A 45,191-nucleotide genomic window follows, 5' to 3' on the forward strand; every position below is an offset into this window, starting at 1 on the left:
GTCAAAAGAGACATCGTCGTGTACGTAACAAAATCTCTGGTACTGCTGAGTGCCCACGCTTGAACATTTTCCGTTCTAACAAAAACATCTACGCGCAAGTCATTGATGACGTAGCGGGTGTGACGCTAGCAAGTGCCTCTGCCTTGGATAAAGAAATTTCAGGTGGAACAAAAACAGAAACAGCTGCAGCTGTTGGTAAACTAGTTGCTGAACGTGCCGCTGAAAAAGGCATCAAAAAAGTAGTCTTCGACCGTGGTGGATACCTTTACCATGGCCGCGTGCAAGCTTTAGCTGAAGCTGCTCGTGAAAATGGACTAGAATTTTAGGAGAAGGAGGAACACCATTCATGGTTTATATTGATCCAAAACATTTGGAATTAGAAGACCGCGTTGTAGCGATCAACCGTGTAACAAAAGTTGTTAAAGGTGGACGTCGTTTACGTTTCGCAGCTTTAGTTGTTGTCGGTGACAAAAACGGACACGTTGGTTTCGGTACTGGTAAAGCACAAGAAGTACCTGAAGCTATCCGTAAAGCAATCGAAGACGCGAAGAAAAACTTAGTTGAAGTGCCTATGGTTGGTTCTACTATCCCGCACGAAGTAATTGGCGTATTCGGTGGCGGCCGTATCCTTATGAAACCTGCAGTAGAAGGTTCTGGGGTAGCTGCTGGTGGACCAGTTCGTGCCGTATTGGAATTAGCTGGTGTAGCAGATATTACATCTAAATCACTAGGTTCAAACACACCTATTAACGTTGTTCGCGCAACTGTTGAAGGTCTAAAACAATTAAAACGTGCCGAAGAAGTGGCAACACTTCGCGGTAAATCTGTAGAAGAAATTATCGGTTAAGGAGGACAAAAATAATGGCTGAATTAAAAATTACTTTAAAACGCAGTGTTATCGGACGTCCTCAAAACCAACGTGCTACAGTTAAAGCGTTAGGTTTAGGTAAAGTGAATAGTACTGTTACAAAACCTGCCAATGAAGCAATCAAAGGTATGGTTAACACTATTTCACATTTAGTGGACGTAGAAGAAGTTTAAGATTTATAGATTTGTAATAGAAGATTGCTTAAGGAGGTGCCAAACCTATGAAACTTCATGAATTAAAACCTGCTGAGGGCTCACGCCAAGTACGTAACCGTGTTGGACGTGGTACTTCATCTGGTAATGGTAAAACAGCTGGCCGTGGACAAAAAGGGCAAAAAGCCCGTTCAGGCGGTGGTGTTCGTTTAGGATTTGAAGGGGGTCAAACTCCATTATTCCGTCGTTTACCAAAACGTGGGTTTACAAACATTAATCGTAAAGATTACGCTGTTGTGAACTTAGATACTTTAAACCGTTTTGAAGATGGAACAGAAGTAACTCCTGTTGTCCTAAAAGAAGCAGGAATCGTTAAAAACGAAAAAGCGGGAATCAAAGTTCTTGCAGATGGTGAGTTAACGAAAAAATTAACTGTGAAAGCAGCTAAATTCTCGAAATCAGCACAAGAAGCTATCGAAGCTGCTGGTGGTTCAATCGAGGTGATCTAATTGTTCAAGCTATTAAAGAACGCCTTTAAAGTCAAAGACATTAGATCAAAAATCTTATTTACAGTTTTAATCTTGTTTGTATTTCGCCTAGGTGCGCACATTACTGTGCCCGGGGTGAATGCAAAGGGATTGTCTGATTTAAGTAGCTTACCCTTTTTGAATATGTTGAATATGGTGAGTGGTAGTGCCATGCAAAACTTCTCTATCTTCTCGATGGGGGTTTCGCCATACATTACAGCCTCTATTATCATTCAACTATTGCAAATGGATATTGTACCTAGATTTGTAGAATGGTCAAAACAAGGGGAAGTTGGGCGTAAGAAATTAAATCAAGCTACAAGATATCTAACGATTGTCTTGGGTGTGGCTCAGTCAATGGGGATCACTGCTGGTTTTAATAGCTTAAGTCAAACTGGGATTGTAAACAATCCAACCTTAGGTACCTTTGTGATGATTGCAGTTATTTTAACTGCTGGGACGATGTTTGTGACTTGGATGGGTGAACAAATTACAGAAAAAGGAATCGGAAATGGTGTTTCAATGATTATTTTTGCCGGGATTATTTCTCGTTTGCCAGGAGCAGTCAAAGAAATCTATGAAGATTACTTCGTCAATATCGAGTCTTCTCGTATTTGGCAATCTGTTATTTTCATTGCAATCTTAGTTATTGCTATTTTGGTGATCGTTACAGTCGTAACGTTCTTCCAACAAGCAGAACGTAAGATTCCAATCCAATATACAAAACGTGTTTCTGGTGCACCAACAAGTAGTTATTTACCGTTAAAAGTAAATGCTGCTGGGGTTATTCCAGTTATCTTTGCCAGCTCGTTAATTGCAACACCAAATGCCATTTTACAAGCTTTCTCATCAAAATTCGCTGGTGAAAATTGGTATGACATTATGACAAAAATCTTCAGTTATAACACAGTTCCAGGGGCAATCATCTATACTGTCCTAATCGTTGCGTTTACGTTCTTCTATGCATTTGTTCAAGTAAACCCTGAGAAATTAGCGGAAAACTTACAAAAACAAGGAAGCTACATTCCAAGCGTGCGACCAGGTAAAGGTACAGAAGAATATGTATCTGGCGTGTTAATGAGATTAAGTGTTGTCGGCTCAATTTTCCTAGGACTTGTTGCTTTACTTCCAATCATTGCGCAAATGGTTTGGAACTTACCTCAATCAATCGGTTTAGGTGGAACAAGTTTACTAATCGTTATCGGGGTTGCATTAGAAACAACGAAACAATTAGAAGGATTAATGATGAAACGTCAATATGTCGGCTTTATCAATAAGTAAGAATCGAGTGTTGAGGTTTTACCTCAGCACCATTCTCACATATGGCTAGCTTCATAAGCCGGTCTTTAAAATTAGGAGGAGAATATATGAACCTCATTTTAATGGGATTACCTGGAGCAGGTAAAGGCACCCAAGCAGAAAAAATCATTGATACGTATGGCATTCCACATATTTCTACTGGAGATATGTTCCGTGCAGCAATGAAAAATGAAACTGCCTTGGGCCTAGAAGCGAAATCTTATATCGATAAAGGTGAACTGGTTCCTGACGAAGTAACAAACGGAATTGTTAAAGAACGCCTTGCTGAACCAGACACAGACAAAGGATTCCTATTAGATGGTTTCCCACGTACACTGGATCAAGCAAAAGCATTAGATACAATGCTTAAAGAATTAAACAAAAAAATTGATGCTGTCATTGACATCCATGTAGAAGAAGATGTATTAATCGAGCGTTTAGCTGGACGATTCATCTGTCGCACATGTGGCGCAACGTATCATAAATTATTCAACCCGCCAAAAGTTGAAGGCACTTGTGATCGCTGTGGCGGACATGAATTCTACCAAAGAGAAGATGATAAGCCCGAAACGGTTAAAAATCGTTTGGCAGTCAACATTGAAAGTAGCGCACCAATCTTAGCTTTCTATAAAGAACAAGGCTTGATGCATACAATCGATGGCAATCGCGAAATCGATACTGTTTTTTCTGATGTGAAAAAAATCATTGACGAAAACTAATTTCCAATTGCCCGCAGTTTAACCCTGTTGTTGTATTCAGTTTCTCTTGCCAAAACATAACTAAATATGGTAGAATATATCAGTCCGACTTCTACAGTTTTGTGACATCAAAATGAATAACGAAGTTAGTTGAGAATTTCTAGGTGGGAGCTGGAGTTTCCGCCGTTTTATCGTGTGAAAACGCGAAACAAGTACAAGGAGGTACTGTGCGTGGCAAAAGAAGATATGATTGAAGTCGAAGGTACAGTCGTCGAAACTTTGCCGAATGCAATGTTTAAAGTCGAACTAGAAAATGGACACCAAGTTCTTGCTACTGTTTCAGGTAAAATCCGTATGCACTACATCCGTATCTTACCTGGTGACAAAGTAACAGTTGAATTATCACCGTATGATTTAACGCGTGGCCGTATTACTTATCGCTTTAAATAATTGTACTCCGTAAAACCACAGGAGGTATTATCATGAAAGTAAGACCATCAGTAAAACCAATGTGTGAACATTGTAAAGTAATTCGCCGTAAAGGACGTGTTATGGTTATTTGCCCAGCAAATCCAAAACATAAACAACGTCAAGGATAATTAGGAGGTGTAACGAATAATGGCTCGTATTGCAGGAGTAGACATCCCTCGTGACAAACGTGTAGTAGTTTCTCTTACTTACATTTATGGTATTGGTAACACTACAGCTAAAAAAGTTTTAGCAAACGTTGGCGTATCTGAAGATGTTCGTGTACGTGATTTAACAAACGAACAAACAGATGCGATTCGTGCGGAAATTGATAAGTTAAAAGTTGAAGGGGATCTTCGTCGTGAAGTGAACTTAAACATCAAACGCTTGATGGAAATCGGTTCATACCGTGGAATCCGTCACCGTCGTGGATTACCAACTCGTGGACAAAACACGAAAAATAATGCACGTACTCGTAAAGGCCCTACTAAAACAGTAGCAGGCAAGAAAAAATAATTCCTAAGTGAAGGAGGTTAGAACTTCATGGCAGCAAAAAAAGTTAGTCGTAAACGCCGTGTCAAAAAGAATATAGAATCAGGTGTAGCACATATCCATTCTACATTCAACAATACAATCGTAATGATTACTGATACACATGGTAATGCATTAGCATGGTCATCAGCAGGATCATTAGGCTTTAAAGGAAGCAAAAAATCAACTCCTTTTGCCGCTCAAATGGCTGCAGAAGCCGCAACTAAAGTGGCAATGGAACATGGACTTAAAACTGTAGACGTAACAGTTAAAGGACCTGGTTCTGGACGTGAAGCAGCAATTCGTTCATTACAAGCAACAGGTTTAGAAGTGACTGCAATTCGTGACGTGACTCCAGTTCCTCATAATGGATGCCGCCCTCCAAAACGCCGTCGTGTTTAATGAGCGCCACTCATTCTGAGTTTGAATTAGGAACGTCATTGAACAAGACACTTTTCGTTTTGAAAGGGGTATAGATAAGAATGATTGAATTTGAAAAACCAAGAATCGAAAAAATTGATGAAAATAGAGATTATGGTAAGTTCGTCGTTGAACCATTAGAACGCGGTTACGGAACTACTTTAGGTAACTCTCTACGTCGTATTTTATTGTCTTCTTTACCAGGAGCTGCAATTACGAATATTCAAATCGATGGTGTTTTACACGAATTCTCAACCATTCCAGGTGTACGAGAAGACGTAACACAAATTATTTTGAATATTAAAGGCTTAGCATTGAAATTATATGCTGAAGAAGAGAAAACCCTTGAGATCGATATTACAGGACCCGCTACCGTGACTGCCGGCGATATTATCGTGGACAGTGATGTTGAGATCCTAAATAAAGATTTAGTTATCTGTAGTGTTGCTGAAGGAGCTACTTTCCATGCTCGCTTAACAGTGAAACCTGGTCGTGGCTATGTTCAAGCAGACGAAAACAAAAAAGAAGATATGCCAATCGGTGTACTTCCAGTTGATTCCATCTACACACCCGTTCGTCGTGTTAACTACCAAGTAGAAAATACACGTGTTGGTCGTCGTGATGATTTCGACAAATTAACAATGGAAATATGGACAGATGGTTCAATCATTCCTCAAGAAGCACTAAGTTTAGCTGCGAAAATCATGACTGAGCATTTAGATATCTTTGTAAACCTTACTGACGAAGCGAAAAACGCTGAAATCATGGTGGAAAAAGAAGAAACTCAAAAAGAGAAAATGCTAGAAATGACGATTGAAGAACTTGATTTATCAGTTCGTTCATATAACTGTTTAAAACGTGCAGGCATTAATACTGTACAAGAACTTACAAACAAATCTGAACCAGAAATGATCAAAGTACGTAATTTAGGTCGTAAATCTCTTGAAGAAGTAAAACTTAAATTGCATGATCTAGGATTAGGATTACGTAAGGACGATTAAGACTTTTACGAAGTTTCCAGTCCTGCTTAACAGCAGTGGCTCGTGAGAACAGAAACGAAGGAGGGAACCCAACGTGAGTTACCGTAAATTAGGACGCACATCAAGCCAACGTAAAGCTATGCTACGTGATATTACAACTGATTTAATCATCAACGAACGCATCGTAACTACTGAAGCTCGTGCGAAAGAAGTACGTTCAACTGTAGAAAAAATGATTACTTTAGGTAAACGTGGAGATCTTCATGCACGTCGTCAAGCAGCTACTTTCGTTCGTAATGAAGTTGCTAGTGTTCGTGAAGAAGATGAGTCTATCGTTGTTGAATCAGCTTTACAAAAGCTATTTAACGATTTAGGACCTCGTTTCGCGGAACGCCAAGGTGGTTACACTCGTATCTTGAAGACAGAACCAAGACGCGGCGATGCAGCACCAATGGTAGTTATCGAATTTGTTAAATAATTAATAAACCGATCACTTTATAGATGTTTCTTTTAGAGTGTTATGATGTTGGAGGCGACTCCGAGTCTAGCTCTGCTTTCCCTGCTAAAGATGGCTTTAGCAGGGGAGCACTCATCATATAAAGGTGATTTTTTTTTGCTTTGGGAAAACGCTGTTTTCTCAAAGCTTTTTTGTTTCTTAAAAGCATTGCAGAAGCTTTTCCGGTTTGTTATACTGATTATTAATTGGAATTTTCAGATAATTAAACATCTGAGTTAGTAGAAGGGGGAATTATATGTCGCAAATGTTTGCTTTTTCGTTGCTGATGGTTATTTTATACATTGGTGATGTAGTTTCTATCAAAACAAAAGCTTGGATTCCATCTGTTTTTGTTTGTGGTGTTTTATTTATTCTTGGTTATTGGACTATTTTTCCACAAAATATTGTGGAAGTGGCAGGGATTCCTACAGTGGTTGCCACTTTATTAATGTATCTGTTGATTACTAATATGGGCACTCTGCTCTCTATTAAAGAATTGGTTAATCAATGGAAAACGATTGTGATTGCTTTGTCAGGTATTCTGGGCATTATTGCCTTGTTATTAGCTGTAGGGACTTTTGTTTTTGACTTAAAAACAGTTTTAGTTGCAATCCCGCCGTTAGTAGGAGGTTTAGTTTCTTCATTAGTAATGTCAGAAGCGGCTCAATCAGCTGGTTTAGCCTCACTTTCAGTTTTGGCAATTTTAATTTATGTCATTCAAGGGTTTGCTGGTTATCCCTTAACTTCAATTGTTCTAAAAAAAGAAGGAAAGCGGAAGCTTCAAGAATATCGAGCAGGGACATGGCAGCCGGTTCATGAACAAGAGGGGCAAGTAACAGGAGCAGAACCAGATGTGCCTAAACTATTTGAAAAAGTACCCAAACGATATCATACAGATTATTCACGAATTTTACGTTTAGCCTTAGTTGCCACACTCGCTTATTATGTTTCTGTGTGGACGGCACCGTTTGTGACGATTAGTCCTTTTGTGCTGTGTTTATGTTTTGGCGTGATTGCAACGTCTTTAGGCTTTTTAGAAAAGCAACCATTGCAGAAAGCAAATAGCTTTGGTTTTGCGATTTTAGGGTTAATGCTTTTTGTCTTTGATGGCTTAAAACAAGCCACACCTGAAATGTTGATGGATTTATTTTTACCAATGATTGGGATTATTGTGATTGGTGTTATCGGGATGTACATCTTTTCAGCAATTGTTGGTCGTGTATTAGGTGTGAGTAAAGAGCTGGCATTCGCTGTTTCGTTGACAGCTTTATATGGCTTTCCAGCCGATTATATTATTACTAATGAAGTGATTCAATCATTGACAGAAGATGAACAAGAACAGGCGGCTTTAACGAGCCATTTAATGCCACCGATGTTAGTGGCAGGTTTCGTAACAGTCACCATTGTTTCGGTTATTTTAGCGGGTATTTTTTCAAGTATTTTATTAAGTTTGTAGAAACGGGGCGTAAGTATGAAAAAAATCAAAGCACTAGTCAAGCAGCATGCACAAGAAATGATTGCTTTTCGACGGGATTTACACCAACATCCAGAATTACAATTTGAAGAATTTCGAACGACAGAAAAAGTCGCGGCAGTTCTTGATCAATTAGGAATTACTTATCGCAAAACAGAACCGACGGGTTTAATTGCTGAAATTGTGGGCGGCAAACCAGGCCGAGTGGTTGCGCTGCGGGCGGATATGGATGCCTTACCTGTACAGGAATTAAATGAAGATTTAGCTTATAAATCTTTAGAAGCTGGCAAGATGCATGCATGTGGGCATGATTCCCATACCGCGATGTTAGTAACAGCAGCTAAAGTATTAAAAGAAATCCAAGAAGAACTTCAGGGAACAGTAAGGTTAATTTTTCAACCATCTGAAGAAAATGCGCAAGGTGCTAAAGCAATGGTTGCGCAAGGCGCAATGACCGGTGTTGATGATGTATTTGGCTTACATATCTGGTCACAAATGCCTGTAGGAACCGCTTCGTGTCGAGTGGGCTCAAGTTTCGCATCCGCAGATATTTTTTCTGTTGATTTTAAAGGACGTGGTGGCCATGGTGCCATGCCAAACGCTTGTATTGATGCGGCAGTCATAGCTTCTTCTTTCGTGATGAATCTGCAAACGATTGTTTCTCGGGAGACAGATCCTTTAGATCCAGTAGTTGTCACGATTGGACGGATGGATGTGGGGACCCGTTTTAATGTGATTGCTGAGAATGCACGTTTAGAAGGAACGGTTCGTTGCTTTAGTGTAGCAACGCGTAATCGAGTAGAACAGGCGCTGCAACGCTATGCGGAACAAACAGCCGCTATCTACGGTGGGACGGCTTCGTTAGATTATCAATATGGAACGTTGCCAGTGATTAATGATGAGCAAGATGCCTTGTTTGCCCAAACACTAATTAAGGAAAATTTTGGTGAAGCGGCCTTAAGACAAGAAGAGCCGACAACCGGTGGTGAAGACTTCAGTTATTATACTGAACATGCTTCTGGTTGTTTTGCCTTAGTGGGAAGTGGTAATCCAGAGAAAGATACGGAATGGGCACATCACCATGGTCGTTTTAATATTGATGAAGATGCGATGGCAATGGGTGCTGAGTTATATGCCCAATATGCGTTTGAATATTTGAAGACACATTTTTAAAAGAAAATCAGTAACTTCTTGTTTTATGAGAACAAGAAGTTATTTTTATGAAAAAAAGACCTGTCAAGACAGATAAGAGCTCCCATAATGACCGTTCTTTTGGTATAATAAAAAATAGTGTGAAGAATCAGAACAGATGATTGAAAAAACGCTACTTTTTTGGTAGTGTTAGAAAGAATAAATAGATTGAGGGAGTACGCGATGCAACCAATCATTGAACTAAATAATATCCAATTTAATTATCAACCAGAAGATGCTTCTCCCGCTTTAAAAGATGTGTCTTTTTCCATTCAACAAGGCGAATGGGTCGCTATTATTGGCCATAATGGTTCTGGTAAATCAACGTTAGCCAAAACGATCAATGGGCTGTTACTGCCAGCTGCTGGGACTATCAAAGTTGGCGGCAAAGAATTAAATGAAGCAAACGTCTGGGATATCCGGCGTATGGTAGGAATGGTCTTTCAGAATCCAGATAACCAATTTGTCGGTTCAACAGTCGAAGACGATGTGGCTTTTGGTTTAGAAAATCAAGGTATTCCGCGTGATGAAATGGTCGAACGTGTTCACGATGCATTAGAACGGGTTCGTATGTTAGATTTTGCCAAGCGAGAACCTGCTCGGCTATCTGGCGGCCAAAAACAACGAGTAGCTATCGCTGGTGTGGTTGCTTTGCGACCAGATATTATTATTTTAGACGAAGCGACAAGTATGTTAGATCCAGAAGGTCGTGCAGAAGTAATTGCTACCATTCAAAAGATTAAAGAAGAAAGCAATTTAACAGTTATTTCTATTACCCACGATATTGATGAAGCGGCTAATGCGAATCGTATTTTAGTGATGCGCCAAGGACAATTGACAAACGAGGGAACACCAGAAAAGATTTTTTCTGCAGGAGAAGCGCTTGTTGAAATGGGCTTGGATTTACCGTTTCCTGAAAAATTAAAAGTAGCTTTGAAAGAGCGTGGCGTTGTTGTGCCAACGAATTATTTAACAGAAGAAGGGATGGTGGATTGGTTATGGACATCCGTTTTAAACAAGTAGATTTTACTTACCAACCCAATACTCCTTTTGAGCAACGGGCATTATTCGATATTAATTTAACGATTCAAGACGGCTCTTATACAGCGATTGTCGGACATACTGGCAGTGGCAAATCAACGTTATTACAACATTTAAATGCTTTGGTGAAACCAACTAAAGGCCAAGTGACAATTGGAGAGCGTGTAATTACGCCAGAAACTGATAATAAGAATTTAAAACCAATTCGTAAAAAAGTTGGGATCGTTTTTCAATTTCCAGAAGCACAATTGTTTGAAGAAACAGTGGAGCGAGATATCGCTTTCGGACCGAAAAACTTTGGTGTTTCAGACGAAGAAGCGAAAAAATTAGCTAAGAAAATGCTTGATTTAGTCGGCTTAGATGAAAAATACTTACAACATTCTCCGTTTGAGTTATCAGGTGGTCAAATGCGCCGTGTCGCAATTGCTGGTGTGCTAGCGATGGAACCAGAAGTCTTAGTATTAGACGAACCGACTGCTGGTTTGGATCCTAAGGGTCGTAAAGAAATGATGGAGATGTTTAGTCGTCTGCATAAGGAACATAATATGACCATCGTTTTAGTGACACATTTGATGGATGACGTGGCTAATTACGCAGATCATGTGATTGTTTTAGAAAAAGGACAAATCGTCCGAGCGGGAGCACCACAAGAAGTTTTTCAAGAGACACAATGGCTGAAAGAAAAACAATTAGGCGTGCCAACTGCAGCCGAATTTGCTGAAAAATTAGTGGCAAAAGGCTTTTCTTTTGAGCAATTACCATTAACGGCCGATCAATTAGCCGATCAGCTTCTGAAAAAAATGCAGGAAGCAGGTGAGGCAAAATGATGAATAAATTGATTTTTGGGCGTTATATTCCAGGTGATTCTTTTATCCATCGTTTAGATCCGCGTGCAAAATTATTAGCTAGTTTTTATTTTATTGGAATTATCTTTTTAGCAAATAATTGGCAGAGTTATGTTTTAATAGCAGCTTTTACTGCTTTTGCTATTTCATTATCAAAAATCAGCGCCCGCTTCTTTATCCGCGGTGTTCGGCCATTATTATGGCTAATTCTGTTTACTGTGGCTCTTCAAACCTTGTTTACACAAGGGGGCGAAGTGTACTTTCAGTGGGGAATTATTTCCATTACCCAGTTTGGTGTGACGAATGGGCTATTTATTTTCTGTCGTTTTGTTTTAATTATTTTCATGTCAACGTTATTAACTTTAACGACGGCACCATTAGAGTTATCAGATGCGATTGAATATTTGCTACGTCCACTTCGTGTGGTGAAATTTCCAGTTCATGAAGTTTCATTGATGTTATCAATTGCCTTACGTTTTGTCCCAACATTAATGGATGAAACGGAAAAGATTATGAATGCCCAACGTGCCCGTGGTGTTGATTTTGGTGAAGGAAACTTACTTCAAAAAATGAAAGCTATTGTTCCACTTTTGATTCCGCTTTTCGTAAGTAGTTTTAATCGTGCGGAAGACTTAGCGACTGCCATGGAAGCAAGAGGTTATCAAGGTGGCGAAGGACGGACAAAATACCGCATTCTTCATTGGCACCTACGAGATACAATAGTAATGTTTGGCTTTGTCTTGTTAACCATTGGCTTATTTGTATTAAGAACTTAGAAAAGGTGAAGAAAAATTATGCCCCGCTATAAAGCAATCATTGCCTATGATGGCACTCATTTTCATGGCTTTCAAAAGCAGCCTAATGAGCGTACCGTTCAAGAAGAAATAGAAAAAACGTTAGCACGCATGAATAACGGACACTCCGTGACGGTTTTTGGTTCAGGACGAACAGATGCAGGTGTTCATGCAATGGGCCAAGTGATTCACTTTGATTATCCGCAGGAACGTCCGTTGGAAAAAATGCGCTTTGCGTTAGACACACAAACACCAGAAGACATTGCTGTGCGCAGCGTGGAACGTGTTTCAGAAGACTTTCATGCACGTTATCACGTGATCGAAAAAACCTATCAATTTAAAGTGGATATTGGCAAACCGCGAAGTCCATTTCGACGTTTTTATGCTAGTTATTTTCCGTATCCCATTGATCTCGAAAAAATCCAACAAGCTTTGCCTGATTTATTAGGCACCCATGATTTTACCTCTTTCTGTGCCTCAGGAAGTTCGGTAGAAGATAAAGTCCGAACCATTCATGAAGCCAGTGTTCATGTCAATGAAACGGGGGATGAATTAACATTCACTTTTCGGGGCGATGGTTTCTTGTACAAAATGATTCGGATTTTAGTTGGTACGCTATTGAAAATCGGCAATGGGCGGCTGGAACCAACCGCGATTCCAGCAATTATCGCAGCCAAAGATCGAAATTTAGCAGGTCCGACTGCTCATCCAGAAGGATTGTATTTAGCAGAAGTGAAATATGAAAACTAAAAAGACGTAGACCTTATGAGCCGACCCCAAAAAGTTAGACCTAGAAATCTAACTTTTGGAGGTTTTTTTGTATGGCAAAATACAGTTTTGAATTTAAACTTAAACTTGTTCATGACTACTTATCTGGTCAAGGAGGTCTAAGGTTTCTCGCAAAGAAGTATGGGTTTAAAGATAGTTCTCAAATAAGCAAATGGATAAATGCCTATAAAGAACTTGGTGAAGAAGGCCTACTTCGCAGTCGAAAAAATAAGAATTACTCTGTTCAATTTAAGCTAGATGCGATAGAGTTATATTTAACAACAGAGTTGTCCTATCAAGAAGCAGCTAATCTTCTAAAAATGAACAATCCATCATTGATTGCGAATTGGCTTAGAACGTATCAGAAGTTTGGTATAGAGGGACTCTCTAAACAGAAAGGACGTCCACCTACCATGTCTAAAAAGAAACGAAATGAACCCCAACCACTACCAAGTGAACGATTTCAAGTAGAGAAACTAGAAAAAGAAAATAGAATGTTAAAAATTGAGAATGCCTATTTAAAAGAATTGAGGAGACTGCGTTTAGAGGACGAACAAAAAATGAACGAATCGCACGAATCATTCACAGTCTCCGAAGACACTTTCGATTAAAAGATATTTTGGAAACCTTAAGGTTTCCAAAATCTACTTACATGTACTGGCAAAAACGCCTCGACAGAACAGCTTCAACACAAATCATTGAAGAAGAAATTCAAGCGATTCGTAAAAAACATCAACATTATGGCTATAGAAGGATAACCCAAGAATTGAAACGACGTGGATTTCAAGTGAATAAAAAGAAAGTCCAGCGATTAATACAAAAGTTAAAGTTACAAGTCAAAGCTTTTACTAAGAAATCCAGAAAATATAATTCCTATAAAGGAATCGTTGGTAAAATCGCTAAAAATTTGATTCGTCGCCGATTTAAAACCTCTGTTCCTCATCAAAAAATTACAACTGATACAACTGAATTTAAGTACTTTGAAGCAGATAACGCAGGCATCTTTCGTCAGAAAAAACTATACTTAGATCCATTTATGGATATGTATAATAGTGAAATTCTAAGCTATAGCCTTTCTACTCAACCAAATGGTAAAACAGTTATGGAAGGTCTGAAAGAAGCAATTTCTCAAACAAATGATTGTCCCTATCGGCGCACCTTTCACTCTGATCAAGGCTGGGCTTATCAAATGAATGTCTATATACAAACATTAAAGGACAACAATATCTTTCAAAGTATGTCTCGAAAAGGAACCTGTTTAGATAATTCTCCCATGGAGAATTTCTTCAGTATCCTAAAACAAGAAGTGTACTATGGAAAAATCTATCAAAGTCAAAATGAATTGATAGAAGCAATTGAGAACTACATTTATTATTACAATCATCACCGAATCAAGGAAAAACTTAACTGGAAAAGCCCAGTAGAATTTCGACAATTCAATCAAAAAACTGCATAAAAATAGAGTGGAAAAATCCACTCTATAAAAAGTCTAACTTTTTGGGGTCACTACACTTACAAGAAAAGGTCTGCGTCTTTTTAGTTGCAAAATTTAGATGTATTTAACAGCTGTTCCGTAAGCCACGACAGATTGCATGTCTGTGCCAATTGTTCCAGAATCAAAACGCATCATCACAACGGCATCTGCACCTAATTTAGAGGCTTCTGCTTTTAAACGTTCGATTGCTTGGTCGCGTGCTTCTCGTTGCATATCAGTGTAACCTTTGATTTCACCGCCAACTACGCTTTTTAGTCCAGCACCTAAATCTTTAAACATATTTTTAGAACGTGTGGTTAACCCGAAAACTTCTCCAATAATTTCATATTCTTGACCGCTAATTCTCTCGGTTGTTGTAACTAACATGGGCAATTTCCTCCAGTACTTGTTGGTAACTTCAATTTACCATAGTCAAGAGTTTGGTACAACGAATATACATAAAAACGACACTAGAAAAGATGTGCTTCCGCATTTTTTCTAGTGTCGTTTTGGTAAGAATTAATCAAGAATAGGATCTTTTTTAGAAATCATGACCCAAACCCAACTAATTAGAAAAGCAACCGTTGCTGGAACGACCCAGCCCATGCCAATAGTGAACAATGGTAAGTATTGGCCGGCTTTTTCTAAAAGCGTTGTTACAAACGCCGTATCTTTGATAAAGGCAGGCGCGCTATTTAATGCATCTAAAACAGCAGCAATCAATGTGATATAGGTCGTTGCTTGATAGACTTCCCGTCGATGTTTGAAAATAGGACTGATGATTACCAAAAGCATTAAAGTAATCGCCAATGGATAAAGGAACATCAAGACTGGAACGGCAAATTGAATGATGTTGGTTAAGCCGACATTTGCAAAAATAGCTGGTAAAATAACAACAATTGCCAAGAATTTTTGATAGGAAACTTTCGGAAACATTTCTTCAAAAGTCTCAGAAAAGGCTGTGCTTAAGCCGATACCGGTTTTTAAACAAGCAAGAACTACGATAAAAGCCAGTAAAATACTCCCTGGTAGGCCTAAATAGTAATTAGCAATTTGGGCTAAGGCAATCCCGCCGTTTTCACTGATTGGAAAAGCCCCGATACTCATTGTTCCCATATAAGCAAGTAAGGTATAGATAATCCCCATCAATACAACACTGAAAGCACCTGATTTAATCATTCCTTTAGCGATATCTCCTGGTTTTTCGACGCCCATATTTCGTAAAGTGGAAACGACAACAATCCCAAAAGCTAATGAAGCTAAAGCATCCAACGTATTATAACCTTCTGTAAATCCTTTAAAGAAAGGACTTGAAATATAATTTTCACCAACAGCGGCACTGGCCACATGACCTAATGGTTTTACAAAGGCTAAAACAATCAAAATTCCTAGCAATGCTAAAAATAACGGATTTAAAAATTTACCCACATAATCTAAGATTTTACTTGGCTTTCTAGAGAAGAGCCAAACGGCTAAGAAAAATAATGCGGAAAAGCCAGCAAGAACCAGCCATTGCAAGTCTTTAGGAACAAATGGTGCAAGACCAATCTCAAAAGAAGTAGTTGCTAACCTTGGTAAAGCAAAGAAAGGACCAATCGTTAAATATAATAGTAAGGTAAAAATAAGAGCATAACGACGATTAATCCGAGAAGCTAAGTCAAAAACACCTGAACTTTTAGAAACACCCATAGCAATGACACCAAGAAAAGGTAAGCCAATTCCAGTAGCTAAGAAGCCCAAGTTTGCTAAAAAGACGGAAGCCCCCGCTTCTTGTCCCATATGTACAGGGAAAATTAAATTTCCAGCACCGAAAAACAAACCGAATAACATTGAACCAACGTATAGATAATCACGCCAAACTAACTTTTTTTGCATAGATTCACACTCCTTAATATTGTCTTATTATTTAAAATAACAGAAGAAGAAACAGAGAGCAACCAGTTTTTATAGAAAACATTGGTTTTCTTATTTTTCTATGAAATAAGCATACTGATAATCATCACAATAGTGTCCATTTATATAAAATTCTTCTTTAAAATGTGCTTCCTGCACAAAATCATGTTTTTCATAGAATCGAATGGCTTCTTGATTGGTAGCCATTACTCGCAAACTCAGCTTATGAATCCCGCTTATCTGGGCCATATCTTTGACATACGACAACAAAGAACCACCAATCCCTTGTCCTTGGAAATCTGGCGAAACGCCAATACTTAGTAACCATTGCTTTTGATGAGCTGCTAACGAAGTGGGCGGATGGACTTCAATAAATCCAGCGAGTTGTTGTCCGCTGATGGCAACAAAAATCGTTTCATCTTTCATTTTTTCCTGATATGCCGCAAGCGAGAGTGGTTGTATCTCGGCAGGGGTATTCTTTTTTGTCCAAATGATTTGATCCAAGGCATGTAATGCGGGCCAATCTGCTTCGGCAACTAAGCGAATAGTGAGTGAGGTAGACAAGATAATAGGGCTCCTTTTTCTGAAATTTTAAAATATAAAAAGACTATAGCATTTATTGTCTGAAAATTCAAATACTTTTAAAACGAAAAGAAAAATGGCTGCACCTTTTCGAGAAAATCAAAATATGCTACCATAGCTACCAGAGGATAGATGGTAAAAAAGAATCTATCTAAATGGAGGGTATGTTTGTGAAAAAAATGGCAGTATATTGTGGCGCCAGTCTGGGGAATGAGCCAATCTATCAGCAAGCTGCAGTAGCGTTAGCCGCTTGGATGAAAGAAAATCACTATGATCTAGTTTATGGCGGTGGCAATGTTGGTCTAATGGGTACGGTGGCTGACACGCTTTTAGCAGAAGGTGGAGAGGTAATTGGTGTCATGCCCACTTTTTTAATGGAACGAGAGATTGCACATAATGGCATTACAAAGATGCATACAGTCAGTGATATGCATGCGCGTAAGAAAAAGATGATTGAATTGGCAGATGTGTATTTAGCTTTACCCGGTGGTCCCGGCACGCTAGAAGAAATTAGCGAGGTGATCTCTTGGGGCCGAGTCGGTGAACATATGAACCCTTGTATTTTATACAACGTGAATGGTTACTATGATTTATTAGCTGCTTTTTTTGATAAAATGGTAGAAACTAATTTCTCAACAGCGGCGGATCGAGCTAAAATTTTCATTTCAGATTCCTTAGAAGAAATTGGTGCATTTATTGATTCCTATGAACCGCCAATGATTCGTCAATACAAAAAATAACAAAAGAGGCAGTCACTCTAACCAGAATGACTGCCTCTTTTTTACTAGTTTTTCGTTAAAATCCGATGTAAGAACTCTTTTGTCCGAGCTTCTTTTGGATGGACAAAAATATCTTCAGCGGTCCCTTCTTCAGCAATGACACCTTTATCCATGAAAATAACACGATCGGATACGTCCCGCGCAAATTCCATTTCATGTGTTACAATCACCATTGTTAGCCCTGTATGGGCAAGATTTTTCATCGTTTTTAGCACTTCGCCAACCATTTCAGGATCCAATGCAGAAGTTGGTTCATCGAAAAGTAAAACATCTGGATCCATTGATAATGCTCGAGCAATGGCTACCCGTTGCTTTTGTCCACCAGATAATTGAGCAGGTTTGGCATCAATAAAACGAGCCATGCCAACTTTTTCTAAATTTTCTAAGGCAATTTTTTTGGCTTCTTCTTTGTTTCTTTTTAGGACAGTCATCTGACCAGAAGTACAGTTTTCTAAGACATTCATGTTATTAAATAAATTGAATGATTGGAAAACCATACCTAAATGGGTCCGATATTTGGGCAAACTATAACCACGTTCTAAAACATTTTTACCATTATAGATGATTTTGCCATCTGTTGGTTTTTCTAACAAATTAATACAACGTAATAACGTTGATTTACCAGAACCAGAAGAACCGATAATGGTGACAACTTCTCCTTTATTGACGTTCATATTGATATCTTTTAATACTTCGTTTTCGCCAAAGCTTTTTCGTAAATGTTCAATTTCAATAATTGCACTCATCTGTTTGCCTCCTAGCTTTCTTTTCCTTCTTCAGTTAATTCTTCTACTTTAACGTAAGCAGAAGGGCCATCCATTTTACGTTCCACAACACGTAAGATTCGTGTAATCACAAAAGTCATTACCAAGTACATGATGCCGACAATTGTAAAGGTTTGGAAGAACTGGAAGTTTGCGCCAGAAGCAGCATTCCCTTGGAAGAATAAATCTGCGACACCGATAACACTTAACACGGCTGTATCTTTGATATTAATGACAAATTCATTCCCTGTTGCAGGTAAAATATTACGTAATACTTGGGGAATAACGACTTTACGCATTGTTTGTCCATGGGTCATCCCAATCGCTTGTGCTGCCTCGAATTGTCCTTTATCCACTGCGAAAATACCTCCGCGAACAATTTCAGACATATAGGCACCAGTATTCACAGAAACGATAAATAGTGCGGCCACTGTTCGGTCTAAAGAGATGCCAAAAGCTAGAGCTAAACCATAGAAAATAACCATTGCTTGAACCATCATTGGTGTACCACGGAAAACTTCAATATAAATAGAAAGAATTAAATTTCCTAATTTTTGGAAGAAACGAGCGACTGGGTTTTCAGAATCTGGAATTGTACGGAAGACACCAATTAGTAAACCAAGGGTTGTTCCGACAACTGTCCCAATTAACGCGATAAATAGCGTTAAACCAGCACCACGTAAAAACATGTCGCCATATTGATTCCAAATATTTTTGAAATCGTTAATAAGTCCTGTTTTTTGTTCATCACTATCTGTTGCTGCAGGTTGATCCTTGATTGCTTGGTCCATAATTTTTGTCCGTTCATCTTGAGAAATACCTGCTAAAATTTTGTTTACTTTTTCAATATCTGGATCGCCTTTACGCATGCCGACTGCTACTTGCGAGTCTTCAGCGCTAGCATCAAAGCCATTTTCTTTTGGAAATTCTAACATTTTTAATTCTTTATTGACACTAGTTGCTGTTATGCCTTCAGGGCGTTCACTAACATACCCATCAATCATGCCAGAAGCAAGTGCTGTTCGCATAGCTGAAAAGTTATCCATTGCTTGCTGTTTATTGACATTTGGAATTTGATCAATTAATCCGTAGTGGAATGTATTTAGTTGAGCCGTAATTTTAGCATCAGCTAAATCTTTCAAGCTTTTTGCATTAGCGTATTTGCCATCTTTTTTAACAATTACGACAAATTGTGATTCATAATAAGGGTTTGTAAAAGCAATTTCTTTTTTTCGTTCAGCGGTTGGGCTCATTCCGGCGATAATGGCATCAATTTTTCCAGATTGTAAGGCGGGCGCCAAGCCATCCCATTTGGTTTGGACGATTACTAATTTACGACCTAAACCATCGGCAATTTTTTTAGAAATTTGAACATCATAGCCGCCTGCATAAGAGTTGCCTTGAATAGGCACTGCGCCATGTGCGTCATTTTTCTGTGACCAGTTAAAAGGGGCGTAGCCAGCTTCCATGCCGACACGAAATTCACCATTTTCCTCCGCCGAAGCGTTGGTTGTCATGCCAAGTAACGAAAATAGCGTGACAAGTAGTAGACTGAATGAAAAAACTTTTTTGTTCATCTTTTTCTCTCCTTTAAATTTCTTGTCTGATTGATCGTTTTGTCTTTTTTCAATCAACAAGCTTTGATAATCAGCTGAGCAAAAGCGATTCTGTCTTTTTAAAGGAGAATACTTCTGTCACAACCTATTTTTGAATACAAAAAAAACAACCAAACAGATGTAAGGTTGCTAGGTAATGTCGAAAAAAATTCCTCAACGAAACATAGCACAACTTAGCATCACTACTAAGACAGTCCGCAAGCTCTTAACTTACGTCCCAACACACAACAGAAGAGGCTCCGTTATGCATTTCGGCGATTGATCCTAAACTTGCTTCCCAGTGTCCTCTCACTCCACAAGCGTAATAAAAACCGCGACCTCTACCTCTTTTTTGAGGCACTATTCAGTTATTAAATTCAGTTATTAATTTTAGGATAAATCCAGAAGAAAGTCAATATGTTCCAGCAAAGGAATTTATCAAGAGGACACAAACACCATGAAATTAGCGTAACATTTTCCCTACGAAATAGAAACTAATACGAAAAAAGCAACCATTCCTAAAGGAACAGTTGCTTTTTACTTAAGCTTTGACAGCTTTTGGTTCACGACCTAAAATAGCTTGAAGAACAGTCAATACACCTAAAGAAGCTAAAATTGTATAAATTAGACTTGAGTAAGTTAAGATACCGAAATCCCAAGTTTTGTAAACTAATAAAACAATTGCTAAGGCGATAATAGCGATAACGTTGAAGAACGCAAAAGCCCAAAGATTTCCGTTTTCTTTACGAGAAAGATAAAAAACAGAGAACCAAATGCTTAAAACGCCCCAAGCGATGCAGGCAATAATTGCAGCCCAATAAATAATAAATGCGACCATTGTTGTTTCACCTCACTTTTACTCATGCATATTTTACCACGAGTTGAGAAATTTGTCACAAACTCTTTCAAGATAAATCAATATATAGGTAAGAAGTTTTCAAAAAGTGGAAAAACTTTTGGTGCTAATGTTAAAATACGTTATAATATAGAAGATTAGGAGCTGAATCGATATGCAAGATATCACGCAAGCCGAGGCAATTCATTGGTTGGCAACCCAACAAAAAATCACATTTTTAACAGGTGCGGGTATCTCGACAGCCTCAGGTGTGCCAGATTATCGTTCCTTAAAAGGTGTCTATCAAGGAATCCAGCAACCGGAATACTTATTGAGCCGGACTTGCTTAAAAACAGAGCCAGAAAAGTTTTATCAATTCGTTAAAACGCTCTATCATCCAGACGCACAACCTAATATCATTCACCAGAAAATGGCCCAATTAGAGCAAATGAAACGGGGAAAAATTGTTTCACAAAATATTGATGGGCTTCATCGAAAAGCAGGTAGCCAAGAAGTGGTGGACTTTCATGGTAATTTATATGAATGTTATTGCCAAACTTGTGGTACAACGGTTCCTTGGCAAGACTATTTGCTTAGTGATCGGCACGCTGATTGTCGTGGACAAATCCGTCCAGCTATTACTTTGTATGAAGAAGGACTATCCGAAGAGGCAATTGAAAAAGCCATTCAGGCCGTTGTTTCTGCCGACTTAATCGTGATTGTCGGCACGAGTTTTCAAGTGCATCCATTTTGCGATTTGATTCATTATAAACAACCAACGGCAGCTATTTTAGCTATTAATCAAACGCCGCTATTTTTACAACAACCTTATTATTTTTTAGAAGCGAAAGCCGAAACGATATTTGCAGAATTAACGATAAAGGAGTAACGGAATGGAAGAATTTAAATCAGAAAAAGAAAAAATGATCGCAGGTGCACTATATTTTGCCTCAGATCCTGAATTAGTGGCTGATCGCAAAAAAGCCCGTGAACAAATGGCGTTAATTAACCAACAACCAGACACATATATTCGTCGTCAATTAATAGAAGAAACATTTGGAAAAGTGGGTGTCGGGACGTACATCGAACCGATGATTCAATTTGATTATGGCTACAACATTTCTGTGGGAAAAAATTTCTATGCCAATTTTAATAACGTTTTTTTAGATGTTTGTCCAATCGAAATTGGCGATAACTGTATGTTTGGACCCAATGTGCAACTTTATACAGCCGAGCATCCATTACAAGCAGCCAAGCGTAATAGCGGAATGGAATCAGGGAAACGAATTATCATTGGCAACAATGTTTGGATTGGCGGTGGAGCGATTGTCCTTCCTGGCGTAACATTAGGCGATAATGTAGTGGTGGCAGCAGGTGCTGTTGTGACTAAATCGTTCCCAGAAAACTGTGTGATCGCAGGTAATCCAGCACGGATAATTAAAGAATTGACTGAAGATGACGCCCCAACAACTTCTTTAGAACAACAACGAGCAAAGATTAACCAAATCGATAAGGAACTGGTCCGTTTATTAGAACAGCGGATGGACGTCGTCGCAGAGATTGCTGCAGTGAAAAAGAAAGCAGGTCATGCGGTTTTTGATTCTGAAAGAGAACAACAAGTATTAGAAACTATTCTGAATCATGTTGAAAATGCCGAGTATGAAGAAACATTATCTGAGACTTTCCAGGGAATTATGGACGCCTCTAAACGTTTCCAAGAAAAACATTTAGGAGAGTGAGGCGAAGGTCGTGGATGGAGAAATCAGAAGAAGAGAGATTGTTAAAAGATTAAGAGAGACCGAAAAGCCAATTAGTGCCACTCGTTTTGCAAAAGCTTTTGATGTCAGCAGACAAATTATTGTAGGAGATGTCGCTCTATTACGGGCGACAGGGGTCGAAATTGTCGCAACAGCTCGAGGGTATATGTTGGAACAACCTTTAGAAGGAATTGAACGGAAAATTGCTTGTCAACATACACCTGAACAAACGAGAGAAGAATTGTCAGTCATTGTTGCCAAAGGTGGAGAAGTGGTAGATGTGAGTATTGCACATCCGCTTTATGGGGAATTAATCGGCAGTTTGCGCATTCAATCAGAGAAAGATATTGATAAATTTATGGACAAGTATCAAAAAGAGCATGCTACATTACTATCAGTTTTAACAGGAGGCGTCCATCTGCATACTATTCGCTGTGCAGACGAAGAAACTTTCCAAGAAATCAAAGAGGCACTTCGAAAAAAAAGTATTTTGTTTGAAGGATAACGAGAAAAAGAGAGGACATTGATGTTTGTTCAAGCCCTTTCTTTTTTTTCTTAGAAAATTACCAAAAAAAGATAGAAGAATTTGTGAATTTTCTTCTATTTTTTTAACTTTTTGCTAGAAATTTTTTATGAAACAGTATACTATTAAAAAAGGAGCCATTTAAACAATAACTATGTCAATTATTATGTTGGTACATAAAAATAAATGGAGAAAAATAAAAAAGGAGAATGAGTATGAAAAAACAATTTGCCCTGTTCTCTACCTTATTACTTTTAGGTTCATCAATGCCAGTAGGTGCATTTGCAGAAGGTAATAACTTGGTAGCTGAAAATAGTTCTGTTGCAGAAACAACCGCAGAAGCAACAACTGCTGAAGCCACTGAAACGACAGCGACTAGTGAAACAACAGAAGCGACAGAAGAAACAACAACTGAAACAGAAAGTTCAACCGAATCAAGTGAATCTGCAACCACGGAGTCCACGGAAACGTCAGGAACCGAAACGACAGATTCCACAACGGATTCTACATCCACAAGTACGACAGAATCGACTACTGACTCCACCTCGACGAGTACAACAGAGTCAACCACAGATTCTACGTCAACAAGTACAACTGAATCAAGTACCACGCCAACGACCACACCAAGTTCTTCTAAAGAACAGCCAAAACCTGGCACGAGTACTTCTGAATCAAAACAGCCGGCGAAACCAGTGACACCAACAGCGCCAGCTGAAAAGCCAGTAGAACAACCAGCAGCGTCAACACAGCAGCCCGAAATAGTCCCACCAGTTACAAATGAAACGGTTGGGTTAGTGGAAGACGATGAGACGTTTACGGTCAGCAAAACGAAGAAGACAGAAGAGTTTATTCAAGAAATCGGTGAATCTGCTCGGAAAGTGGCCAAGGACAAAAACTTATATGCTAGTGTGATGATTGCTCAAGCAATTTTAGAAAGTGGCAGCGGCAATAGTAAATTAAGCCAGAAACCAAACTACAATTTGTTTGGTATTAAAGGCGATTACAAAGGTCAATCTGTTTCTTTTATTACCTATGAAGACAATGGTTTCGGTAACCTATACACAGTAGAAGCAAAATTCCGTCAATATCCAACGTATAAAGAATCAATGGAAGATTATGCGAAATTATTGAAAAATGGTTTAGATTCCAATAAAGATTTCTATCATGGTGTCTGGAAAACGGAAGCCAAATCATACAAAGAAGCGACACGTTTCCTAACAGGAAAATACGCAACGGACAAAGATTACCATAAGAAATTAAATGCGTTAATTAAAACATACGATTTAACTTATTATGATAAAGAAAAAGCAACCGTTGAACCAATGGAATCAAATTTCCCAGCCTATAATGGCAAAAACTATGACACCTTTAATAGTTATGCTTGGGGCAACTGTACACAATATGTCTACAACCGTATTACGCAATTAGGTAAACGTGTGGACTTAACAATGGGGAATGGTCAAGACTGGGGCGAAACAGGTCGTGCACGCGGGTACAAAGTAAGTCGTACACCAAAAGCAGGCGCAGCGGTTTCCTTCCCAGCTGGCGTTTTAGGCGCAGACAATACTTATGGTCATGTCGCATTTGTGGAAAAAGTCTTTAAAGATGGTAGCATCTTAATTTCTGAAATGAACGTGAAGGGATTAAACGTTGTTTCGACACGTACAATCTCAGCTGATGAAACACATTTAATGAACTATATCGTTCCAAAAGATAAATAAAAAAATCAGCTCTTTGTCAATAAGAACGGATGAGTTGGAAAAATCAAAGCTAGCACTGAAGAAGCAATTTTAATTCTTCAGTGCTAGCTTTTTTTATGGCAAAAGTTCTCTCCAATAAAGTTTAATACATTCAGTTATTGCCAGGAGGCTTCAGGTCGGGATGAGTTAGCAACAGTCGCTGAGAGCTATATTTTTTTTAGGTAGAATCATTTACTTTTAGGTGAAAGATGTCTTATAATTGTAAGCGGATACAAAATAAAAAAAGAGGTGGGTAAATGAGTAAAAAAGAAATAAATCAAGTAGTTGCCAGTAGCTATCAATTGTATATTAATGGAGAGTGGACAACAGGTAGTGGTAACAAAATGATTGCTAGTTACAATCCTAGTAATGGTGAAAAATTAGCAGAATTTGTAGATGCCACAAATGCAGATGTGGATCGAGCTGTAGAAGCAGCCCAAGAAGCGTTTCAGACATGGAAAGATGTTGACGTTGTAACAAGAAGCAATCTTTTGTTGAAAATTGCTGATTTGATTGAAGAAAATCAAGAACATTTGGCTATGGTGGAGACTTTAGATAATGGAAAACCGCTTCGGGAAACGCAATCGATTGATGTCCCTGCCAGTGCAGACCATTTTCGGTATTTTGCTAGTGTGATTCGTGGAGAAGAAGGATCTGTCAAAGAATTTGATAAGGATACGTTATCCATTGTTGTGAAAGAACCCATCGGTGTTGTGGGTCAAATTATTCCGTGGAATTTCCCCTTATTAATGGGCGCTTGGAAATTAGCGCCAGCGTTGGCAGCAGGTAATACGGTTGTGATTCATCCGTCCTCGAGCACATCATTAAGTCTGTTGGAATTGTTTAAGATTTTTGATCAAGTCTTGCCGAAAGGAGTAGTGAATTTAATCACCGGTCGTGGTTCTGATTCAGGAAATTATATGTTGGCACATCCAGGGTTTGATAAGCTAGCTTTTACAGGCTCAACAGAGGTGGGGTACACTGTCGCTAAAGCGGCGGCCGACCGCCTAATTCCAGCCACTTTAGAACTTGGCGGAAAATCAGCCAACATTATTTTTGAAGATGCCAATTGGGAACGTGCATTAGAAGGCGTGCAGTTAGGGATTTTATTCAATCAAGGGCAAGTTTGTTGTGCTGGGTCTCGTGTGTTCGTTCAGTCAGGTATTTATGATCAATTTGTAGAAGCTTTAAAGGAAAAGTTTGAACAAGTGAACGTTGGTTTCCCGTGGGAAAAAGATGTTGAAATGGGCGCTCAGATCAATGAGCATCAATTGGAAGAAATTTTAAAATATGTCGAAATTGGTGTGAAGGAAGGAGCTACGCTGATTACTGGTGGGCAACGTTTAACAGAAAATGGGCTAGACAAGGGGGCGTTTTTAGCACCTACGTTATTAGCGAACGGCACGAATACAATGTGCGTGGCCCAAGAAGAAATCTTTGGTCCTGTTGCAACAGTGATTAAATTTGAAACGGAAGAAGAAGTCATTCGTTTAGCTAATGATTCTGAATATGGTCTAGGTGGTGCCGTCTTTTCTCAAGATATCAATGTAGCATTACGGGTTGCTCGTGGTGTACGGACAGGTCGGATGTGGGTCAACACATACAATCAATTGCCTGCGGGCGCGCCATTTGGCGGTTATAAAAAATCAGGAATTGGTCGAGAAACGCATAAATCAATGCTAGATGCTTATACGCAAATGAAAAATATTTACATTGTGACAAAAGAAGAAGCAGATGGACTGTATTAAGTAGTGTAGTGAATTTTAGATAACAAACTTATTTTTGGTTATTGTTATTTTTCGAGCTAAACAAAACAATAATTTTTTTAAAAGTTGAGTGATGAGTAAAGTAAAACAGATTAAAAGTAAAGCCTGGTACAAAAATCACTTTGGATTTTTGTACCAGGCTTTAAAGCGGAGTAACAATAGTGGTCACTCTTGGTTGTTTTTAATTTTCGACTATTGTAGAAGGAGTTATTTTGCTTCTTCTGCTTCAAATTTAGCAAAAGCTGTTTCAATAACTTCTTTTAATGCAGAAGCAGAAGCTTCCATTTTTTCTTGTTCAGCATCTGTTAATGGAATTTCAATGACTTGTTTAACGCCTTGGCGGTTGATGATCGCTGGTGCACCGATATAAATATCGTTTTGACCATATTCACCTTCTAAATAAACAGATAATGGTAACACAGAGTTTTCATCGTTTAGGATAGCTTTAGTGATACGCGCTAGTGCAACCGCGATTCCATAGAAAGTAGCACCTTTTTTCTCGATGATTGTGTAAGCAGCGTCGCGTACGTTGAAGAATAAATTAACCATTGCTTCTTCATCGACGTCAGGATTATTTTTCACCCATTCGTAAATTTGTAAGCCAGCGACATTCGCATGTGACCAAACTGGGAATTCTGTATCTCCGTGTTCACCTAAGATGTAGGCATGGACATTTCGTGCATCAACGTCAACTAATTCGGCAATTGCTTGACGGAAACGAGCAGAATCTAGTGAAGTTCCTGAACCGATTACTCGTTCTTTCGGGAAGCCAGAGAATTTCCAAGTTGAATAAGTCAAAATGTCGACTGGGTTTGCGGCAACTAAGAAGATACCGTTGAAACCAGAATCAACAATTGTTGTAACGATTTCTTTATTAATTTTCAAGTTTTTATGAACTAAGTCTAAACGAGTTTCGCCTGGTTTTTGAGGCGCACCAGCTGTTAAGACAACTAAGTCTGCATCATGGCAATCGTCATAAGTAGCAGCATAGATTTTTTTAGGAGAAGTAAATGCTAATGCGTGAGATAAGTCCAACGCGTCTCCTTCAGTTTTTGGTACATTAATATCAATAATCCCAACTTCTTGAGCAATATTCTGAGTTACTAAAGCAAAGGCATAGCTAGAACCTACGGCACCGTCCCCGACTAAAATTACTTTTTGGTGATCTTTATTCCCTGCGGCTGCAGTCATGTGTACCATTCCTTCCTCTACATTCTTTTTCGTGAGCAACGAGTTTTTATTTCCTGTTGCTAAAGTGATAGTAACATGGTTTGTAAAAAATGTCACGAACTTTGATTGTAAAAATGATACAGTTTTCAGACCTGTTTCAAAATGGTAGCTCTTACATGTGCGTAATTTCACTATCTTACGCATATTTAAATTTCTAAAAAATTTTTTTACATCTTTCTTAATCTTCAAAGACTGCGAGTTTTTTTATTTCTATGGTATAATGAATAAAACTGGGTAGCGCATACGCTTCCCAGCCATTTTGTGTTGGCAAGCTTATAATCCAAGGAGAATGAAAGATGAAAGTAATCGTAGGACTGGGAAATCCCGGTAGTAAATACAAAGAAACAAAACACAACATTGGCTTTATTACGCTAGATGAAATTGCGTATCGGCAAAATGTTTCGTTTAATAATAGTAATTTTGAAGCAGATATTGCAGAGTTTTTTATAGGGACTGAGAAAGTATTGTTAGTGAAACCATTAACATTTATGAATGAATCAGGTCGCTCTGTTGGTCCGCTGTTGACCTACTTTGGGGCAGATGAGGAAGACTTGATTGTTATTTATGATGACTTAGACTTAGAGGTCGGTAAAATTCGTTTACGGCAAAAAGGTAGTGCTGGCGGCCACAATGGGATAAAAAGTCTGATTGCCCATTTAGGAACAAATGTCTTTCCTAGAATTAAAATTGGCATTGGTCGGCCCTCAAAAAATGATACAGTTATTCACCATGTACTAAGTACTTTTCCCAAAGAAACACACGAAGAAATGTTACTTGCTGTAAAAAAAGCAGCCGATGCCGCTTTATATGCATGCGAAGGACATACGTTTGTTGAAACAATGAATCAATTTAATGGAAAATAGCAGAAAGGAGGGCCCTTGTTTGAATATTATCGAACGAATTAGCCAAACAGAAATTGCTAAATCATGGCGCAGTCAACTAATGACAACAGGAACGCGCCAACTAATTACTGGGTTATCAGGCTCTGCTAAAACATTACTGATGGCAGGCGCTTTACAAAAGACGCATCAAAAAATTGTTATTGCGGTCCCAAACCTATACTATGCCAATCAATTAGTAGATGATTTTTTAAATATTTTACCTTCAGAACAAGTTCATCTATTTCCAGTAGATGAAGTGTTATCCGCCGAAATGGCCTTTTCTTCACCAGAAGCGCGCGCAGATCGAGTGAGTGCGTTAAATTTCCTGATGACAGCGAATGCAGGAATCGTGGTCGTACCAGTAGCTGGACTACGAAAATATTTGCCAACGAAAGAAACGTGGCAAAATGCGCAACTTCATTGGGAAATCGGGACGGAAGTAGAACCTGAAATCCTCGCGCAACGCTTAGTGTTAATGGGCTATGAACGCCAATCGATGGTCGGAAAGCCCGGCGAATTTAGTATTCGCGGAAGCATTGTTGATGTCTATCCGCTAAATGCCGAATACCCTGTTCGGGTGGAACTGTTTGATGTTGAAATTGACTCAATCCGTTATTTTGAAGCAGATACTCAACGCTCATTAGAAAATCTTGAAGAAGTAACGATTTCACCAATGACTGATTTAGTATTCTCAAAGGCAGATATGAATCATGGCATGACGAGGTTACAAGATGCTCTAGAAAAACGTTTAGCGACAGCTAAAGATCAAACGGAGACCGATTTTTTAGAAGAATATTTTGGTCAGTTGCTGTCTTCTTGGGAACAAGGGATTCCTACAGAAAATGCTCACTATTATACAGATTTTCTGTACCAACAAAAAACTACGCTGTTAGATTATTTACCAGAAAATAGTTTGCTTTTTGTGGATGATTATTCTCGTATGATGGAAACGGAGCGAGAAATCGCTAGAGAGGAAGCGGAATGGCAAACCCTGAAAATTGAAGAAATGCGCGTGTTTTCTGAACAAACTTTTGGCGTAGACTTTCATGATCAATTGCGAAAAACTGCACGAAATACGACCTTCTTTTCACTTTTTCAAAAAGGAATGGGGAATCTTCGTTTCCAAGAAGTCCATAATTTCCAATATCGTTCAATGCAACAATTCTTCGGTCAAATGCCGTTGCTAAAAGCGGAAGTGGACCGTTGGCAAAAGCAAAACCAAACGGTCGTTGTTTTTGTTCCTACGAAAGAACGGATTCAAAAAGTCGAAGAGCTATTTCAGGACTTTGACATACCTAGTGTAGTAAGCAATTGGGATCAGTTGTTAGATGGGCATGTCCAAATTGTCCAAGGGGCATTACAAACAGGGTTTGAATTACCTAAAAACAAGCTCGTGGCGATTACGGAAAAAGAAATTTTTCATACAACGACCAAAAAACGGGCACGTCGTCAAACAATCTCTAATGCGGAACGTTTGAAAAGTTATAGCGACTTAAAAACGGGCGATTATGTCGTTCATGCGAATCACGGGATTGGTAAATATATTGGTATGGAAACCTTAGAAGTTGATGGGGTTCATCAAGATTACATGACTATCTTGTACCAAAATGATGACAAGTTATTTATTCCAGTAACACAATTGAACTTGATTCAAAAGTTCGTTGCTTCCGAGTCTAAAACGCCGAAAATTAACAAGCTAGGCGGCAGTGAATGGACGAAAACCAAACGAAAAGTTGCTTCGAAAATTGAAGATATCGCGGATGATTTAATCTTACTTTATGCGACAAGAGAGTCGGAAAAAGGCTATGCTTTTCCGCCAGATGATGCGTATCAAAAAGAATTTGAAGAGGCTTTTCCGTATTCTGAAACAGATGATCAATTACGTAGTGCTGCCGAAATTAAACACGACATGGAAAAATCTCGACCAATGGATCGTTTGTTAGTTGGCGATGTAGGGTTTGGTAAAACAGAAGTGGCTTTACGAGCGGCTTTCAAAGCTGTTAGCAACAATAAACAGGTTGCCTTTTTAGTGCCAACGACTATTTTAGCGCAACAACATTACGAAACGATTCAAGAGCGGTTTGAGGGCTTTCCTGTAGAAATTGGTTTATTAAGTCGTTTCCGCACGAAAAAACAGCAAAATGAAACAATTGAAAAAATTAAACATGGCCAAGTAGATATTGTGATTGGTACCCATCGTTTATTGTCGCAAGATATTAATTTTAGTGATTTAGGCTTGTTGATTATTGATGAGGAACAACGGTTTGGAGTGAAACATAAAGAACGACTAAAACAATTGCGTTCACAAGTGGATGTCTTGACGTTAACAGCAACGCCAATCCCAAGGACCCTTCATATGTCGATGTTAGGTGTCCGTGATTTATCCGTCATCGAAACCCCACCAGAGAATCGTTATCCGATCCAAACGTATGTCATGGAAAATAATCCTGGGGCGATTCGGGAAGCGATTGAGCGAGAAATGGCCCGAGATGGTCAAGTCTTTTATTTATACAATCGAGTAGATACGATTGAACGAAAAGTTGAAGAGTTACAAGCACTAGTTCCAGATGCACGAATTGCGTATGCACATGGTCAAATGACAGAAGTACAACTGGAGAATACTTTGTTTGATTTTATTGAAGGACAATATGATATATTAGTCACTACAACGATTATTGAAACAGGAGTAGATATTCCTAATGCTAATACCTTGTTTGTAGAAAATGCGGACTACATGGGCTTATCTACGTTGTATCAATTACGTGGTCGTGTGGGGCGTAGCAATCGAGTGGCCTATGCTTATTTTATGTACGAACAGCAAAAAATCCTAAACGAAGTTAGCGAGAAACGTTTAGAAGCAATTAAAGACTTTACGGAATTAGGTTCTGGGTTCAAAATTGCGATGCGTGACCTTTCCATTCGAGGGGCCGGAAACCTTCTTGGTGCCCAACAACATGGCTTCATTGATTCGGTTGGGTTTGATATGTACTCACAGATGTTATCTGAGGCAGTTGCTCGTAAACAAGGAAAAAATATCCAAGACCAAAAAACGTCTGTTGAAATTGATTTGGGCATTGATGCTTATATTCCAGGAACGTACATTACAGACGAACGACAAAAAATTGAAATTTATAAACGGATTCGTCAATTAGAAAATATGGATATGTACGAAGAATTAGAAGCGGACTTGTTAGACCGCTTTGGAGAGTATCCTGACGAAGTGGCGCATTTATTAACCACTGGCCGTATCAAAATGGATGGCGACCGTGCCTTGTTAGAAAGTATTCGTAAACGCGACCAAAAAGTCAAGTTTGTGTTAAGTAAAATTGGCACAAAAACATACTCTGTGGAGCAGTTGTTTGAAGCGTTATCGGCAACCAGCTTAAAAGCGGATCTAGCAGTTGAGAAAGAACAAATGACTATTTCCTTGAAGTTGCCGAAAGATTGTAAAGAAGCTGTTTGGATTCAAGAAATTGCTACTTTTACAACCGCATTGCGACAAGAAAAATACAAACATTCGCAAGAAACGGATTCCCTTTAAAAGGAGGCCTAGAAGATGGCACAAAAAGAAATGCAACGAATGATGCAAGGTGCCGTTGTGTTAACCATTGCTTCCTTCATTGCAAAAGTGTTGAGTGCGTTTTATCGCGTTCCTTTTCAGAACTTTGTAGGGGATGAAGGATTTTACGTGTATCAGCAAGTTTATCCAATCTATGGGATTGCGATGACATTAGCATTGTCAGGCTTACCGCAATTTATTTCCAAAATTGTTGCTGAACAACCAGATATTCGGAGTCAAAAACAAGTGTTGCGCCAACTATATCCCTATGTGTTATGGTTAGCGATTGCTTGTTGGGCCTTCTTTTTCTTTGGTAGTCAAGAAATTGCTATTAGTATGGGGGATGCTGCACTCCAACCATTAATGGAAGTTGTTTCCTTTACCTTTTTACTCGTTCCAATTCTTTCCTTCTATCGTGGAAATTTTCAAGGTCATTTGTTGATGGTGCCTAGTGGTATTTCACAGGTGATGGAACAGTTTGTGCGTGTCGGGGTTATTCTAGTAGCTGCGTTGTCCTATCATTACTTTGGTGGCTCCATTTACCAAACGGGGACGGTGGCTATGAGTGGTGCGTTGGCTGGCGGTGTCTTAGCGGTACTTGTCTTATGGTACTACAATCGAAAAATTCTTAGTGGAAGTACGGAATACTTGCATCAATGGAAGATTATGCCTCAAACCACAGGACTATTTAAACGTTTAATGATTGAGGGTGGTTTGGTCTCTTTATATAGTGCTTTTCTGATTCTATTTCAATTAATTGATTCCTTTAAAGTAAAAAATGCTCTCATGCTTTTCGGGCTCTCTGATTTAGCTGCGAAAGTGGACAAAGGGGTCTATGATAGAGGACAACCACTAGTTCAATTAGGATTGGTAATTGCTTTAGCTTTAAGCTCGACCTTTTTACCAGGTTTGACAAAATATTTTATGAAAAAAGACCGTCAACAATTTTTACAAGTTGCAAAAATCTTTTTGCGCCTTACCACAACCTTGGCATCGGCGGCTTCGATTGGTCTAATGATGTTATTGCCGTACATGAACTTTACGCTTTTTAAAGATTATAAAGGCAACGATGTTTTAGGGGTGTATGTTTTATCCATCGCTTTTATGGCCATTATTCAGGCCTACCAAAGTATTGAACAAAGTCGCAATCGTTTTAAAGGTCCTTTAGTGGCAGCTGGTGTGGGCTTATTAGTGAAGTTACTGACAACGGGCTTTTTCACCATTCGTTGGGGAACATTAGGTGCTAGTTGGTCTACTATTCTTGGGTTACTAGCGACGCTATTCGTTTTAGTCCGACAATCGGATGCAGCGATTAATTGTTTTGTTCGAGAACGAAACTTTTTGAAAAAACTGTTGCTTAGTTTAGCAATCATGATGCTGTCATTACTAGTCTATCAAGGAATTATCTCCATCTTGTTCCAAGGTGTGCATCACCGAAGTCAAGCGTTTTTCGTTACAGTTTTAGGTGTTGCAGTGGGTGGTACAGTTTTTATTAGCACCATCATTAAGTTAGAATTATTTACGATACGTGAATGGTTAAGTTTACCGTATGGCGCAAAAATTTTACGGATGAGACAAAAAAAATAAAAGAGGTGAATGTGATGCGGTTAGATAAATTTTTAAAAGTTTCTCGCATTATTAAAAGAAGAACAGTTGCCAAAGAAGTCGCTGATAAAGGCCGGATTCAAATCAACGGAGTCTTAGCCAAATCTTCTAGTACTGTGAAGATTGGTGACCTTGTCAAAATTCAATTTGGGAACAGAATTTTAGAAGTAGAAGTCCTGCAACTGAATGACTCTACGAAAAAAGAAGATGCCACAAAAATGTATGAAATAAAATCAGAAACACGTGTCTCTGAAGAATAAACAGGTGAGGATGGAGCGCTTGGCAAGTTCATTGAAAAGATGAATATTCCAAGCGCTTCATCCTTTCAGCGTTTTAATGAAACAGACGCGCCGCTTTTGAAAAAAATTAATAAATCAACCGCTGTTATTTCAAAAGCAAAGAATATTTTAGAAAAAAGCTTGATTTTCTTTAACTTCTCTGAAATTAACATTAGACAAGGTTCTTAGATGTTGGTATAATAAAACGGACAATCCAAAGCGAGTGGAGCGAGACGATGGGAAAGAATGAAAAAAACTCGAAGAAAGTTGCGGCATTGGAAAATGACTACACGAAAGAACAGTATGTCGAATTCCAAAAACAACAGAAACAATTGATTTTTAGACGCAGACGCTTGGCAGCGATTTTTCTCGTGGCCTTCATTATTTTTGCCTTTTCTGGCATCCAATTGATGAAAGATTATCATCGCTTAGGTGCTTTCAAACAAGAACGAGCAGATGCAATTGCTGAATCCGTAGCAGTTGATAAGAAGGTCAAGGATCTAAAAAAAGACGTTGCTTTGTTAAAAGATGATGATTATGTGGCAAAATTAGCACGTAGCCGTTTCCTTCTCTCAAAAGAAGGCGAACAGATTTATCCCACACCAGAACAAATGAAAAAAACACAGACTTCTGGAGCGGAAGAAAGCAAGAGCAGTTCAGAAAAAAATAGTCAATCACAGTCTTCAACTGAAACAACTAAGTCTTCAGCTGAATAAACTGCAATTATAATTAGGGAAAAAATAGGAGGAACAATTTTTTTATGTCAATCGAAGTAGGAGCTAAATTGCCAGGAAAAGTGTCAGGGATTACTAACTTTGGTGCATTTATTGATTTAGGAGAAGGAAAAACTGGGTTAGTACACATCAGTGAAGTGTCTAATGGATTCGTTAAAGATATTCATGATGTATTAACAGTAGGTGACGAAGTAACAGTGAAAGTAACCTCAGTTGGTGACGACGGCAAAATTGGCTTATCGATCCGTAAAGCACAAGAGCCAGCAGAAGGGCAACAACCAAAACGTGAATTTCAACGTCGTGAAAACAATTATGAGAATCGTGACCGTAATCCACGCGCAGGGGGCAAAAAGCCTTTCAATAAACCACAAGCAAATAACAATAACAATAAACAAGATTTTGACTCATTGATGAGCTCTTTCTTGAAAGATAGTGATGACCGTTTATCTTCATTAAAACGTAATACTGAAGGCAAACGTGGCGGACGTGGCGGACGTCGCGGCTAAGCACAAACAAATAGGGGGACTGGGGATAACGAATGGGTTATTTCTCGGTTCCTCTTTTATTCTAAGGAAGAAAGAAGGGCGAACAATGTTTTGGCAGTTTTATAAACGAGGAAAAGAACAAGGATTTTGGCAACCGCATCAAACAATCGTGGTCGCCGTTTCTGGTGGTGTAGACTCCATGGCCCTTTTGATGTTAATGGAACAGGTGGCAGAAAAAGAACAATTACAATTGGTTGTTGCACACGTCAATCATCAATTGCGAGAAGCGTCGGCACAGGAAGCGCAATATCTCGCTACCTATTGTCAGCAGCGAGAGCTAACGTATTATGAAACACGTTGGGAAGACCCTGAAAAGCAACGAAATTTAGAAGCAAAAGCGCGCACATTTCGTTATGAATTTTTTAAAGAAGTCATGGAAATTGAAGGTGCAGCGGTCTTAATGACGGCACATCATCTAGACGATCAAGCGGAAACGATTTTAATGAAGCTGATTCGAGGAACTAATTTTTCCCATTCCGCGGGCATTAAAGAGAGACGTCCTTTTGCGACAGGGGAATTGATTCGTCCGTTACTTATTTATCCAAAAGAAGAATTGTATCAATTTGCACAGCGCCAAGCATTCGTTTATTTTGAGGACGAAACGAACCAAACCAATGAATATTTAAGAAATCGGCTCCGAAATCAGGTTTTGCCGCTATTGAAGCAGGAAAATCCGCAATTCTTAGATCAGATTGCTTCTTTTAGTAATGAACAACGTTTTGCCCAAGAATTTATTCAAGAACAAATTGAGCCTCAATTATCTGAAGCCGTAGAGCCGACCAAACAAGGCTGGCGCATTCCTTTGAAGAGATTATTAAAAGAAACGCCTGCGTACCAGCACTTCTTTTTAACCGCGTTTTTCCAAAAAACATTAGTGCCATTAGGGGTTTCGTTAAACCAACGCCAGATGACACAAATTTTAAAAGTTTTGAATGATGAACGCCAACCGCAAGGCTCGGTTATGTTAGAACAGCAATGGCAGCTAGCTAAAAGTTACGATTGGCTGTGCTTAGAACAAAAACAGGTTGCACTGCGAGAAGAAGTTACACATTTATTAGTACCTGGCGCGGGGATTTATTTATCGGAAACCGAGTGGCTAGGATTAATTGCGACAGACAAACCGTTTCCTCTTCCTGAAGAGATTAATCAATGGACGGGTCAGTTGTTAGCAATCCCGTTGACAACAGCCACACCTTTGACCGTTCGTCATCGCCAAAGTGGTGATCGGATTACATTAAAACCAGGGTTTACGAAAAAATTAAGCAGAGTTTTTATTGATCAAAAAGTGCCAAATGAAGCGAGAGAGAGTGCTTGGGTCATTACGGATGAGCAAGAGGAAATCATTTGGGTACCAAAATTTGCAAATTCCTATTTGAGTATTCCTTTAGAAACTGATAAAATACACTACAGACTCCTTTTTAAGACAAAGGAGTAATGCTGAAAGGAGCGCACTATGATAGAAAAAGATATTGAGAAAGTCCTAATCTCCAAAGAAGAAATTCTTGCGAAGTCTGCAGAGCTTGGCAAGCAACTGACAGAAGAATATCAAGGGAAAAATCCTTTAGTGGTCGGTATTTTAAAAGGTGCAGTACCATTTATGGCTGATTTGACTCGTGAAATCAATACTTATTTAGAATTGGACTTTATGGATGTATCTAGCTACGGCAACGCGACAGTTTCTTCAGGCGAAGTAAAAATTGTCAAAGACTTAGACACAAATGTCGAAGGTAGACATATTTTAATCGTAGAAGATATCATCGATAGTGGTCGTACATTAGCGTATTTAGTAGATTTGTTTAGATACCGTAAAGCTGCATCTGTGAAAATTGTTACCTTATTAGATAAACCAGAAGGCCGTGTAGTAGACATTAAAGCTGACTACGTAGGGTTTGATGTGCCCAATGAGTTTGTGGTCGGTTACGGATTAGACTATGCAGAAACGTACCGCAACTTGCCTTATATTGGCGTTTTAAAACCTGAAGTTTACGAATCAAATTAATATCTATCAAGGAATTAATTGTGTTACAATGTAAAGGTCAGGATTGATAAAAGAATAACATGAATTGTAATGATGAGCATAAGGAGGACAGGCATGAACAAAAAGAATAATGGCATGAAAAATGGTTTATACTACGTCTTAGTAGTACTTGCCATGGTCATGGTTGTCTATTTCATTTTTGGAAATAACAACCAACAATCGCCAGACATCGATTACTCAACCTTCCAACAACAATTGGAAGACGGAAAAGTCAAAGACATGACCATTCAACCAACCAATGGGGTTTACCGGATTGAAGGGCAGTATAAAGAAAAACAAGAAGTGAAAGACACAGGTGGTCTGTCATTGTGGGGCTCAACGCAAGCATCGTCAAAAGGCTTCACAACAACCGTTTTACCTAGTGATACAACCTTAGCTGGCATTCAAGATGCGGCACAAAATAACAAGGTGAAGCTAGTTGTCAAAGAACAATCAACAAGTGGTGCTTGGTTGTCACTGTTGTTTAGTTTCTTACCATTAGTGATTATTTTCTTCTTCTTCTACATGATGATGAGCCAACAAGGCGGTGGCGGTGGCGGTGGTGGCCGTGTGATGAACTTCGGTAAATCAAAAGCCAAAGAAGCCGATAAAAAAGCTAACCGTGTCCGCTTCTCAGATGTAGCTGGTGCGGAAGAAGAAAAACAAGAATTAGTTGAAGTAGTGGAATTCTTAAAAGATCCACGTCGTTTCGCTGAATTAGGCGCACGGATTCCTGCGGGCGTACTATTAGAAGGACCTCCAGGGACTGGTAAAACGTTACTTGCTAAAGCCGTAGCAGGTGAAGCAGGTGTGCCATTTTACTCAATCTCAGGTTCAGATTTCGTTGAAATGTTTGTCGGGGTCGGTGCTAGCCGTGTCCGGGATTTATTTGAAACAGCGAAGAAAAACGCGCCTGCGATTATCTTTATCGATGAAATCGATGCAGTTGGTCGTCAACGTGGTGCTGGTATGGGTGGCGGACACGACGAACGTGAACAAACCCTTAACCAATTATTAGTTGAGATGGATGGTTTTGATGGCAATGAAGGAGTTATCGTAATTGCTGCAACGAACCGTTCAGACGTGTTAGACCCAGCGTTGTTACGTCCAGGTCGTTTTGACCGCCAAATCTTGGTAGGACGTCCAGATGTCAAAGGTCGTGAAGCGATTTTACGTGTTCATGCGAAAAACAAACCGTTAGCTGATGACGTTGATTTGAAAGTTGTTGCACAACAAACACCAGGTTTCGCTGGTGCTGATTTAGAAAACGTCTTAAACGAAGCAGCCTTAGTTGCCGCTCGTCGTAACAAGAAAAAAATTGATGCTTCTGATGTGGATGAAGCCGAAGACCGCGTAATTGCTGGTCCAGCTAAAAAAGATCGCGTGATTAATAAAAAAGAACGCGAAATGGTGGCTTACCATGAAGCGGGACACACAATTGTTGGTTTAGTCTTAAGCCGTGCTCGTGTTGTCCACAAAGTAACGATTATCCCTCGTGGTCGCGCAGGCGGTTATATGATTGCTTTGCCAAAAGAAGATCAATTCTTAATGACTAAAGAAGATATGTTTGAACAAATCGTTGGCTTACTTGGTGGACGTACAGCAGAAGAAATTATCTTTGGTGTTCAATCAACAGGGGCTTCAAATGACTTTGAACAAGCAACAGGGATTGCTCGTAGCATGGTAACGGAATATGGAATGAGCGACAAATTAGGACCTGTTCAATATGAAGGAAACCATCAAGTCTTTGTCGGTCGTGATTATGGTCAAACAAAAGCTTACTCAGAACAAGTGGCGTTTGAAATCGATCAGGAAGTTCGTCGTATCTTAATGGATGCTCATACAAAAGCGCATGAAATTATCGAAGCGCACCGTGAACAACATAAACTAATCGCTGAAAAACTATTAGAATATGAAACATTAGATGCAAAAGCAATCAAATCATTATTTGAAACAGGTAAAATGCCTGAAGGTGCTGACAGCGACTATCCTAGTGAAAAAGAAGCGCAAACATTCGAAGAAGCAAAACGTGCTTTAGAAGAAAAAGAAGCGCAAAAACAAGTTGAAGAAAAGCAAGACTTTGAAGAAGCGAAAAAAGAATTACATGATGAAGCAGAAGAAGTCAAAGTAGAAAGCGAACAAACAGAAAAAGAAGTCCAATCTGAAGAGAAAAAAGATTCAGATTCCAATTCTGAATATAATCGCAATAACTACGAAGATCGTTATAAATAACCAATTAGTAGAAGGTGCAGTATTTGTCGAGATGACGAATACTGCACCTTCTATAATATTAAGATATTCTATAGAAGGAAGATTATTTGGTTGAAAAAACACCTGATTCCTAGTATTATCTGACTAATGGACAAAAAAGCACCAAGAGAAGAGGAAAAAGAATGGAAGATTATTTAGTAAAAGCCCTTTGTTATAAAGGTTCAATACGAGCATATGCCATCAGTGCCACTGAAACTGTTAGCGAAGCGCAAAGAAGACATGATACATGGAGTTCTTCTACTGCAGCGTTAGGGCGCACATTGATTGGAGCCCTTTTACTAGGAGCGACTTTAAAAGGTGACGATAAATTAACTGTAAAAGTACAAGGAAATGGCCCAGCTGGCGCTATTATTGTTGATAGTAATGGCCGTGGAGAAACAAAAGGCTACATTAAAAATCCACATGTCAGCTTAAAGTTGAATGCAACAGGTAAAATTGATGTACGTGGCGCTGTCGGTAACGAAGGAATTTTCACAGTCATTAAAGATTTAGGATTAAAAGAAACCTTTTCTGGACAAACACCTATTGTTTCTGGTGAAATCGGTGAAGACTTTACATATTTTATGGCGGTCTCTGAACAAGTTCCCTCAGCTATCGGTTTAGGTGTATTGGTTGACACGGATGAATCGGTGAAAGCAGCCGGTGGTTTTATGATTCAAGTAATGCCAGGTGCCGATGAAAGTACCATTGATTTTATTGAACAGCGTCTAGCGGAAGTGCCACCAATTTCACAATTACTAGAAAATGGAGAAACACCTGAACAAGTCTTGTATCGCTTATTGGGAGAAGACGAAGTAGAAATTTTAGAAAAAATGCCTGTACAATTTAAATGTGACTGTTCCAAAGAAAAATTTGCGACCGCTTTGATTGCCGTTGGGATCGATGAATTAAATGCGATGATTGATGAAGATCATGGAGCAGAAGCAGTTTGTCAATTCTGTAACAATAAATATCACTATAGTGAAGAAGAATTAATTGAACTTCGCGATGAAGCGATTCGCAATACGAAACAAAAGTAGGAGGAAAGACTATGTGGAAAATTGGAGACGTTGAAATCCCCAACCGTGTTGTCGTAGCTCCGATGGCGGGTATTAGCAACGCCGCTTTTCGTGTGACTGTAAAAGAATTTGGCGCAGGATTAGTCGTTTGTGAAATGATTAGTGATAAAGGAATTAAATTAAGAAACAAAAAAACCTTAGAAATGCTATATATTGATGAGCGGGAATATCCTTTAAGTGTACAAATTTTTGGTGGAGATAAAGAAACATTAGTGGAAGCTGCTAAGTTTGTTGAAGAAAATACGCAAGCGGCGATTATTGATATTAACATGGGTTGTCCTGTCAATAAAATAATTAAAGCTGAAGCTGGTGCGAAATGGTTGCTGGATCCGAATAAAGTGCATGAGATGGTTCACGCAGTCTCTTCGGCAGTTTCTTTGCCTGTCACTGTAAAAATGCGAACAGGCTGGGATGAAGATCATCTATATGCTGTAGACAACGCTTTGGCTGCCGAACAAGCAGGGGCTTCGGCAATTGCTATGCATGGTCGGACGCGTGTCCAAATGTACGAAGGGACAGCCAACTGGGACGTTTTAAAGGAAGTGAAAAAGCATTTAAGCATTCCTTTTATGGGAAATGGCGATGTCAAAACGCCTGAAGATGCTAAACGCATGTTAGAATATGTTGGAGCGGATGGTGTGATGATTGGTCGAGCTGCTTTGGGCAATCCTTGGATGATTCAACGGACGAAAGAATACTTGGAAACGGGCGAATTGATGCCTGAGCCTTCACCAGCTGAAAAAATCAATATTGCAAAAGTTCATTTACAACGATTAGTGGATTTAAAAGGTGAAAAAATTGCGGTCCGTGAGTTTCGCCAACATGCTTCTTACTATCTAAAAGGAATCTCGCGAGCGGCCAAAGTAAAAGTTGCGATTAACCAAGTTGAAACACAACAAGCAGTTGTCGATTTACTTGATGCCTTTGTAGAGAAGATTTCCAAAGTTGCTGTAACTACTATAGAAGAATAAAAAATTCAAGCCGAAAGTAAAATTCGGCTTGCTTTTTTTCGAATTACTGTGGCATTATTAGGATAGGTTAAAATCAAGAATGGAGGAACAACAGTGGCAGAAGAACAACAAGCGCATTTAGAGGATTTAAATGATCAAATGCTCGTGCGCCGCGAAAAAATGGAAGCTTTACGTGAAGAAGGGATTGATCCTTTCGGTAAACGTTTCGATCGTACTCATAATTCAGCAGAACTTCATGAACAATATGATAATCATACAAAAGAAGAACTTAGTGAAATGAATACAGAAGTCAGCGTTGCTGGACGTATGATGACAAAACGTGGTAAAGGAAAAGCTGGTTTCGCCCATTTGCAAGACCGTGAAGGCCAAATTCAAATTTATGTTCGGAAGGACCAAGTTGGAGACGAAGCCTATGAACTATTTAAACATGCTGACTTAGGCGACTTCTTTGGTGTGACAGGTCAAGTAATGAAAACCAACACGGGGGAAGTTACTGTTAAAGCTCAAACAATTACGTTATTAACTAAAGCTTTGCGTCCATTGCCAGATAAATACCATGGATTAACGAATGTGGAACAACGCTATCGTCAACGCTATTTGGATTTAATCAGTAACAAAGAAAGCTTTGATCGTTTCATGAAACGCAGTCAAATTATTAGCGAAATCCGTCGTTATCTAGATGGCAATGGCTATGTCGAAGTAGAAACCCCTGTCTTGCATAACGAAGCAGGAGGAGCTGCTGCTCGTCCATTTATCACACACCATAATGCATTAGATATGGACTTATACTTACGCATTGCCCTAGAGTTACATTTAAAACGTTTAATTGTCGGTGGCATGGAAAAAGTATATGAAATTGGTCGTGTCTTCCGTAATGAAGGAATCGATACCACTCATAACCCAGAATTTACAATGCTAGAAGCTTACACCGCTTATACTGATTATCAAGATGTGATGGATTTAACAGAGGGAATTATCCGTAATGCTGCGGAAAAAGTCTTAGGAACTACTGATATCACGTACGATGGTCAAGCGGTTGATTTAGGCAGTCCTTTCAAACGTCTACACATGGTAGATGCGGTCAAAGAACAAACGGGCGTAGATTTTTGGCAAGAGATGACGATAGAAGAAGCCCGTGCGTTGGCTAAAGAACATAATGTTGAAATTACAGATGCCATGACAGTCGGTCATATCATTAATGAATTTTTCGAAACATTTGTAGAAGATACATTGCAACAACCAACATTTATTTATGGTCACCCAGTCGCTGTTTCACCATTAGCGAAGAAAAATCCAGAAGATGGTCGTTTCACTGACCGCTTTGAACTATTTATTATCGGAAAAGAGTTTGCTAATGCATTTACAGAATTAAATGATCCAATTGACCAACGTGAACGTTTTGAAGAACAAGAAAAAGAACGGGAACAAGGAAATGATGAAGCACACGGAGTAGATGAAGATTTCATCGAAGCCTTAGAATATGGCTTGCCACCAACCGGAGGATTAGGTATTGGGATTGATCGACTAGTTATGTTATTAACTGATGCTCAATCAATTCGTGATGTATTATTATTCCCAACAATGAGATAAAAAAAGATGCCTTAAGGGCATCTTTTTTTTGTCTTCGTAAAAAATTAAATAAAAAAGAGTAGAAAAACAATTGAAACCAATTCTTTTTTTCTAAAAAAATCGAAGATGAGTAGTAAAAAGAATGGGTAATCTGATAAAAAAAACGAACTTTATCTAATCGAATAAGAAAGAACAATCGGTATTGAAAAAAAGTTTAAAAAAAGTGAAAATAATGATTGACCAATGCTTGAAATCTTGGTATATTATTACATGTCGCAAGGCGAGTCACACAGCTGAGCGATTCAGAAATCAATAATTAAATAACAATTCTTGATTTCAAATCTCTCGAAAAAAGTTTGAAAAAACAACAAAAAAGTTGTTGACAAATAACAAACGAGATGATAAGATATAGAAGTTGTCACAACAGACAACAACAACCGAGCAAAACAACTTAAAAAAACTTTTTCAAAAAAAAGTTCTTGACATTCAAACGAAAGTTTGTTATGATATAAAAGTTGCTGCGAGGTAACGTAGACCTTTGAAAACTGAACAAAGAATAGACGAACCAAATGTGTAGGGCGTCTTGATTCAATTCAAGACAACAAACATTTTTAACAAGCAAGCAATATGCTAGCAAACAAATTGAGCTTAACAATCGCAAGATTGTTCTAACTTTTATTATGAGAGTTTGATCCTGGCTCAGGACGAACGCTGGCGGCGTGCCTAATACATGCAAGTCGAACGCTTCTTTCCTCCCGAGTGCTTGCACTCAATTGGAAAGAGGAGTGGCGGACGGGTGAGTAACACGTGGGTAACCTACCCATCAGAGGGGGATAACACTTGGAAACAGGTGCTAATACCGCATAACAGTTTATGCCGCATGGCATAAGAGTGAAAGGCGCTTTCGGGTGTCGCTGATGGATGGACCCGCGGTGCATTAGCTAGTTGGTGAGGTAACGGCTCACCAAGGCCACGATGCATAGCCGACCTGAGAGGGTGATCGGCCACACTGGGACTGAGACACGGCCCAGACTCCTACGGGAGGCAGCAGTAGGGAATCTTCGGCAATGGACGAAAGTCTGACCGAGCAACGCCGCGTGAGTGAAGAAGGTTTTCGGATCGTAAAACTCTGTTGTTAGAGAAGAACAAGGACGTTAGTAACTGAACGTCCCCTGACGGTATCTAACCAGAAAGCCACGGCTAACTACGTGCCAGCAGCCGCGGTAATACGTAGGTGGCAAGCGTTGTCCGGATTTATTGGGCGTAAAGCGAGCGCAGGCGGTTTCTTAAGTCTGATGTGAAAGCCCCCGGCTCAACCGGGGAGGGTCATTGGAAACTGGGAGACTTGAGTGCAGAAGAGGAGAGTGGAATTCCATGTGTAGCGGTGAAATGCGTAGATATATGGAGGAACACCAGTGGCGAAGGCGGCTCTCTGGTCTGTAACTGACGCTGAGGCTCGAAAGCGTGGGGAGCAAACAGGATTAGATACCCTGGTAGTCCACGCCGTAAACGATGAGTGCTAAGTGTTGGAGGGTTTCCGCCCTTCAGTGCTGCAGCAAACGCATTAAGCACTCCGCCTGGGGAGTACGACCGCAAGGTTGAAACTCAAAGGAATTGACGGGGGCCCGCACAAGCGGTGGAGCATGTGGTTTAATTCGAAGCAACGCGAAGAACCTTACCAGGTCTTGACATCCTTTGACCACTCTAGAGATAGAGCTTTCCCTTCGGGGACAAAGTGACAGGTGGTGCATGGTTGTCGTCAGCTCGTGTCGTGAGATGTTGGGTTAAGTCCCGCAACGAGCGCAACCCTTATTGTTAGTTGCCATCATTCAGTTGGGCACTCTAGCGAGACTGCCGGTGACAAACCGGAGGAAGGTGGGGATGACGTCAAATCATCATGCCCCTTATGACCTGGGCTACACACGTGCTACAATGGGAAGTACAACGAGTCGCTAGATCGCGAGGTCATGCAAATCTCTTAAAGCTTCTCTCAGTTCGGATTGCAGGCTGCAACTCGCCTGCATGAAGCCGGAATCGCTAGTAATCGCGGATCAGCACGCCGCGGTGAATACGTTCCCGGGCCTTGTACACACCGCCCGTCACACCACGAGAGTTTGTAACACCCGAAGTCGGTGAGGTAACCTTTTTGGAGCCAGCCGCCTAAGGTGGGATAGATGATTGGGGTGAAGTCGTAACAAGGTAGCCGTATCGGAA

General features: G+C 39.4%; 44 protein-coding genes, 1 rRNA gene, 1 pseudogene and 1 riboswitch (2 of these 47 running past the window's edge). Of the genes and pseudogenes, 39 read left to right on the plus strand and 7 right to left on the minus strand.

Going from position 1 to position 45,191, the window contains the following annotated elements; translation table 11 throughout:
* The 20 genes and pseudogenes from rplR to IGM04_RS00915 all read left to right on the plus strand — a co-directional run.
* On the plus strand, window positions 1-326 hold the 3' portion of the coding sequence (gene rplR / locus IGM04_RS00820) for a 50S ribosomal protein L18 (RefSeq protein WP_002356218.1). 31 nt of this gene lie to the left of the window's left edge; 326 of the gene's 357 nt are visible here — the last part of the coding sequence; the start codon falls outside the window, past its left edge; it ends in the stop codon at window positions 324-326.
* 20 nt (window positions 327-346) lie between these two features.
* On the plus strand, window positions 347-847 hold the full coding sequence (gene rpsE / locus IGM04_RS00825; RefSeq protein WP_086317582.1) for a 30S ribosomal protein S5: 501 nt from the start codon (window positions 347-349) through the stop codon (window positions 845-847).
* A gap of 14 nt (window positions 848-861) precedes the next feature.
* A complete protein-coding gene (rpmD, locus tag IGM04_RS00830; RefSeq protein WP_002356220.1) occupies window positions 862-1,041 on the plus strand; it encodes a 50S ribosomal protein L30 in 180 nt (59 codons plus the stop codon).
* A gap of 47 nt (window positions 1,042-1,088) precedes the next feature.
* The gene (rplO, locus tag IGM04_RS00835) at window positions 1,089-1,529 is read left to right on the plus strand and encodes a 50S ribosomal protein L15 (protein ID WP_002356221.1); all 441 of its coding nucleotides are present in this window, start codon (window positions 1,089-1,091) and stop codon (window positions 1,527-1,529) included.
* The gene (secY, locus tag IGM04_RS00840; RefSeq protein ID WP_002359350.1) at window positions 1,530-2,828 is read left to right on the plus strand and encodes a preprotein translocase subunit SecY; all 1,299 of its coding nucleotides are present in this window, start codon (window positions 1,530-1,532) and stop codon (window positions 2,826-2,828) included.
* 86 nt (window positions 2,829-2,914) lie between these two features.
* Window positions 2,915-3,565 (plus strand): adenylate kinase, encoded by a 651-nt coding sequence (locus tag IGM04_RS00845; protein WP_002356223.1) that lies wholly within the window; start codon window positions 2,915-2,917, stop codon window positions 3,563-3,565.
* A 210-nt stretch (window positions 3,566-3,775) separates the two neighbouring features.
* Window positions 3,776-3,994: a translation initiation factor IF-1 gene (gene infA, locus IGM04_RS00850; protein WP_002356224.1), complete on the plus strand. Its 219-nt coding sequence runs from the start codon at window positions 3,776-3,778 to the stop codon at window positions 3,992-3,994.
* Window positions 3,995-4,026: 32 nt separating this feature from the next.
* The gene (gene rpmJ / locus IGM04_RS00855; RefSeq protein WP_002288710.1) at window positions 4,027-4,143 is read left to right on the plus strand and encodes a 50S ribosomal protein L36; all 117 of its coding nucleotides are present in this window, start codon (window positions 4,027-4,029) and stop codon (window positions 4,141-4,143) included.
* Between the two features lie 19 nt (window positions 4,144-4,162).
* Complete coding sequence (rpsM, locus tag IGM04_RS00860) at window positions 4,163-4,528, plus strand: 30S ribosomal protein S13 (RefSeq protein WP_002356225.1); 366 nt, start codon at window positions 4,163-4,165, stop codon at window positions 4,526-4,528.
* 27 nt (window positions 4,529-4,555) lie between these two features.
* On the plus strand, window positions 4,556-4,945 hold the full coding sequence (gene rpsK / locus IGM04_RS00865) for a 30S ribosomal protein S11 (RefSeq protein ID WP_002356226.1): 390 nt from the start codon (window positions 4,556-4,558) through the stop codon (window positions 4,943-4,945).
* A gap of 80 nt (window positions 4,946-5,025) precedes the next feature.
* The gene (locus IGM04_RS00870; protein WP_002356227.1) at window positions 5,026-5,964 is read left to right on the plus strand and encodes a DNA-directed RNA polymerase subunit alpha; all 939 of its coding nucleotides are present in this window, start codon (window positions 5,026-5,028) and stop codon (window positions 5,962-5,964) included.
* A gap of 73 nt (window positions 5,965-6,037) precedes the next feature.
* Window positions 6,038-6,421, plus strand: a complete 384-nt coding sequence (gene rplQ, locus IGM04_RS00875; RefSeq protein ID WP_002356228.1) for a 50S ribosomal protein L17 — start codon at window positions 6,038-6,040, stop codon at window positions 6,419-6,421.
* Window positions 6,422-6,466: 45 nt separating this feature from the next.
* Entirely contained in the window at window positions 6,467-6,679 is a 213-nt protein-coding gene (locus tag IGM04_RS00880; RefSeq protein WP_002387511.1) for a hypothetical protein, read from the plus strand.
* A 16-nt stretch (window positions 6,680-6,695) separates the two neighbouring features.
* A complete protein-coding gene (locus tag IGM04_RS00885) occupies window positions 6,696-7,895 on the plus strand; it encodes a hypothetical protein (RefSeq protein ID WP_086317583.1) in 1,200 nt (399 codons plus the stop codon).
* Between the two features lie 15 nt (window positions 7,896-7,910).
* Window positions 7,911-9,086, plus strand: a complete 1,176-nt coding sequence (locus IGM04_RS00890) for a M20 family metallopeptidase (protein ID WP_002359353.1) — start codon at window positions 7,911-7,913, stop codon at window positions 9,084-9,086.
* Window positions 9,087-9,287: 201 nt separating this feature from the next.
* Window positions 9,288-10,127: an energy-coupling factor ABC transporter ATP-binding protein gene (locus IGM04_RS00895; RefSeq protein ID WP_002359354.1), complete on the plus strand. Its 840-nt coding sequence runs from the start codon at window positions 9,288-9,290 to the stop codon at window positions 10,125-10,127.
* Complete coding sequence (locus IGM04_RS00900; protein WP_002381364.1) at window positions 10,103-10,972, plus strand: energy-coupling factor ABC transporter ATP-binding protein; 870 nt, start codon at window positions 10,103-10,105, stop codon at window positions 10,970-10,972. Before IGM04_RS00895 ends, IGM04_RS00900 begins: the two co-directional genes overlap by 25 nt.
* The gene (locus IGM04_RS00905) at window positions 10,969-11,766 is read left to right on the plus strand and encodes an energy-coupling factor transporter transmembrane component T family protein (protein WP_002373841.1); all 798 of its coding nucleotides are present in this window, start codon (window positions 10,969-10,971) and stop codon (window positions 11,764-11,766) included. The genes IGM04_RS00900 and IGM04_RS00905 overlap by 4 nt, the downstream gene beginning before the upstream one ends.
* Window positions 11,767-11,784: 18 nt before the next feature.
* Window positions 11,785-12,534: a tRNA pseudouridine(38-40) synthase TruA gene (gene truA, locus IGM04_RS00910; RefSeq protein WP_002356237.1), complete on the plus strand. Its 750-nt coding sequence runs from the start codon at window positions 11,785-11,787 to the stop codon at window positions 12,532-12,534.
* Window positions 12,535-12,605: 71 nt separating this feature from the next.
* A pseudogene (locus IGM04_RS00915) lies at window positions 12,606-14,008 on the plus strand (IS3 family transposase).
* Between the two features lie 93 nt (window positions 14,009-14,101).
* Here IGM04_RS00915 and IGM04_RS00920 read toward each other — a convergent pair.
* The 3 genes from IGM04_RS00920 to IGM04_RS00930 all read right to left on the minus strand — a co-directional run bounded on the left by IGM04_RS00920 (window position 14,102) and on the right by IGM04_RS00930 (window position 16,483).
* On the minus strand, window positions 14,102-14,413 hold the full coding sequence (locus IGM04_RS00920) for a heavy metal-binding domain-containing protein (RefSeq protein WP_002381365.1): 312 nt from the start codon (window positions 14,411-14,413) through the stop codon (window positions 14,102-14,104).
* Between the two features lie 132 nt (window positions 14,414-14,545).
* Window positions 14,546-15,901, minus strand: a complete 1,356-nt coding sequence (brnQ, locus tag IGM04_RS00925) for a branched-chain amino acid transport system II carrier protein (RefSeq protein ID WP_002361550.1) — start codon at window positions 15,899-15,901, stop codon at window positions 14,546-14,548.
* Between the two features lie 90 nt (window positions 15,902-15,991).
* Window positions 15,992-16,483 (minus strand): GNAT family N-acetyltransferase, encoded by a 492-nt coding sequence (locus tag IGM04_RS00930; RefSeq protein WP_002391263.1) that lies wholly within the window; start codon window positions 16,481-16,483, stop codon window positions 15,992-15,994.
* A gap of 173 nt (window positions 16,484-16,656) precedes the next feature.
* Between IGM04_RS00930 and IGM04_RS00935 the strand changes: the two genes are divergently transcribed.
* Window positions 16,657-17,241 (plus strand): TIGR00730 family Rossman fold protein, encoded by a 585-nt coding sequence (locus tag IGM04_RS00935; RefSeq protein WP_179189085.1) that lies wholly within the window; start codon window positions 16,657-16,659, stop codon window positions 17,239-17,241.
* A 44-nt stretch (window positions 17,242-17,285) separates the two neighbouring features.
* Here the strand turns inward: IGM04_RS00935 and IGM04_RS00940 are convergent, their stop codons facing one another.
* From IGM04_RS00940 to IGM04_RS00950, 3 genes are all read right to left on the minus strand, one after another.
* Window positions 17,286-18,026, minus strand: a complete 741-nt coding sequence (locus tag IGM04_RS00940) for an amino acid ABC transporter ATP-binding protein (protein ID WP_002356242.1) — start codon at window positions 18,024-18,026, stop codon at window positions 17,286-17,288.
* 11 nt (window positions 18,027-18,037) lie between these two features.
* Complete coding sequence (locus tag IGM04_RS00945; RefSeq protein ID WP_002381368.1) at window positions 18,038-19,621, minus strand: ABC transporter substrate-binding protein/permease; 1,584 nt, start codon at window positions 19,619-19,621, stop codon at window positions 18,038-18,040.
* A 195-nt stretch (window positions 19,622-19,816) separates the two neighbouring features.
* A riboswitch (Lysine riboswitch) is annotated at window positions 19,817-19,991 on the minus strand.
* 189 nt (window positions 19,992-20,180) lie between these two features.
* Entirely contained in the window at window positions 20,181-20,477 is a 297-nt protein-coding gene (locus tag IGM04_RS00950) for a hypothetical protein (RefSeq protein ID WP_002356244.1), read from the minus strand.
* A gap of 172 nt (window positions 20,478-20,649) precedes the next feature.
* Here IGM04_RS00950 and IGM04_RS00955 point away from each other — a divergent pair, with 172 nt between their 5' ends.
* The 5 genes from IGM04_RS00955 (at window position 20,650) to IGM04_RS00975 (ending at window position 26,241) form a co-directional block, all read left to right on the plus strand.
* Window positions 20,650-21,363 carry an NAD-dependent protein deacylase gene (locus tag IGM04_RS00955; protein WP_086317586.1) on the plus strand — a complete coding sequence of 238 codons (714 nt, stop codon included), beginning with the start codon at window positions 20,650-20,652 and terminating at the stop codon, window positions 21,361-21,363.
* 4 nt (window positions 21,364-21,367) lie between these two features.
* Window positions 21,368-22,213 (plus strand): chorismate mutase, encoded by an 846-nt coding sequence (locus tag IGM04_RS00960; RefSeq protein WP_002363448.1) that lies wholly within the window; start codon window positions 21,368-21,370, stop codon window positions 22,211-22,213.
* 10 nt (window positions 22,214-22,223) lie between these two features.
* Complete coding sequence (locus tag IGM04_RS00965; RefSeq protein ID WP_002356248.1) at window positions 22,224-22,736, plus strand: transcription repressor NadR; 513 nt, start codon at window positions 22,224-22,226, stop codon at window positions 22,734-22,736.
* A 227-nt stretch (window positions 22,737-22,963) separates the two neighbouring features.
* Window positions 22,964-24,475, plus strand: coding sequence for a glucosaminidase domain-containing protein (locus tag IGM04_RS00970; RefSeq protein ID WP_086317587.1), 1,512 nt, complete (start codon window positions 22,964-22,966; stop codon window positions 24,473-24,475).
* 275 nt (window positions 24,476-24,750) lie between these two features.
* The gene (locus IGM04_RS00975) at window positions 24,751-26,241 is read left to right on the plus strand and encodes an aldehyde dehydrogenase family protein (protein ID WP_002361555.1); all 1,491 of its coding nucleotides are present in this window, start codon (window positions 24,751-24,753) and stop codon (window positions 26,239-26,241) included.
* Between the two features lie 225 nt (window positions 26,242-26,466).
* Here the strand turns inward: IGM04_RS00975 and IGM04_RS00980 are convergent, their stop codons facing one another.
* Window positions 26,467-27,450 carry an L-lactate dehydrogenase gene (locus IGM04_RS00980; protein WP_002356251.1) on the minus strand — a complete coding sequence of 328 codons (984 nt, stop codon included), beginning with the start codon at window positions 27,448-27,450 and terminating at the stop codon, window positions 26,467-26,469.
* Between the two features lie 335 nt (window positions 27,451-27,785).
* Here IGM04_RS00980 and pth point away from each other — a divergent pair, with 335 nt between their 5' ends.
* From pth to IGM04_RS01045, 13 genes are all read left to right on the plus strand, one after another.
* A complete protein-coding gene (gene pth / locus IGM04_RS00985) occupies window positions 27,786-28,352 on the plus strand; it encodes an aminoacyl-tRNA hydrolase (RefSeq protein ID WP_002368547.1) in 567 nt (188 codons plus the stop codon).
* Between the two features lie 19 nt (window positions 28,353-28,371).
* Complete coding sequence (gene mfd, locus IGM04_RS00990; protein ID WP_002388750.1) at window positions 28,372-31,911, plus strand: transcription-repair coupling factor; 3,540 nt, start codon at window positions 28,372-28,374, stop codon at window positions 31,909-31,911.
* Window positions 31,912-31,926: 15 nt separating this feature from the next.
* Entirely contained in the window at window positions 31,927-33,516 is a 1,590-nt protein-coding gene (locus tag IGM04_RS00995; protein WP_002364515.1) for a putative polysaccharide biosynthesis protein, read from the plus strand.
* A 14-nt stretch (window positions 33,517-33,530) separates the two neighbouring features.
* Entirely contained in the window at window positions 33,531-33,794 is a 264-nt protein-coding gene (locus IGM04_RS01000; RefSeq protein WP_002356255.1) for an RNA-binding S4 domain-containing protein, read from the plus strand.
* Window positions 33,795-34,048: 254 nt separating this feature from the next.
* Window positions 34,049-34,528, plus strand: coding sequence for an FtsB family cell division protein (locus IGM04_RS01005; protein WP_002356257.1), 480 nt, complete (start codon window positions 34,049-34,051; stop codon window positions 34,526-34,528).
* 44 nt (window positions 34,529-34,572) lie between these two features.
* Window positions 34,573-35,052 (plus strand): S1 domain-containing RNA-binding protein, encoded by a 480-nt coding sequence (locus IGM04_RS01010; protein WP_002356258.1) that lies wholly within the window; start codon window positions 34,573-34,575, stop codon window positions 35,050-35,052.
* Between the two features lie 85 nt (window positions 35,053-35,137).
* Window positions 35,138-36,526 carry a tRNA lysidine(34) synthetase TilS gene (gene tilS, locus IGM04_RS01015; protein ID WP_086317588.1) on the plus strand — a complete coding sequence of 463 codons (1,389 nt, stop codon included), beginning with the start codon at window positions 35,138-35,140 and terminating at the stop codon, window positions 36,524-36,526.
* A gap of 18 nt (window positions 36,527-36,544) precedes the next feature.
* Entirely contained in the window at window positions 36,545-37,090 is a 546-nt protein-coding gene (gene hpt / locus IGM04_RS01020) for a hypoxanthine phosphoribosyltransferase (protein WP_002356260.1), read from the plus strand.
* Window positions 37,091-37,183: 93 nt separating this feature from the next.
* Window positions 37,184-39,340 (plus strand): ATP-dependent zinc metalloprotease FtsH, encoded by a 2,157-nt coding sequence (gene ftsH, locus IGM04_RS01025; RefSeq protein ID WP_086317589.1) that lies wholly within the window; start codon window positions 37,184-37,186, stop codon window positions 39,338-39,340.
* Between the two features lie 161 nt (window positions 39,341-39,501).
* Window positions 39,502-40,398 carry an Hsp33 family molecular chaperone HslO gene (gene hslO, locus IGM04_RS01030; RefSeq protein WP_002359370.1) on the plus strand — a complete coding sequence of 299 codons (897 nt, stop codon included), beginning with the start codon at window positions 39,502-39,504 and terminating at the stop codon, window positions 40,396-40,398.
* Window positions 40,399-40,409: 11 nt separating this feature from the next.
* A complete protein-coding gene (dusB, locus tag IGM04_RS01035) occupies window positions 40,410-41,408 on the plus strand; it encodes a tRNA dihydrouridine synthase DusB (RefSeq protein WP_002396119.1) in 999 nt (332 codons plus the stop codon).
* 93 nt (window positions 41,409-41,501) lie between these two features.
* Window positions 41,502-42,998, plus strand: coding sequence for a lysine--tRNA ligase (lysS, locus tag IGM04_RS01040; protein WP_002359372.1), 1,497 nt, complete (start codon window positions 41,502-41,504; stop codon window positions 42,996-42,998).
* Window positions 42,999-43,653: 655 nt separating this feature from the next.
* Window positions 43,654-45,191: ribosomal RNA gene (locus IGM04_RS01045) — 16S ribosomal RNA — on the plus strand; it runs 23 nt beyond the window's last position.

This window comes from Enterococcus sp. DIV2385, assembly GCF_051711925.1.
GTDB lineage: Bacteria > Bacillota > Bacilli > Lactobacillales > Enterococcaceae > Enterococcus > Enterococcus faecalis.

Bases quoted from the DNA above. Each gene is read 5' to 3' on its own strand.
- rpsE (WP_086317582.1), top strand. From the start codon at position 347: ATGGTTTATATTGATCCAAAACATTTGGAATTAGAAGACCGCGTTGTA.
- rpmD (WP_002356220.1), top strand. From the start codon at position 862: ATGGCTGAATTAAAAATTACTTTAAAACGCAGTGTTATCGGACGTCCT.
- rplO (WP_002356221.1), top strand. From the start codon at position 1,089: ATGAAACTTCATGAATTAAAACCTGCTGAGGGCTCACGCCAAGTACGT.
- IGM04_RS00845 (WP_002356223.1), top strand. From the start codon at position 2,915: ATGAACCTCATTTTAATGGGATTACCTGGAGCAGGTAAAGGCACCCAA.
- rpmJ (WP_002288710.1), top strand. From the start codon at position 4,027: ATGAAAGTAAGACCATCAGTAAAACCAATGTGTGAACATTGTAAAGTA.
- rpsM (WP_002356225.1), top strand. From the start codon at position 4,163: ATGGCTCGTATTGCAGGAGTAGACATCCCTCGTGACAAACGTGTAGTA.
- rpsK (WP_002356226.1), top strand. From the start codon at position 4,556: ATGGCAGCAAAAAAAGTTAGTCGTAAACGCCGTGTCAAAAAGAATATA.
- IGM04_RS00870 (WP_002356227.1), top strand. From the start codon at position 5,026: ATGATTGAATTTGAAAAACCAAGAATCGAAAAAATTGATGAAAATAGA.
- IGM04_RS00880 (WP_002387511.1), top strand. From the start codon at position 6,467: ATGTTGGAGGCGACTCCGAGTCTAGCTCTGCTTTCCCTGCTAAAGATG.
- IGM04_RS00885 (WP_086317583.1), top strand. From the start codon at position 6,696: ATGTCGCAAATGTTTGCTTTTTCGTTGCTGATGGTTATTTTATACATT.
- IGM04_RS00890 (WP_002359353.1), top strand. From the start codon at position 7,911: ATGAAAAAAATCAAAGCACTAGTCAAGCAGCATGCACAAGAAATGATT.
- IGM04_RS00895 (WP_002359354.1), top strand. From the start codon at position 9,288: ATGCAACCAATCATTGAACTAAATAATATCCAATTTAATTATCAACCA.
- IGM04_RS00900 (WP_002381364.1), top strand. From the start codon at position 10,103: ATGGACATCCGTTTTAAACAAGTAGATTTTACTTACCAACCCAATACT.
- IGM04_RS00905 (WP_002373841.1), top strand. From the start codon at position 10,969: ATGATGAATAAATTGATTTTTGGGCGTTATATTCCAGGTGATTCTTTT.
- truA (WP_002356237.1), top strand. From the start codon at position 11,785: ATGCCCCGCTATAAAGCAATCATTGCCTATGATGGCACTCATTTTCAT.
- IGM04_RS00920 (WP_002381365.1), bottom strand. From the start codon at position 14,413: ATGTTAGTTACAACAACCGAGAGAATTAGCGGTCAAGAATATGAAATT.
- brnQ (WP_002361550.1), bottom strand. From the start codon at position 15,901: ATGCAAAAAAAGTTAGTTTGGCGTGATTATCTATACGTTGGTTCAATG.
- IGM04_RS00935 (WP_179189085.1), top strand. From the start codon at position 16,657: ATGGAGGGTATGTTTGTGAAAAAAATGGCAGTATATTGTGGCGCCAGT.
- IGM04_RS00940 (WP_002356242.1), bottom strand. From the start codon at position 18,026: ATGAGTGCAATTATTGAAATTGAACATTTACGAAAAAGCTTTGGCGAA.
- IGM04_RS00945 (WP_002381368.1), bottom strand. From the start codon at position 19,621: ATGAACAAAAAAGTTTTTTCATTCAGTCTACTACTTGTCACGCTATTT.
- IGM04_RS00950 (WP_002356244.1), bottom strand. From the start codon at position 20,477: ATGGTCGCATTTATTATTTATTGGGCTGCAATTATTGCCTGCATCGCT.
- IGM04_RS00955 (WP_086317586.1), top strand. From the start codon at position 20,650: ATGCAAGATATCACGCAAGCCGAGGCAATTCATTGGTTGGCAACCCAA.
- IGM04_RS00960 (WP_002363448.1), top strand. From the start codon at position 21,368: ATGGAAGAATTTAAATCAGAAAAAGAAAAAATGATCGCAGGTGCACTA.
- IGM04_RS00970 (WP_086317587.1), top strand. From the start codon at position 22,964: ATGAGTATGAAAAAACAATTTGCCCTGTTCTCTACCTTATTACTTTTA.
- IGM04_RS00975 (WP_002361555.1), top strand. From the start codon at position 24,751: ATGAGTAAAAAAGAAATAAATCAAGTAGTTGCCAGTAGCTATCAATTG.
- IGM04_RS00980 (WP_002356251.1), bottom strand. From the start codon at position 27,450: ATGACTGCAGCCGCAGGGAATAAAGATCACCAAAAAGTAATTTTAGTC.
- pth (WP_002368547.1), top strand. From the start codon at position 27,786: ATGAAAGTAATCGTAGGACTGGGAAATCCCGGTAGTAAATACAAAGAA.
- IGM04_RS00995 (WP_002364515.1), top strand. From the start codon at position 31,927: ATGGCACAAAAAGAAATGCAACGAATGATGCAAGGTGCCGTTGTGTTA.
- IGM04_RS01000 (WP_002356255.1), top strand. From the start codon at position 33,531: ATGCGGTTAGATAAATTTTTAAAAGTTTCTCGCATTATTAAAAGAAGA.
- IGM04_RS01005 (WP_002356257.1), top strand. From the start codon at position 34,049: ATGGGAAAGAATGAAAAAAACTCGAAGAAAGTTGCGGCATTGGAAAAT.
- IGM04_RS01010 (WP_002356258.1), top strand. From the start codon at position 34,573: ATGTCAATCGAAGTAGGAGCTAAATTGCCAGGAAAAGTGTCAGGGATT.
- tilS (WP_086317588.1), top strand. From the start codon at position 35,138: ATGTTTTGGCAGTTTTATAAACGAGGAAAAGAACAAGGATTTTGGCAA.
- hpt (WP_002356260.1), top strand. From the start codon at position 36,545: ATGATAGAAAAAGATATTGAGAAAGTCCTAATCTCCAAAGAAGAAATT.
- ftsH (WP_086317589.1), top strand. From the start codon at position 37,184: ATGAACAAAAAGAATAATGGCATGAAAAATGGTTTATACTACGTCTTA.
- hslO (WP_002359370.1), top strand. From the start codon at position 39,502: ATGGAAGATTATTTAGTAAAAGCCCTTTGTTATAAAGGTTCAATACGA.
- dusB (WP_002396119.1), top strand. From the start codon at position 40,410: ATGTGGAAAATTGGAGACGTTGAAATCCCCAACCGTGTTGTCGTAGCT.